Here is a 57,289-nt window from a genome sequence, read left to right as displayed (position 1 = left end):
CATAGCAGTTGGCTAGACTTTCTACGTAGGACACTTTCATTCCCTATCTCAATCCGGTTTTATCCCGGCACTCCCCTCACCTCGCTAACGCTCGACTCTCCCGCAAGCGGGAGAGTTCAGGCAACAAATGGTTTCAGGGGACGGTCCCCCGCAGATTTGGCGTCGCTGCTGAACGGTCGGCTCAGTCGGTGGACAAGAGTAATTCGGCGAACTCGGATTCTGCTGACGCCTGCTGCACCGACTGCTCGCTACGCGTCCGGCGCTGTGACTCCACCGCGACCGCCTTGGCGACACTCGGCACACGCCCCTTTCTTAGAAAACCTGCTCCATCATCAAGCGATGGCATTTCCTTGGGAACCGGTTGCAAGGTGAGATCGATGATGCGACTCTCTAGATCAAATGCCTCTGGCGGCAAATCAGCTTCACCGGACGATCGCCCGCCGACGGTCGCGTTAAAATCAGGCACCGCAGGACCTCGATCAAGCATCTGATTCTGATTGAGTGCCAGTTGAATGTCTGCCCAGCGACGCCACTGGGGACGATTTTCAATCAATGCTAAATCCCGCAACTGCTGCTGCAAGCTTTCATCACGATCGCCCAAGCGGATTCGCAGGCGCACCAGGTTCCCCAGTGGCATGGGATCCGCACCGTCTATCTCCACCGCTTGCGCATACAGTCCCAAAGCTTCTTCAACCTGACCACCAGCCTCGTAGGCCACCGCCAAGTTGTAGAGCGCTCGCGCGTCACCGGGGAGCAACTCCACAGCGATTTCAAACGCCTCAACGGCCTCGTAGAAACGCTCCTGCTGATAGGCAACCAATCCTAAGTTGCTGTATGCCGGGCCATCATTGGGAGCAAGGGCAACAGCTCGTTGCAATAGGTTTCGAGCTCGATCCAAATTCCCCAGCTCGACCGCATGCAGGGCGGAGACGGTTAATCGAGAGGCTCGTACAGACGGATCTTTCTCTGGCAGGCTGACGGCAAGCATTTCATGCCGAGTGGTGGTGGAACAGCCGGCGCCCAACAGCACCCAACACATTGCCAACAGCGCAGCACCGCGCACCACAACGACTGGTGACGCGAAGAGGGATCCCGCTGATGACATGTTTTTCTCGAAAAAGACGGCTCTATGAGTCGCTTTTCGGGGAAAACACCACCTGGGTCAAGACCAACTCGCAATCCCACAGCTCTCGGCGACCCTGTTGGCTGGGAGAATGCAGCTGTAAATCACGAACGACCGTCCCATCGGCATCCTCACGCATTGCCTGGGCAAACGCGGCAATCTGGGCAACCGTGCAGCCGTTCAAAGAAATGTCCACGGTGCGCAAGACAAACTCGGACGTTCCCATCCTCCTGGGCTCGGCGGGAGTATGCCCAGCAAAGGCACGCGAAGTCAGGCCGGCTCGAGCCAGCGCCTGATCGATGCGATTGGGAATCAACTCAGGTGATTCAACTTGCAACGCGGCGATCGTCGGTGCATCGGACAGCTCACGTATCTCAGTCAGCTGCCCACGCAACAAAGTCAAATCCGAATGGTCTGCTTGCAACCGCGCCGCTGCCTGCCACGCGGCACCGACCTGATTGAGCGTGATCAATGCCAATAAGACCAGCGCGACGACGACCAGTAATCGAGTGCGATTCATTGCCGCCCTCCACTATCTGATGCTGCGTCGCGTGAGGCGATCACCAACGGAGGCGAAACCGAGCCCTGATCGGTGTCCAATGTAAGCGGCGTCTGAGCACCAAGGTAGTCCGCCTGAATGGTTGACTGGTACGTGACGTGGGGCAAATCATTGGATGCTGGAACTTGATCGGAACTCGGGTCCTGGACATCAAACCCCTGTTGTTCCAAATGGGTCGTGATGGTTCCAATCTGTGAAAACTCGTTCACACGAACACTGAGTTGCAGACTGCCGTTCTCAATCGCCACGTCATTGATCACAAACTCGATGCCCAACTGTTCGGTTTGCCTGAGCGCAGAGAAAACGGCGCGTAGAACATCCGTCGCCGGCACAGGCCGTTCAACCGCGTCCCCATTCCCTCGCGTCCCCAGCACACGACGATACTCGTTCCGCACCGCACTCATCACGGCAACGGGAACCCGTCGATCGGGAAAGACTTCGCGGTAGGCATCCGTCTTACGCCGCTGAAGCTGCTCGCTGGCTTGCATCAACCAACGCTCGCGAACTGTTGCTCCGATGGCGATCACTAACAAACTTGCCACCAGAGCCCAAGTCAATTGTTTCAGAGGCTTGGCAATTGCGTACAGCGGATCTGCTGGCGCCAATTCACCACGGCGGAAATCTGGACAGCGGCCAACGCCACCAGCGATCACTTGATTGACACCGATCTGGAAACACTGCTCAATCTGTTCGATGGGGGCCGGCAAAGCAATGACCGGATTGGCCAGAGCAATCGCAATCGGCTCGCCCACACAAACCACCGGCAAGGCATGATCCACTCGGTCAGCCATCACGTTGAGATCGCGCTGCAAGTCCGCTTGACCACCTGGAAATTGCGTCCACTGTTGGAACCCCTCCTGCGAAATCAAAATCCACTCACAGCCACTCGATCCTGGCGATTCGTTCTGGGCTGGCGATGACGGATTGATCAGCAGGTAGAAAGGCTGTTGCAGATTGACTTCACGAGCCACTGCTCGGGCGATCAAACTGGCTTCGGGAACGATCGCGATGATCTCTGTTTCCATCGCTTCGAGATGTCGGATCAATGCAGTGAACCGCTGGGCCTGGACAGCCATCGCATGAACCTGAGTCCCGTCACTCGATTCGCGATAGTCTGCGACCATGGCTTCGGCGTCCAAAGGCAACACACGTTCGAGTTCAAACCCGAGTGCGTCTTGATCTTTTCCAGAGACTCCGTCCGGGAGCGGGAATGTCGCAAAGAAACACTCACTGCGATGCAGCGTGATGAGACAGCGCCGATTCGCGGCCCGATGATTGCCGCAGAGCGTTTGCCAGGCATCGACGAACTCTTGCTGCCAATCTCCGTCACACGTCATCACACGCGTCTGCTCCGCAACGGTCAGCTCCCAACCTCGATCGGTCTGTCGAATCACACCCACAGAAGACGTCATCGATTGCGTCCCCGTTCATTGCGTTTGGGCGTCTTGCCGCCCGTTTGCCCAGCGCGGAACGATCGATCCAAGCTGACCTTGGAAGTGCTTCCCTGACGATCCAAAGTGACCGATTCGGCGGTGATCTTGGTGACGGTCACACCACTGGGTTGCAATTGAACCTCCTCTCCGGAAACAACAATGTCGGTTTTTCCTGATGAATCAGAGAGGATCGCCAACCGTCGCCCTGGCTCAATGATGGTTCCCACCAATGTCCATGCGGGCGGGGCAGCTCGAACCGGCTTGGGAGCTGGGGACTCTGGCTTGTCAACCTTCTTCGGCGGTGGCTTCGGCGGAACGTAGAGCGGTGATCGCAACGCCAACTCATAACGTTCAGGCGGCACCTTTCCTGTTTGATCCGTCTTCGCAGCGGGACCGGTTGATTCGTTGCCTGCACCATCTTTGTTGGCGTTTGCGAACGCCAAGGTTCCAGCCCGCGTGTTGCCATCGGCGAAAGGAATCGGTCGCAGCACCCAAAACAGCGCAGTGGCTCCACAGGCAATGGCGATTACCATCGCCGCTTGTATCAGTCGACGCTGTGTCGCAAGTGTCATCAACGAGTCCACCAGGATGAATAAAAGGAGCGATGACCAAGCAGCATGAACGATCACCGCAGAACGACTTTAGTCGCTGCAGACCTGCTTGCGGGAGACATGCACTAGAACGCCCAGCGTTCGATCTGCGATGTCCCTTCTTCGTCCTGCAACATCACGGCGAACCAGCGTTGTCGTGGCTGCCCCTCAGCTTTGGCGTCAACCCAAAGCGAAAAGCTGCTGCTTGATTGCCCTAATAGTTTAAGCAAACGCTCCCGCTCTGTCTTCGATTCGGTTTGACCATTTACCAGAATCTCGACGCCGATCGTTGGGTTTTCATGGTATCGGTCTAGAAGCTGGTCAGCATCACTCTGACTGAGCACACAGCGGGCAGCAGCAAGAATCACGGCATCAGGGGCTCGACGAAGATTCACCGCCCCCCCGCTCCAGAGGCTAATCTGCTGAGTCACATTGGGAAGTGCGGCGCCGCTGTCAAATCGCTGGGCCAGTGTTGGCAAGTCAAACACCTGCCCCCAGCTCGCCATCGCATTGGGGACCACCATCGATGCAGTGATCTGCTTGTCGAGATCATCCAGCGACTCTTCGCCGGCGTCTCGACCTGGACGAGCATCATCGTCGCGAGCTTCAAACGCTTTCCAAGTCGCACTCGGCAAGGCCGGAATCACTCGAACCGCTGACAAGGCGGGTGGAGGCAACACACTCTGCAGCGATTCGTTCACCCGTTGGACCTGGCCGACGTGGTAAAGCCGGTTCAGGTTCAGTTTGGCATCTTCATCAGCGAATAGTAAATCGTAGGTGACGCCACCAAAGACCACCACGCTGCGCACGGGAGCTCCTAAGGTGACCGAATCGGCACCTTCACTGCCCTGCTTTTCCCATTGCTTTTGCAAGTCATCGTAGTAGTGACCGACGCGCGGCAGCACGGCTTGTTCCAGTGACAGCGCCCCCAACCGAATCTGCAAACGCGTTTGCGCATCGGATGCTGCCAGCGCTTGTCGCAAACTGATCGATGACAGCGACGCCAGTGCTGTCACCACCAGTGCCAAAAGCGCAATCACAACCATCAAGACATATCCCTGTTGGTCGTTCTGGGATCTATTCATGATGGCAAATGACCTCCTGCTGCAACACGGTGCTATCGGAATCACGCCAGCCGAACAGAAAACGTGCCGGCGGCCTGGGCAGTTGACTGAGTGAGACCGGCAACCCGGACTTCACCGCAGCCGTCGATTCGCCACCTTCACTGGTCTCCCAAGGCTGAAACACGAAGCCTCCAAAACCGACCCAGCACAACTGAGCATCCGTACCACGGCGTCGCACCAAACAACTGCGATCACCAACGTTGACAACTTCATAGCGAATCAAATCAGGGATCTGCTCGGGACCAAAGAACCCTTCCAGTTGCATCCCTGTGGCGCTGACCACCATCCCACGGGCATTGACGAGTTCCTGTTGCATGCGCTGCATCAAATGCCCACTTGCCAAGCCTTGTGCTTGCTGAGCTTTCTGATGGGCGGTTTGCCGCGACACTACGGCGACAATCCGCACGACCGCAGCCATCATGATGCTGGCCAACACCATCGCCACCACCAGCTCGATCAATGTCAAGCCACAGCGCCGCGAGCGGCTCAAGTTGCACTGCCTGGGACTCATTACAGGCCCTCGCGTTTGACGACCTGAACACTGACCAAGGGCACCGCAGACTGACCATTGGCAACATCCAGAATGCTGTACTGCACGACCAATAGCGACTGATCAGCAACCGCGACTCGGCCCACAATCTCGGTGCGCCAGATCCAGCCAACATGACCGACCACGCTGCCGCTAGCTGGCGTGGGAATCCCTGTCGGTGACGTTGCCAAACGCTGCACCATCTGGTCGGCCACCTGAACAGCTTGCAAGCGTTTCTCAGCCAACGCGACTTGCCGCTGATGCTTTGAAAACGCAAGCAACGAAGCCACCAAGACGGAACCCATCAAGACCAGGGCAACGACGACTTCCAAGAGAGTGAATCCAACTCGCCTGCGTTTTGTTATCAGCCTGCGTTTTGTTGCCAGGCTGTTTCTGATTGACTGCCTGTTCATTGGACCCCCAACAGCATTTTGACCGACCGCGGATCAACGTCCACCAACACCTGCCCACTGCCGCCGACAACCAGCACCCACTGCGTGGCACCACGACACGCCAACTGGACCGCATAGCTTACTGCGTCCCCATTACCCGCCACCTCGATCCCTCGGTTCACGTTGCCGATGGCCTGCACGGCAACGCTTTGTGGCAACTGAAACGACTTCACCGGATCTCCATCGACCAGAACGACCAACCGTCCCGTTTGATGATCAATCAAGCCTTTGACGGGCTCGCGTTCCAACTGTGCCTGATGCCGCAGACGCAAATCAAACAGCCGAATCAGTTGCACGGACCGGGAAAGATCCTGACGCGCCAGGGCACCGCTGACTGGCACACTGGCCAGCGCCGCCATGATTGCCAGCAAGACCACCACGACCATTAACTCAATCAGCGAGAAACCGCGGCGACTGGCACAAGGGATCAGCATGGAAGCACTCTCTGGGAATGATCAGACGTATGTAGGCACACCACACTGGCACACCACACTGGCACACCACACTGGCACACCACACTGGCACACCACACTGGCACCAATACTGGGCGCAACGTTCTGGCCGCTGGATCATGATTCGTTCAGAATCTCGCTGGACCAATCGGCCTCCTCACCCTGCCCTCCTTCGCGACCATCAGCGCCCAGCGAAACGACTTCAAAGCTTTGATCCGAGACAAAGTACAGGTAGGGATTGCCCCAGGGGTCCACTGGCACCTTGGACAAGAACCCCTCCGGCCAGGTCTCGGTCGGCTGAGTCAAGATCTCTAAGCCTTCGTCGTCCGTTGGATACCGGTTTTCCTCAATGCGGAAGGTTTCCAATGCCTCCGCAATGGTCGCAAATTCCGTCTTCACGGCATTGATGCGCGCGTTGACCAAATAGCCACGTGTCTTGATGGCAACCAAGCCGGCCAACATGCCAAGAATCACCATCACCACGATCAATTCAACCAATGAAAAGGCCGCACGTCGAGAGGAGCGTTTAGAGTACATTTCCGGCTTCAAGAATAGGTAGGATTGTGGCCAACAATAAAAAGCCAACCATCAGTGCCAAGACAAGGATCAAGACCGGTTCGATCAGCGCGGTCAATCGCGCCGATGCCGTCTTGACCTGTTCATCATAATCGTCGGCGAGACGAAATAACATTTCATCCAGCTTGCCAGACTCTTGTCCGACGGAAAAAACGCGAACAGCCAAGGGGGGAAAGGCCTGGTGTCGCCCCAGAGCATCGGCAAACTCCTCTCCAGCGGCAATACGAGCCCCACACTCCTTCAATGCCTGTCGCAGCACGCCATTGGACGTCGAACGCTGGGCCAGGTCCACCGCACGCGTCAATTCCACGCCACTGCGCGACAAGGTGCCAATGATCATCGCGATTCGAGAGACGTTCTGCTTGCACACCATGGGACCGATGATCGGCAGCTTCAAGATCCAGCGGTCGATCAAAAAGCGAGTCCGTGGATGACGCCAAGCCGCGACCGCCGCAACGATCACTGCCACAATCAATCCGCCCCAAGACCATCGGTAGTCCAGCAAGGCATCGCTTAGCGTTCTGGCAACGCGTGTTGGCCAGGGCAATTGATCCAAGGTTTCTTCAAGGTTCGCCAACAAAGGTGGCAGGACCTGAGTCATCAGGAACACCGCGGCGGCGGCTCCAAAGACAACCAGAAACATCGGGTACAGCAATGCGGTTGTCAAGGCATCGGTCAAACGTCTTTGACGCTGCTTGAACTCAGCGACTTGCTCCAAGACCTCTTCCAAGGTCCCCGCGTTTTCGCCAACTTCAACCATTTGAATCGAAGCATCATCAAACCAATCCGGACGCGAGGCTAACGCCTGTGCAAAGGATTCACCCGCAGCAACCTTTTCACGAACCTGTAACCAAGCCTGCAAATACGCTCCGCGATGTTCCCTAGCAATCGTATCCATGGCATCAAGCAATGTGATGCCAGCGCGCAACAACATTGCCAATTCACCAACTGAATCAGCCCAATGGCGCTTGGACTTCATCAGATTCAATTGGGGGAGCGACAACCGAGTGGTTCGTTGACCGGTACTGGTGATCTTGCGAACGAAGATCCCCTGATCGCGCAGTCGATCACGCGCTTGCCGGGGACTGTCGGCGTGCACGGTCCCCTGGACACTGCGTTTGGTACGATCGATTCCAGAGTAAGTGTAGACAGCCATCGGTCAACTATAACGTGGTCACTCGCAGAACTTCATCCATCGTGGTCATCCCCTGATGGACCTTCAACAGACCATCGGTGACCAGCAGATGCATTCCTGAATGCAGACCTGCCGTGCGAATCGCGGCTGCATCGGCACGTTGTTGGACCAATTCACGACAACGATCGTCTAAAACCAACAACTCAAACAGCCCCACGCGTCCTCGATATCCGGTGCCCCGACAGGCGTCACAGCCAACCGCTCGAAAGACACCTGGTAACGACTCCGCGGCTAAGCCATGAGCCGCCAAGAGCGATTCGGGAACCGGGGGCATTGCCGCGGCTGCAGACGGTTCAGCCGGTTGTTTGCAGTGTTCGCATAACCGCCGCACCAGTCGCTGTGCGAGCGCAGCGACCAGTGAACTACTGACCAAGTAAGGCTCTGTGCCCAGATCCAGCAAGCGCGTCACGGCGCTGGCGGCATCGTTGGTGTGCAACGTGCTGAACACCAAGTGCCCTGTTAGCGACGCTTGAATCGCCATCGTCGCGGTTTCTGCATCACGGACTTCGCCAACCATGATGATATCGGGATCCTGGCGTAGGACGCTTCGCATCCCCGACGCAAACGTCATTCCTTTCTTTTCGTTGATCTGCGTCTGACTGATCCCATCCAATTGGTATTCAATCGGGTCTTCCAGCGTCAGCACATTGAGTTCCTGCGAATTGATCTCTTGCAGTGAACCATACAGGGTGGTGCTTTTACCGCTTCCGGTTGGCCCGGTCACCAAAATCATGCCATGATCACGACGAATCAATTGACTAAAGCGGTCCAAGTCATGCCTGGGCATGCCCAAGTCAGCGAGTGAATACAGCCGAGCGCTTTTGTCCAACAAGCGAATCACGATTCGTTCATTATGACTGGTGGGCAAAGAGGCAATGCGTAAGTCAACGACGCGATCGCCCACTTGGACGGTCGCTCGACCATCCTGAGGTAACCGCTTCTCTGCGATGTTCATCCTGCCGAGCACCTTCACGCGAGAAAGCACTTCCTCTTGGACAGCCTTGGGAATCTCAAAGGCATCAAACAGCACGCCGTCAATTCGCTGTCGCACCATCAAGCGATCGTCGTAAGGCTGAATATGAATATCCGAGGCTCCCGACTTGACGGCATCAAACAACATGTGATTGACCAGCTTGATGATCGGCGCCCGGCCTTCGGTGTCTAACAGATCTTCCGCCGCGGGCAACTGAGCCAGCTCACTCAGTAAGGCATCCGGATCCAACGCATCAATGACCTGCTGGGTTTGACTGTTCTGTGACGCGTAAGCTTGATTGATCGCTTTCAAGATCGCTTCGCTCGCCGCTGGTAAAGGTTGCACCGTGAACGATTGCAGGGAACCGTCCAGGGACTGAGCAAGGGCGCGCGACAGGATATCTAATTGGGCATAGCCAGCCATGGAATCGATGGCAAGTTGAATCACTCCATCATGCTCGGTGGCAAACCCCATCACATGATGTTGACGCGCATGCGAGATCGGCACATGACGAACAAACAACGCCGAGGGCGTGTAAGAATCTAGGTCGGAAACCAAGGGCATCTGCAAACGCGCTGCCATCTCATGAGCGGACGAATCGAGTGCAGTTTCAGACATAGAGCGTTGGACAGAGAAAACATTGGACGAAGAATCCCCAGCGTGCAGTTCGCCAAACCGATCAACGCGTTTTGTTGATGTGACGGCGGATCGAACCGGACGATGCCAAGGCCAACGAGTCGGGTCTCACGAGACGAATGCCTGCTAGAACACTCATGATCCTAAAAGACTCATCCTCTAAAACACTAGGGTCCTAACAAACCTGGTGCTGGACCGACCGGTGGAACGGGAATCGTTTCCACGGGGATTGGCACGGGCATCGACCGGGGCACTTCATGATAGCTGTTCGATGGTAAAGTTTCTTGCTCTGTCAAACTTTTCCATTGTTCTAGCGGAATCGAGCCGTAACTGGTCGCCTGTGACCTCAGTCGCCTGGGCGGGCAGGAACCACCGGAACCCTGTGCGCCCAGAATCGCCACCGGACCGCTAAGCGGTGCATCGCCGGGATGGCAGGCATCAGCGGATTCCAAATTCGACAAAAACTGCAGGTCTCGGAATTGAGAATCACGCAGAATCACAGGGCGCAGGAAGACAAAGAACGACATGGTTTGCTGTTCTTCGGCGGTGAGCCCCGTGAGATGCTTCACGACGGGGATTTTCTCCAAGAATGGAATGCCGGTGTAAGCTTTGCCGTCGTTGGTTCGTTTCAAACCGCCAACGATGATCGTCTTACCGTCGGGAATGGTGACAACACTTCCCACATGATCAATCTGGCGTGGCGGCGGCAGATTGTCCCTGCTGGTACCAACGAAGGTACTAAATTCAATGTCAAACTCAAGTTGCAAGTGATCGTCTTCGTTGATGTGTGGCGTCACTTCGATCTTTGTGCCTGCCTCCTGGTTGCCACCCAAACCTTGCAACGTCGATGACTGGCCTTGACTGAACGCCTGAAAGGGGACACTGGCGACGCTATCCAAGATACCGGTCTGATTATCGTTGACGAGCACTTTGGGTGATGACAAGACTTTACCACGACGATGCCCACTGACTGCCTGGACAACCACGTCAGCCACATCGGGATCAACCACGACACCATTGAAACCAGCGGCGGGATTCACCGTCAACGCACCGGAGATTGGATCCACCTCGCTCAGTCCATACGAGGTGAAGACAAACGCCCGGTCGGCGCCTGTACGATCTCCCACGCTCACTTCAACTCCCAACGCAAAATCGTCACTGGTATCAATGGCAATGATGTCCGCTTGCACCAGCACTTGAGGGCGTCGCTGATCCAGGGACTGAATCAGTCGCTCGTACATCGTTTGCACATTGCTGGGTGCATAAACGATCAAACTGTTCGTGGAGACATCAGCACTGATTCGTGCCCCGCCTGGCAAAATCGCCACCGACGAAGCCGCCATGCCACCTGCGACAAAGCTGTTTCCGTACAGGCCGGCAAGCGCTGCATTCTGATTGGCAACTCGCGTGCTGGGCATATTATTCGCAAGGTTCTCTCCGACCAGGCCAAGGGAAGCATCGGCGAGCAAGGGATTGTTCTGCCCGGCCAGTGGATTGATTCCGCCAACAGACCGATTCATTGCACTGCCTGTCCCCAAACTACCTGCCCCCAGACCACCGGGCAGCATCGTATTGGGGCCGATGCTACCGACTTGTCCAACGCCCCCTAAGGTCCCGAACGCGCCTGGCAACAAACCGCCTGCCTGTGCCACCGAGTTCCCAGAGACTTGCTGAAGCGCCAACAACGAAGTCAACACCTCCACCGCCGTCGCGTTGCGGAGCTTATAAAAACGGATGGGGCTCGCCTCTGAATCAACCGGTCGATCCAATTCAGCGATCAACTTTTCAATTTGCCGATGAATGGTCTCGCCACCGCGAACGACCAGCAGATTGCCTTCTTCGTCAATCGTGGTTTCAACCGATCGATTGACTGGGCTTTGCAGATCGTCTTGATCGTCACTGCCGGTGATGCCTTGAATCAGGTTATCGATCCGGCTGGCGGCAACGTACTGCAACCGGTAAACGCGAGTTAAATATTGCATGCCACTGTCGAGTCGCTGCAACAGACGCACAACATCAGCCACTTGATCAACCAATCCAGCCACCACCACTCGCTGTCCCGCCGGATCAACTAACAACCGTGGCTTGGGCACGTTGGAGGCCCGGCCGCTACTGTTCTGAGCATCAATGCCCTCGTACTGCTGAATCAGTGCTTCCGGTGTTCGACGCAGTGGTTGATAAAATTCGATCGCACCCTCGGCATTCGGACGATCGATCAAGCTCAAGATTTCGGCGACGAGCGCGACATCCGCCGCATAACCGTTGCAAATCAAAATCCGCTGATCGGGTATGGCAACAATGCTTGCTCCACCCTTGCTGATGAACCCTTTCAAAAGCGAGGAAACCGAGGCGACGTCGATGTAATTGACTCGCAAGACTTGTGTGACTGCGGCCGCCGGTCCATTGCGACGGGAGACCTCTTGGGCATCTCCGGCCGGGGCACTGCTGCTGATCTCTGCGATGTCGACGACGCGCTTCCAGCCCGGAACCTCCGAGTCGACGATGGCTAAATTGGCCTCACGCAGCAGACTGCCCAGCAGCGTTGGCAAGACTTTTTTCGGCAGTGCGGCTGGGGTGTAGACCGTGACTTCTCGCCGGGCAATATCGGTCCCATGCAGGAATCGAATCCCCAGCTCCTGGCTCATCAAATCCAATAGAGCCGTGACTTTGACCGACCCCGAAAGGTTCAACTGGACGATCTGCTCGCCCTGAGCGGCGGGGCCCTGAGCAGCGGGGCCCTGAGCAGCGGGGCCCTGAGCAGCCAGCCGTTGAGCGCAGTCTGAGCCCAGGCTGACCACAGCGATGCCAATCGCCAGCAGACCAACCCAGCGGCGTAATTCAGTGAACATTGAACAAGAAACCATCAAACCTACCGATCGGTGCGCTGCGGAGCTTCCGCGTCTAACTAGTCAATCCACCCTCAGCAGGTCAAGAGAGACTGACCAGCGGCCATCAGCCGTTCTGGCATTAGACACGGTTTGCCAAAACCCTACACATCAAAAAACCGGGCTTAACGGCTGGCAGCTGATGAAAACACACGAATGTCGTCGGGGTGAAACTGTGTTAAATCGACGTCCTGCAAGCTGCGCCACTCCTGCTCTGAGCGCCAATCGGTTTGCTTTCCAATCGCCTGAAATCGATAGCGTTGATCCATCGGCAGACTCGCCTTGGTCTGCCGAGTGCCATAGATCACCGGCCGAATCCCCAAATCAATCGCCGCTGATTTGCGAATCGCGACGCCATAGGGCTCGTAATCCCAGCGCTGCACATGGGGTCGGTAACAGCGCTGCGCAAGCAAATGCGATAACGACCGAGCCGAAAAACAAACCACGGGAAATCGCCGGTCACTGGTCACAGCTGACGCCGTCAAGCGTCCCTGAGAAAGGATGCGTTCCAAGACACCTTGCGGCGTCCACTGGCGGAGATCAGCACCCGCCAACAGCGACAACAGGAACTCCACCTTGCTTTGATTGGGCCAGGGGCCAAAGCGCTGCCGAGTGCAATGAATCAACCACTCGTCTTCTTGGCGACACCAACACGACGTGGAACAGAGACGACCGGGGTCCACAAAGTGAGACGGAGCGTTGATCCGAAGCGGCAACGGCAACGCGGGCTTGTGGATCAGCTCATCACGCTTACCATCGGCCGGCTCAGACTCTGAGACGCGCAGCCAGGCACTCTGATCGACAGCCAGTCGCCACCGCATGGCCTGATCAATCCTGCCGCCAGAGCGACGAAACAGCACATCCACCCGCGGTGAGAGCGCGAAAAGCAAGCGATCTGCTGACAGGGACGTCTGGACTGGGACCTCGAATTGCAACGGCCCCTGTTGACAAGGAACCAGTTGGCCAGGAACCGTCCCCGAATCCGCAAGACGAAACCGGATCAACGGCATCTCAAACCGACTCGCAGCCAACGCGGCCCAGCTATCAATTGCCGTTCCCAGCACGCTGACCAGCACGCCACCGCGATGACAAGTGTCACGCATCGTGATGCGCAGAGCTCGACAGCACTGGGCAAGATGAAGATTGCTGCGACCAAAATGACTGCTTGCCACTCCATAACAGGGACGCGACCCTAAGCAACGCAGCAAGTCGCCGGATTCCGAGGCCACCGAGACAGGTAATGCAGACAGGCGTTGCAAAACCGAAGCATGACACCCTATCGGGGCCGCAATTGAAGTCGCTGACATAATGGCTCCATCGTCGAAACGTTCGAATCAAGATGCCGCGTCATTGCGACGGATTGCCCAGCTTGTTGAAGCGGGCTCACTGGCGATCACCGCATGGCCAGCGAAGGGTAAACTCTGGTCACTCAGGGACTGGATCATTGGCCTGGCGTGCCTCACTGGACGGCCTGGCATTGCGTTGCCCGAGGCGACTTGTGTGCCCAACAGACTCACTGGCTGCTCACGCCAACAAGCGAGAATCATTTCTCATCAAACGCCTGCCCCCAGAGCCAGCCCCAGACCCTGCCCCCCTGAACCAGCTTAACACTGAACCAGCTTAACAGCCCCCCAGAAAACTGCCAGAGGCAACGAAAGCTGCACAGAGGAGACTATACTATTTTGCTCCGTCTCTTTCCGCGTGTTGCCTCCCCTCTCCCGCACCGATTCCATGCTAGCATTTATTGTTCGTTCAGCACCTCTCTGGTTATTGCTCTTCTCTGGAACCATTTGGGGCGAATCGCGGCCGAACGTGATCCTTTTCATTGCAGACGACGTCAGCTGGAATGATTACGGATGTTATGGCAACGCCGCGGCGCGAACGCCCAACATTGATTCACTGGCAACCACAGGACTGCGGTTTGATCGCGCTTACCTGACCGCCAGCAGTTGCAGTCCGTCTCGCAGCAGCATCATCACGGGGCGTTTTCCGCACAACAACGGCAAGGCAGCCGAACTGCACCAACCGATCTCCACACACCTGCCTTGGTTTCCAGAGGTGTTGCGTGATCAAGGCTACTACACCGCGTTGAGCGGCAAGCATCACATGAAATCGGTACCACCGAAAGCGGGTCAACAGCCGCGTCCGACGGCCTTTGATCACGTTGATGGTGGGCGCCAGCCGAATGACAGCAGTGGATCAGCGAATTGGCTTTCCGTGATCCAAAAGCGTCCCAAAGAGCAACCGTTCTTCTGTTGGTTTGCATCCTATGATGCGCACCGAGGCTGGGACGCGGACCGACAATGGCAGACGGACAAGTACGGCCCCATGCACCGGGCCGAAGACGTGGTCGTGCCCCCGTTTCTGATTGACGACCAGCAAACGCGTCAAGACCTGGCATCCTACTACAACGAAGTCACTCGATTTGACTATCGCATCGGAGTGGTTGTCGATGAACTCAAAGAGCAAGGCGTCTTGGACAACACATTGATCTTTGTTCTAGCGGATAACGGCCGCCCGTTTCCGCGTGCCAAGACTCGCCTGCACGATTCCGGAATGAAAACCGCCTTGGTTGCTCATTGGCCACAAGGGATCGCTTGGACGGGCGTCAGTGACCAATTGGTCAGCGTGATTGATTTAGCGCCAACGATTCTGACCGCAGCGGGATGCGAGCTACCGGCAAGCTTTCAAGGCGTTGCCATGCAACCGCTGTTCAAAAGCCAATCCGCCGCCACGCGTCAGTACGCCTTTTCCGAACACAACTGGCACGACTATGAAGCCTACGGACGCAGTGTTCGCCACGGTGACTACCTGTACCTGATCAATCGCCGCCCCTACTTGGCTTGGCAAGGCCCAGCTGACTCTGTTCGCAGTCCATCGCACCAGGCATTGCTGGCCAAACAAGCAACGGGCGATTTGAACGACGCTCAAGCGGACGTGTTTACCAGCCCAAGACCAGCCGTCGCGTTATTCAACGTCAAACAAGATCCTCATCAATTGGTCAATCTGGCTGGCAAACCAGAGCTTGCGACCACCCAAGACAAGTTGCAGACCGTCTTGAAAACCTGGATGGCGCAAACCAGGGACAGCGTCCCCGAAAAGATCTCACCGGACACCTTTGATCGCACCACGGGCAATAAACTCAAGAAGAATCAAATTGATTCCGAGGGAGCCATCACACCCGGTGAAGAGAACGCGGCCGATCAAGTGATGGGACCACCGACGATCAAGTAGAGACAGGATCACGGATCGTCTTGAACGCGATCAACGTTCCATCTTTAACACGGGCAAACGGCCGCGCACATCAATCTGTGCTTTGACGGCCTCCGGGGTCTTATCGACAGGCCTGGGGCGATCACTTGGCAGCACGTCGGGTGGCTGGTACAGCGAACCCTGTCTGGTTCCACGACGGCGAAACTCTGCTTCAATCTGCAGCTTTAAAGCCGACTTTTCCAAACACCACTTGGGTTCAATCAGATACTGTGGCGGCGCATCACCACTGATGCGCTCAACAATCGTCTCGGGTGCGATTCGTTCCAAGAAATCGACGACAGTGTTGATGTAGTCCTGACGCTCCATCATGTGAACGGTGCCATCGAGCACCTCCTGTCCCAGTGGAGTGTCTTGAACAGCATACAAATTATGCAGTTTGATGGCGTCCGGCCCCAACTTGGCCACCTCCAATGCCGTCTGCATCATGTGCTGATGGGTCTCACCGGGGATTCCCAGAATGATGTGCACGCACGTTTCGAAACCTCGATCACGACTGCGATCAATCGAGTTAATCAGATCGTCGTGCGAATGCGCTCGATTCATCCAGTCCAGTCCGGGTTGATGCATGGTCTGCATGCCAAACTCGACCGAGACATAATGTTGCTGCGCAAGTTTCGCCGCTAACTCAATGACACTCTCGGGCATGCAATCAGGACGCGTACCGATGGCCAAACCAACGATCGCGGGATCCTGATTGAAGGCCAGCTGATAGATTTCTTCCAACTGATCAACGGGAGCATAGGTGTTGGTGGCCGGCTGGAAATAGGCAATGAAGCCACTGACGGTTCGATAGCGTCGGCGCACGCTCTGGATGCCGCTGGCCAGCTGCTCGCTGACTCGTTTTAAACGCACGCGCCGCGAGGGGCTGAAGGAGCGATTGTCACAGAAATTGCAACCGCCTCGGGTCAAAGCGCCATCCACATTCGGACAGGTGAAACCTGCATCGACACTGACACGCTGAACGCGCCCACCAAAGCGACGACGGAGTGCCCGACCGAAGGTGTTGTAAAGCAGCCCCTCCTGTTGCCACGGAAGCTCGTTGGTTTCAGCGGTTCCGTTCACAATGCCTTCGCTATCCATGTTTGGTGTCGAAAAAAACAGTTGTCTGGACAACTGGCCCAAAAATTCGAGTTCAAGAACGCCGTTTTGGCCGTTCCAATCCAGGTGGCTCCCACCATAATGGAGGACTTGGCAATCCAGCTCTCGGTTCAAAGTTTCTCGCTTCAGTTTGGCCAGCGAATTGCTTTCTGGGTATCCTGAAGTTGGGTAATCTTAGGGTTGCCGTTTTATTTATTTGGATCCATTCGCTTTTTATTTATCTCTCGACGAGCAAAACTGTGAATCTTCTGGACGAGTTTAATGACGAACAGGAGTTTGCTGGCAAGTACGGCCAGTTGACACCAACAGGGGGTGGCGACCCGATCCCCTTGCTAAAATCACGCCTTCTAGTCGGTCGCCGCAGCGATGTTGACATTCAATTGAAATTCAATAATGTCAGCGGACAGCATGCCCGCATGTCTCTGGAACAGGGCTATTGGTTCATCCGCGACATGAACAGCCGAAACGGGGTCAAGGTCGACGGACGCCGAATCAATCGCAAACGATTGGACCCCAAATGCAAACTGTCCATCGCTCGCCACGATTATATCGTCGAATACGACCCGCAAACGCTGGGTGCTTACGGGCCTCCACCACCAGACGATGACTACGTGGAAGAGGTCATGAAGAGCTCGCTGATGGACCGAGCAGGCCTTAGTCGCCGCTCGCCAAAGAAGCGTCCCTCGCCCTAGACCTGCTTTTCAACTTCGATGGTCTCGGTCAACTCAGCCCCTTCAGGGCTCTGGCGATGCTGAGCGGCCCCAGCGGAGTTGGATTCTGCGGAGTTGGATTCTGCCGCCAATGGCGAGGTTGATTCCGCGGCAACCGTCGAACGCAATCGCCCCATCTGCGGCACCTCGGTTGCCAGGCGACGGTTGCCAGGCCGATTGCCGCGTCGCACCCAGAACCACAGCGTGACACTGACCAGGAAGATGGCGACCACGGCGACGGATCCTTCCCAGATCAAACTGTCACGCATCTTTCGGACCGGGGACAACACCGCGCTGAGGTGGTACTGGACCAAAACCAACAAGCCTGATTTGCGATCTTCCGGAGACCGCCGTCTGGAGTCGGCGATCGCCTGACTCTCCGGCACCCAGACCGGTTGCATGGCAGCAATCCATTCGCCCTGATAGTCCTCGCTGTCGTCGACCTTGGCAATCGGATCGGTGTAGGCAACGTTTTGGCCGTCCAGCAAGGCGCTCATCATGGCCGGCTCGACCTGAAACCGTGCTCCTTCGCGAACCGCAGCTTTGCCCTGATCCGATTCCATCCAGGGATGCTGCAAGACGGTTCCTTGCAAATTGCCTTGACGAGCATCCAGGAGCACGGCGACTTTGTCTTTCTGTTCCGACTGCAGTAGCTCAATCTCACCCAAGTTGATCGTCGCCACAAACACCGCGTCGGGTTTGCGTTTCAAATCATCCGTTGGTTCCCCCTCAACGAGCCGCTTGGGGCGATCGAAATACACGGGCAAGCTGATCGCGATCTTCCATAGTCCGGTGGCCGTGGACTGGAATGCAGATGACAAATGGATGTTCGACAGTGGCTGAATCGATGCGATTGGTGTTGAATCTTCGAGGTCATTTTCCAGGCCATGATAGTAGGTCCGGTAGGCGTAGTTTCTACCTGAACTGTCCTGTTCCCTGGACACCGGATCTTTATAAGCGATCGCGACAATGGTGCCATGCGGATCGGTGACAAAAATGGTCGCCAAGCGCGGCACATGGGCTGTTTCGGGTGCACCGAGATAATTCTGCAAACGCGATTGAAAGTATTCGTTTAACTTCAAGCGACTGGCAGAATCCAACAACACGTCACGTGCTTGAGTGCGCTGCCGCGCCTCTCGACTGGTCCCTGCTGCGGCGATTTCATCCAAGGCTTGTTTGAGCGGTGGGTCTTGCAGAGCGTCGCGCACATGCTGCTGAAAGGTCGCCTTGGAAGTCTCCTGCAGGCTGAGACGAAAGTAACGATCGAGCTCGTTTTCTAACGTCCTGGCAGCAAACTTGGCCGCCAGTTGATTACTGCCTTCGGCTTCGGTGTGCAATGCATCTCGCGTCCGATCGACCGCATTATCGACGGTGCGAAAAGCAAACACGGCGGTGGCGATCAACAGCAGCATCGGCCCCAGCACTCCCAGCAGCATCAGCGGCCGCTGCAGTCGCACCTGATCGCGACGATCCAGGGCATCAATGATCTCTTGGACGTTAGTAAATCGCTGGCGGGAATCAGCCGCAATGCAGCGGCTGATGATCTGTCCCATTAAACGATCCACACCTTGCGTTTGCAGATGCTGCTGTGGTGGCGGCGATTGCTGAATGCTGTGTCGGTAACATTCCAACCGCTTGGGAAGCGAGCCTGCGGCGTCTAAATGATCCAGCGTTTCCTGTGTCCGGTACGGGGCATTTCCGGTCACCATGCGATACATGATTGCGCCGGCGGCGTACACATCCCAGCCGGTACTGGGACTGCTGCCCACACTGGCCTGTTCGGGCGCCATATAAAACAGCGTCCCCAAGGCGGGCGTCTGATCATCCGTCATTCGGCTTTGACCGAAGTCAGCCAAACGCGGCTCATGGTCCTCGCCCAACAAGATGTTCGCAGGCTTCAAATCGCAGTGCAGAACGCCTTTACTGTGGCTATGATTAAGCCCCACACAAATTTTCCGGAACAGCACGACGGCTTGGTCCGCTGTCAGCGTCCCACAGCGTTTGAGTTCGTCTTCTAGCGAGCCGCCGGTGACCAGCTCCATCACATAGTAAGGTGGATCATTGTCCCAGCCAACTTCCAAGACCTGCACGATATTGCGGTCAGCGGACAACTGCACCAGATTCTTCACTTCATGGCTCAGCAAGGACCAATTGACCCCACCGCGATGCAAAAAGAACTTGATGGCCACGGGGCGGCCGGTGTTTAAATCGCATCCAACCCAAACTTGTCCGAAAGCGCCGCTGCCCAAAAACCGTTCCAGACGGTACCCTGGAACCTCTGACGGCGGAGTTGTTGCCTGCATCGACAACTTTTGACTGCTCAGACGATCACCCGCACTCTGATCTTCAGTCAACTCGCTGATCGGTTCCCTGCTTTCCACTCCCTGATCCTCAAACACCTAATCTCTCAGTCGCCTCGAGTTCCCTGCTGGACGCTCGCCACCCGATATCCGATACCACGATGTCTCGCAATCTTCTCATTGTAACGACCAACAGTCCAGCTGTCCTCTGGGCTCACCGACTGCGGCAAGCTCGCATTGGGCGACAACACGTCCAATGGTTGGCCGGATTTTCGATGATGCTCTGGATCGTCGCTTCCACGCTGGTTGCGAATCCTTGTTACGGCCAATCCGACAGCACAACGCAGGCCCCTGACCAAGCATCGTCCGCTCAGCGCAACACGAGCCCCCCAGCGGATGGCTCGGCTTCCACATCGAAATCGCCGGTCGATCCAGAAAGCCTTGACGGACGAGACGGCCGCGAGTTGCTGCTGCGCAACTTTCGCCCAAAACAAAAACTGCGTGGCAAGACAACCCCGTTGAATCGTGCCACCCATCCAGTCGTCGACGTTCACACTCACTTCCACTATCGCTTACGCGACAGCGACCAAGCGCTGGAAGACTACGTTGGCTTGATGGATCGCAACCGCATCGCGGCCTGCGTTTCACTTGATGGAAAACTTGGGCCTCAACTCAAGAGGCATCAAGAGTACTTGTGGACGCGGTACAAAGATCGCTTTGCCATCTTTGCCAACGTGGACTGGCAAGGCAACGCGCCTCAGGATCGCCCAGACCTCTGGCCCTGTCATCGGCCAGGCTTTGCAGAAGACACCGCAAGGTTGCTTGAACAAGCTGCCGCAGAAGGTGTCAGTGGCCTAAAACTCTTTAAGCAATTTGGCTTGGGCTATCGCAATCCAGATGGAACGTTGCTCAAGATCGATGACCCACGCTGGGATCCTATCTGGGCCAAATGCGGCGAACTTGGCTTGCCGATCATCATTCATACCGCTGATCCGGCGGCTTTCTTTGACCCGATTGATGAAACCAATGAACGCTGGGAAGAACTCAGCCGCCATCCCGACTGGAGCTTCCACGGACCGAAGTGGCCCTCCCGTCAAAGCCTGCTCGATGCTCGTAACCGAGTCATTGCCAGACACCCCAAGACCAAGTTCATTGGCGCCCACATGGCGAATCATCCAGAGGATCTAAAAGTTGTCGCCAAGTGGCTGGACACTTACCCGAATCTCTACATCGAGCCTTCCTCACGCATTGCCGAACTTGGACGCCAACCCTTCACGACGCGTGACTTCCTGATTCGCTATCAAGATCGCATCATGTTCGGCACCGATGGTCCCTTTCCCGAAACACGCGTCCATTACTACTGGCGATTCTTTGAAACGCACGATGAGTCGTTTCCATACAGCGAAAAAGTTCCGCCACCTCAGGGCCTGTGGAACATCTACGGGATCAAACTTCCCGATGAAGTCCTGCAAAAGCTGTACTACAAGAACGCTGCCAAATTAATCCCCGGAATCCAAGCCCGCATCAACACGTGGCGTTCCAAGAATCACACCCCATAGCGTGCCGTGCTTGCACGCATCCCACGAATTTTGCAACCAATCACAATCGCAACACAAGTTCATCGGTGCGTGCAAGCACGCCCCCTGCAAAAGCGTCATAACGAAACTCTATGAACAACAAACCAACATTTGCCATGCTTTGCTGCGCCGTCGGCGCGGAAACTCGCGTGAAAGCGGACATGGCTGAAGAAGGCTGGCGACTAGCCTTTTCGCGGCCCGGCTTTGTCACCGCAAAACACGACCAAACCACCGACTTGCCTGCGGGGATCTTCATTCGCACCAGCTCGCACTCGCTGGGACAATTGCGTGGCGGCGAAGGCAATCAGTTGATCACCGAACTCAATCAACTGCTGCTAGACAAAAGCCCCTTTGATGACGCCGCCCAGCCGTTCGACCAGCTTCATGTGTGGCCGCGCGATCGCCTGCCGATTGGCAAGTTTGGGTTTGAGCCCGGGCTGGATGAAGTGTCTCTGGCAGTGGCCGATGAGATGCACAAACAGCTGAAAGAAAAATGGGTCAAGTCCTATTCACCCAACCTGACTGCCACCGCCGGACAACGCATCTTGGACGTTGTTCTGATCGACCCGTCGCACTGGTTTGTCGGCTGGCATGAAGCCTCTGATTGCCATAGCTGCTGGCCAGGTGGGGTTCAGCCCATCGAACCGCCGCAAGAACCTGTGTCGCGAGCCTACTATAAAGCTGCCGAATCGATCGCCTGGAGCGAATTCCCCATGCAGCCAGGCGACACCGTTGTCGAAATCGGTAGCGCACCCGGTGGCGCCTGTGGCTACCTACTGGAACTGGGCATGAATGTGATTGGGATTGATCCAGCCGAAATGGACGAACAGATCATGGACCATCCCAATTTCAAACATCTGCGCGCCCGTGCGGGGGACTTGCCGCGACATGAATACAGTTCGGCAAAATGGCTGTTGACCGATTCAAACGTCAAACCAGACAAGACACTGACGACGATTCACAATATCGTGACCCATCGCCAATGCAAACTGGAAGGGCTACTGCTGACGCTGAAGTTAGGCGATTACGAAGTTGCCAGAAAAATCCCCCAGTGGATCAATCAAGTCATGCAATGGAAACCCAAGAGCATCACCCTCAGACAGCTCGCGCGCAACCGCTGCGAAGTCTGCATGGCGATTCGAATGTAGTTTCCAGCGTTTGATCCAGCGGGCTGACGCCGCGCTGGGTTTCCAACCACAGTGATTCGAACGGAGATCGCAATGGCTGCCTCCCCTGCTTCAACGGTGGATCGGCGACACACTCGATCGTGAGCTCCGGAAACAGGTTAGCCAATCAAGCATGATCAACGACGAGCAGGCTGTCCTCGATGAAGTCAACGCCGACAAGTGGGCGATGCTTTATCGTTGCCGATGGTCGCAGCCTGACGCCGACCGGGTCGTTCCCCAATTGACGGAATTGCTCGACAGTACTAACCCGCTGATCACGCACGAGTCGCTACGCGCTCTATTTCGCATTGGGACACCAGCCGCCCGAGCGGCTCCACGCGTGGCGGAATTGACTGAATCAGACGATTCGATGACGAGACGATTGGCTGTGCTTGCACTTGGCCAGATTGCACACACGATCCCGGACGCTTGCGTCGGTCCTCTCGCATCAGCGTTGAGTGACGCGGAGTGCTGTCGGGATGCACTTCGAGCATTGGCTTTCATTGGTTCCGAAGCACACAATGCGCTCGATCAAGTGAAACCACTGTTCTCTAACCCAGACGCCAAGGTTCGAAAGGCTGCCGTCATGGCAGCATCCGCAATCAATGCTGCGGATACAGAGATCATTGAGTTGCTCCACCGGGCAGTGGCAGACCGAAGCAAAATCGTGCGAGAAGCTGCGAGCAAGTGCTTGCAGGCCACAAGGATTGGCTAACCATACAATGCACCGGAGTTGCCGTCCGGGCCGAATTTCAAATCCACGTCGCTGGCGGCAACCCGGTGATTGTAGACGTTACTCGTGGACGCCCTTAATGGATTTGGGCGACAGAAACACGCCACTGAACACCTCCGGCGATGGCAGTTCAATGGTCCCATCTCGGTAACCTAACTGAGCATATTGGTTCTCATCCAGATCATCAGGGATTGGGAACCCGGGATTGAGATAAAGATCCCCGTTGCGATCGTTGTAAGAGCGGACCGAACCATCGGCAAACAGGAAGTTCGCTGAATTGGCGTGAATCGCGACCCAAGCCAAGGTGGATTGCATGTAGGTGTGCAAAGTCGAAGAACGTCGAATCGGTGGATCGCAGTTGCCCGCCACTTCGCAGGCCAATTGAGCTTCTAGTCGAGAGCCATTGGACCCGATGCGTTTAATCACTTCTTGGCTGCGGTGATAGTACGCCGGACCTTCGCTGATGGACTCTGCCCCCAATGTTCCGCCGTCGATGAAGACACGCTCTTCTGAATCCCCCAGTGCAAAAATGTCGGTGTCTTGGGTCTGAAAGGTGACCGGCGAAATGGCTTCGTCGATATCGCCGGCGGAGGCATCACCCAGCAACATGATCTGACTGGAAACACGTTCGCATTGATCCAGAAAACGTTGTGTCAGTGGCCCAAGCGTTTCACGGCGTCCACGCAAACCTTGCTGGGCTGCCTGGCCGTTGGTGCGAATCCGCCCCGTACCAACTTCATAACGAATACGGGGCTTGGCATGAATCAGAAACCAACTGGCTGCGTAATTCGTGTTGTATCCACCGCCTAAGAAATAGCGGCTGACCAACTGCTGGCGTTCGTCGGTCTCGGGTTCGGTCCTGGCAAAGCCATCTGCCGCGGAACCGGAACCACTGACTTCTTTCCACGATTCCTTTCCACAAATCCCGTCTTCATAGCGCGACGTTAGGTTCCCCGTTAGATCATTCAAGCCGTCGTTGGTCCGGACGCCGTAGAGCTCCAGCACCTTCTCGCTAAAGGCCAAAGGGCTCGTCGGACACAACAAGGTTCCTCGGCTACCCGTGCCGGAATTGACCACATCGGCGACCCAGCCCCAGCGATCAGAACAGCCTTCGCGTTCATAGTCGAAGGCACCTGAACACAGAGCCGTAGCGGGATCTCGATCGGCACGCAATGAGAAGGCCAATCCCGCCTGCCTCAGATTGCTTGAGCAGATCGCCTTGCGTGCCGCTTCTCTCGCCCGCGTGATTCCACTCAACAGCAGCGCTGCCAACAAGGCAATGATGGCGATCACCACCAACAACTCAATCAATGTGAACCCAGATCGCAAACGACCGTGAGATGCCCCTTTTTGAAGCCCAACCATGCAACCCGTCCCCATTCGACATGAACACTTAAAATCGATTGACATGCGAGTCATCCTAACGGATCTCGTCGATGCGTAAAGCAGCAAATTGCCAAAACCTTGCGGGGCGAGAAAGCCCACGGTCGCAAAGATGAAGATCATTTATCGGCAACAGGGGCGCCGCCGCGGCAGACGCGGCCCGAAGGCTGTCACTTGATCACACATCGCAAAGCATCATTATCGAGAGATAGCTCACAGGCAAAACTCCCGAAAAATGGTGACGCAAACGCCGATGGGGAACGCGAACGTCCATACCTCGCTCACTCGATCACCAAGACCAGCCCCGACCAACTTTCCAACGCACTACTTCCGCGTTGTCACTCTTCTTGAATCCTGAACTTCACAGTATCTTAGCGAACGCGTCCTGTTCCGGCGCATCAGGTCCTGGCAATAGACTGGCACTCTTGATCTCAAAAACAACTGCGAGTGTGTGACAGACCACAGCAGCATGAAGAATCTTATCATCGCGAACCATCGCTCGGTGGAATTTGCCGAGGATGATCTACCTGCTAGAGCCTAGGCCGCCTGGCGTACGGCACCGAAGCGGACACTGGTTTACACTGTCAGCTTGCCTTCGCATCATAGTGGTCACGCGATTGGGTCAGCTTGATTGGATCCGCATGACCGGGCCAGCGACCGTCACTCAATCACGATCTTTGTCATCGCGTGACTTGCTCGTGGAAGTTCCACGAATAACCGCTGCGAGAGGTAACGTTAAGTCAACATCAAACTCATCTGCTAACTCGCGCATGACCGTGATGGGGCTCGAAGCAGCGGCCTTGCTGTGTTCCTGCAACCGGCCCTCCACGTGCAGCCGATCTAGCCCCGACTTCAGTTCCGGCAGTACGATCACATACCAGTGCTTCGCACGGTCCCGTGCGGCTTGACGGTACGCGTTGGTGGTTCTGTCCCCCATCGTCCACCATTGATCGGCTAATTCGAGCTGTTCGCTAGCCGCAGTCGGGTTGGCGATGTCAGCCTTGATCAATTTGGCAAGATCCTCGTTCGTCGTCCTAGCCAACAGTGGCAGCCCTGCTTCCCAATCAGCTTTGAAGAAGCAAAGAAATCGGCCAACGACTTGAGCGGCCTCGTCATTGTCGGGGTCAATGCGAAGCGTCGACAGCGACTCTTTTGAGTCTTCGTACACTCGGTAGGCGGCTCCGAGGAGACTTCGCAAGCGATCAATCTTCTCGGTCGTGTCAGGGGAGTCTTCATGGGAATACCAGCGTCGCACGAGCCGGATCAACCGCTGAGAACGGCCGTAGTCATCGGTTTTAAAGCCAGCAAGCATCACGTGCAGTGCACGTGCTGAATACTGCTCGGGTCCGTTGATCTCGTCCTTGCTGCTTAGTAGATGCTTTCCGGCAAATTCGGCCAGACGCTCCACATTCGTTTCATAGGGATCGAGTTCAAAGTGTGCCACGCGTTGATCCAGGGCGTCGATCAGCAGTTCCGCATCACCGGCCTCAATTGCCAGTCCCTCAACAGCCATGTAGACGACGTATTTCTCTGCAGGCAGTTCGTCCATGATCTTGGCATGTTCAAGCAACTCCGCACCGAATTCGGAACGATCTTCGTCGGTTTTAAGACCATCAAGATCCTCCTTGAAGACAGTCCGAAGTTTTTCCGAGGCAGCTTGCAATGCGACACCTTTGGGGACCGGCTTCCGCGCAAGATCGCTGAAATCAATCGGAACTTCAAGTGCAGGAATCTCGACTTCCGCAAGCGGAACGGCAACCTCGCCTGGTGACTCCATGTCCGGATCGATGGTCTCTTGATCGGAGGCCGTGCTTGCTGCCATCATCGCTCCCACAGGGATTGGTTTCTGCAGCTGGGCATTCATCGGGGGTTGCTGTTCGTTGTACTCGAGCGCCTTATTCAGGACGCCAGACGGTGCTGAGTCAGACAACAGGAAGGGCGTCCCGTCGCCCCAAAGCGCAAACACGCCTCCAGCTCGAACCCCTTTCAACTGCTTGCGCGGCTCGCGACCAGCATCAAAGTCACCTGGCGCGCTCCATTCAATCGCCCATTGATCATTGGCCTCCATCAACATGATGGTCTCCGCAGGCGTGTCTCTCACATCTCTAGGGAAGCGGAGCGCCAGACGACCAAACATATAGTTCTCTTGAACAGGCAGTACAAAACTTGTTTTGGTGTCGCCTCTTTCCGGCGACACGAACTCATTGGGAATGTGCTTCAAGAGCGATTTGTTGGGTTCCAGATACCAAGCTTTCTCCAAATCAAACTTGTCGTAGAGTTCCTGATAGCCCAAGTACGGAAGAATCAACACTCGCCAAGAAAGTGTTTCCACTCCGACACTGTTCTTGTGTGCCAAAGCAAATTTCCGATCCTTCTTGCAAGCTTCAATCGCCTGGCCGATCGATGTCAGGCCTTGATACGCCCACTCGTTTTTTTGCTGAGCTTCGCCGAGCTTGAGTTCTTTCCAGCGCTCTTCGATTGGGGCGGGAGTCGGCTTTTGCTCCACCCCTAAGCCTGCAGCCTGTTCTTCGGTCCCAACAGCCTCGTCCGGCGATTCCTCTTTCATGCTCAGCCGTGCCGAGGGAACCTCCGCTGGTTGGGGCTCCGGTTCAGCGGGCTTGACTGCTTCAGAGACAACTTCCTTTGGGCTCTCAGGCTTCTTCTCGGCTTTGTCGGTTTCGCTACTCGCGCGTTTCCGTCTAGCCGACTTGTACAACAGATCTTCGGTACTCGGCCCTCCACAGCCGCAAACCACCGTGACGATGATGAACAGCGCGACTGCCTGCCTGCTGAAAGCGAGACAACGGGTCCCAGGACTTGTGTTTGTTTTTGTAACGTTCATGGTCGGTTGAGACACTATTGTTCGAAAGTGTTACAGGTAATGCCTGCCACTGATTGATAGAGGCAAGCGAGAGGGGAACACTAGTTTTTTTTATGACATCACGGCAATCGGCTGCCGGGAGAGTTCTTTTGATTTTGAAACCAATCCATGCCGCTCATTGAACAGACGATCCCTGTTCGGTTCGCAGCATGACAAGAACGCTACATCAAGGTAGCGTGGACCCAACCATGGGTCATCGAGGCCCCGCCACTGGCGACAACATGCTGCACATCAAAATAAGCGAACTCACGTTGTGCTTGGTCAATCAGGGTGTTCAATCGCGAAGACACCCACGAATTCACTCGATCTTCAACAACGGGATAAGCATCGCCAGGATGCGCCAATGTGCTCGGCTTGCGTTTCGCGGCCTCGGCATCCGCTTTTGTAAGTTTGGTTTTACGAGCCAGGACACTTGTTAAATCTTCGCCGCCAAATTGGACAGTCCAGACCCAGTGAGTGTTCTTGGTGACGAACAACAAGGAAGTTGCAGCGGCCCCACAGTGCAATGCTGCGACCGTCGGCAGTTTCTCTAGCGGCTGTTGATCCTCCTCATCGCCACCTTCCCACAGGGTCTTGTATTCGACAGAGATCAGGTTGGCCAGCGCCAGTGGATCTGCTTGCATCCCACCAACGTTCACGCCCAAGTCACTCAGTTTCTGTCGCCGTTCATCGACAACCACCTTGCGAATCGCTGCGATCCCGGCAGACCGACCCAGGTTACTGTTTTCATCGTGCGGAGCGATGTAGGTGCTGAGATAAAGGTCATCCTTGTCCATCGGCAACCGCTCATTGATCTCACGTTCAACCAACCCCTTGGCCACGCTATCGTTGACCGGAGGAAGTTGCGTGAATCGGCTGATCAAACTGTCCGACGGCAGATTGCACCAAACGGGCGTGTCACCCATTTCACGTTGCTCGAGCACGGCCTGAAGCGTCTCGAATCCCGCGTCAGGATTTTCGCTTCCGGCCCGACAAGTGGGAGCGTCAAGCTCCTTGAAGAATGCGTCTTTTACAACAAGTGCATCACCTTCTTTGGCAAGCAGAACACCTTTGACTGTTGCTGAACCGACGTCAAATCCCCACGCCGACTCGACTTTTTTGGCGAGCAGCTTTTTGAAAACCCCTTTCTGAGACCCGAACGATGACTTGATATCACCGACTCCCAGACCCTGCAGCGCGAGACCGAATGCCACATTCATCTGAGCGCCCGCGGAGACAATGTTGCCAAGGTCTCCATAATCAACGCAGTTCAGCCGGCAAAGAAACTCAATCTCCCCGCCCAGCTTGGAAACGGGCGGACCATTTCGATAGGGCAAGATCCCATGCTCTGGGCGTTTGCCTTGTTTCAAGTTAGCGGCAATCTGCTGGACCGACTGGGCGTGATCGGGAACCTTTGGCTCTAGCTTTTGCAAACGCTTGGCCAGACGCCCTAATACAGGTGTGTCAAAAGGCTGATCCTCGAGTTGCTTTCGAATCCAAAGCACATCGTCAATCCATTGCTGCATCTTGATCGCTGTCTTTTGGCACTCCGCCAACTCTTCAACGCCGGATGTGCTTGGAACCGCTTTCAAACTTTCGATCGCAGCTTGGTAACGCCCGTCCGCAACACTCTGCTTGGCGTTTTTCGTTAGTTTATTCGCCACCCCGACCGCCAACGTGTGCAGTGATTCGCCTTCCGACAACGTATCCATCAGGTGGTCAAGCAAGGGGCCAGCCGCGATCCAGTCACGACGGTTCAACGCGTCTTTCAGTAACTCATGTGAATCGACTTGCCCCGAGAGGAACTCCTGGGCCAACCGCAACGACTCCAGCATTTCCTTGGTCAGCAAACGCATCGGTGCATTCTTAAGAATCGCTACGACAGCTTCATGATCTTGTGCATCAATCTTTGGCTGTGCCCGCTGCATTAACTCGTTGGCAAGGTTTTCACGAGCGGCCGCGATCTGCGCAATTTTATCGAGTGACTCCGCTGCCAACTCAACGACTTCGCGATACCGATAATCCTTGTTCGCGGCGAGTCCCTGAAGCAGACTGGTCGCGGTTTCAAAATCATCCTCTTTGGCGCAACTGAGAGCCTGTGAGACCATGGATTCAAAACGCTGCCGCTTGGCCTCGATCGCCTCAATCAGGTTCTGACCACAGTGGCTGCAAAATGGCTGAGTCAATGCCACTGGCTTGCTGCATTCTGGACAGTTTTCATACAGCCCATGCCCACACTGCAAGCAAAATTTTGCGTCAGCTGAAGTCTCTGCTGAACAGGCACCACAGGTTACAGTCGAAGTATTTGTAATCACAATCTAGGTCATCTCAAGTCAACAACTAAATCAGCAGCCTTCAAAGCCACCGGCATTCACTGCATTTCAATGACTGCGCCAGTGATGGGCAGCCAGTTTTGGAACTTCTCATCCTCTGGATCACCGACCTGCACATAACCGCGCTTGTCGGGACGATTGAAAATCAACCTGGGACTGTCCTCAGGAATCTGAATCACTAGGCGATACACACCGTCCACACCTGCTGACTCCATGCTGACCTTGAGCTCCTTGGGCTCAAAATCCAGAACCTCTAAACTGCGGGTCAATTCTTGACGCTGCCGAACCAAAATCGCATATTCGTGGTGTGCGCCCTGAGAGATCGTTCCAATGTCCAATCCAGAACTCGAATCAAGGTCGGGGTGCACAAACGAAATCGGCTTCCGGCTATGACCACTGAACCGAACCTCTCGCTCGATCAATTCGCCTCCGGTCGAAGGCTGGAACACCAGGGTCAGCTCACCCTCAAAGCTACCCGTCTCGCTGATATTCCGAGACAGATGCAGTTGCCAGGCAGACTTGGCTTCGGTTCCGGCCAGTTCGGCATCGGACACGTTCACTGGCTCGGTGTACCAGTCAAGCCCTTCAGTGTCACCATTGACACTGACGATTTCAAAGTCATCCCATAGCTGACTGTAAAACACTCCGCGAGAGCCGATCATGTCGCCCAAGTCCCCCGTGCCGAATGCAAAGCTCTCCGGGCCAACAAGCTCAGCACGAACGGTACCGCTGACAGCCAGTTGGATCAGCTTGCGCTGGGGATCATTTGTGATCAGCTGCGCGGTCTGCCGATACCTTTCGGCCTGCAGCCCTGTGTTCCAAGTGAGAGTCACTTCAGTGGACTCACCCGGCAACAACAGACCTCCGCCGGCCAATTTGCCGACGGTGCACTTACAGCTCGTTTGACCAAGCTCCACGGTCAACGGCGCTTCACCCTTGTTTTCGACTGTGAAGCTGTGTGACATCGTGGCGTGCGGGTCAACGCGTCCGAAGTCATGGGTGGTTGCTTCCATAAACGCTTGCGGGGATTTCCCTTCAACGACGACCGAAGCAACCTCTTTTCGCATTCGAATGCGCCGCAGAGCTTCTTCGTATTTCGGCCGTTGATAGTCCGAAACGCCATAGGGCTTGTAGGTCACGGACATCACAAGCAGCCCGACCATCGGCACCAACACAAGCAGCGTCAGACCGATCCAAAGTAAACGGCGGAGGTTCATCGTTGTCTTCTCATCAAATAAAGTTTCCTCGCGCCCGCAAGCGGGCACGAGGAAACAGACTAAATCGTCAAAATCAAAAGCGGTGATCAGGAGCTTTCGAACGTACCCTTGAAGTAGGTCTCGTCCAAGAACAGTCCGTTGAAGAACTGATCTTTGGTCATTTCAACGTCATCAGACTCGTAACCGATTTCAGCGTAATCAGCGGGTGTCAAAGTATTTGAAACTGGGAAACCTGGGTTGAGGTATCCATCGGAGTTCACGTCGTAGAAAACCTTGACCGAACCATCGCCCATCAGGACATTGCAAGCACCAGCGTGAATGGCGAACCAGTCACGTGTGTCCTGGTTGTAGAACTGCTGGCTAGTCACGTCGGTAGGATCGGCCGCAACTACGTAGGGACCGCACTCAGTCGTTGTTGGGTTACCCTTTTCACAGTCTCGCTGAGCATTCAAAACCCAACCGTCATCGATCAACTGAATTCGGTTATTCGTGGTGCTGTAAGCAGCAGGACCGTCGTTGAACGCTTCGGTCAGCAATGAGCCAGCTTCGATGAAGGTCTGCTCCGTCACATCGGTAGCGAAGGGAGAAGCTGGGTCGATAGCCAAGGTAAAATCCAGAATGGCTTCGTCGATGTCGCCAGCACCTGCACAACCGATCAAGCCGATGTTGCTGGAAGAGACGCGACTCTTATCCAGAACAGCGATCTTCAGTGGCCCCAAAGATCCGGCAAGCCCCTTCGCAGAACCACCTGCAGGTGCAATCAGAGCGGTAGGCGTGGCGGTATTATCAAAGCCGACCTTCAAGCCACTGCGAACCAAGTGCCAGCCAGCAGCGTAGTTCGTGTTGTAACCCGATTGAATGATCGCACGAGCCAGCAAGTCAGCGCGTTCTGCAGTGCTCGCTGGAGTCTGAGCAAATCCGTCGGTCGTGGCACCGTTTCCGTTAGTACTAGCAAAGCTATCAGCACCACAGATACCGTCCACCAAGCGACCGGCTGGGGCCTCCTCTTTAGGAAGTGTGGTTGCGGTACCACCGAGCAAGTCATTCAACTTCTCTGAACCCTTCAGAGGGTTCGAAGGGTCAAGCGACTCATTCATGTTACCGTCGCCAGCGTTGACGATGTCAGCAACCCAGCCCCAAGTGTCCATGCAGCCGTCGCGACGGTAATCGCTAGCACCTGAGCACAGACGCTTTTGTGGGTCACGATCAGAGAACTTGTACAGACCAACACCGATGTTCTTCAGGTTGGCGCGGCACTGTGCTGCACGAGCTGCTTCACGTGCCTTGGTGATCGCTGGCAACAGTAGAGCGGCCAACAGAGCGATGATGGCGATAACCACCAACAACTCGATCAGGGTAAAACCCGATTTGCGCGAACGCGACATTTTGAGTTCCTTAAAGGATTCAAAGGGGAAAGCGATGCAACTCACACCGCCTGTGTAACAAAATTTGTAAAACGTTAAATTCTTCTCAACCAACTCATTGCCGCGTCCGTATTCACGATTAGGTCAATGCTTGCTCGGAACGCGTTTGACACCTTTCCAACACTCGCCGCTGCAACGGCAACTGCCTTGGGCATCAAATCAAATCGTTGGCCTTCCTTTGGCAACGGAAACTCGCATGTCAAGCTCCGTGCCTCGGGGACGTACCATTCACTGGGTTCAGAAATGAATCTTCCTAACCCGTGTTTCTCTTTCGTTGGCCTGATGACCGGGTGACGCAAAACCATCCGCACGCGTCACGGCGGCCACCAATGGATTGACTGCTTTGCCAAGCAGGCTGGTCTCTCGTGAACCACAATCCCTGTGGCGTTTGAGCAGCTTTTCAGCTTGGTCGTCTGGCTGTCATTCCTGGCGACGTGCGTATTCAACCAAGGAATGAAAGGGATTCAATTGCAAACAATCACCTTCTTCTGACTCTTCATCATTCCTTTGCAATCACACCGATGGAGCTTCATTTCCACCTGTTGCTCACCACCAGCGCTGCCGGGAAGCACATACATCAACAACACTGCCTTCATCAAATCTGAACATCTCTCGCGTAAGTGGCGGATGGTGGACCGAGGCGTTGTGGTGTTCGCCACGGTTCTTGCAGCAACACCGTCCCCGCCAGCGGTCGGCCGGTTGGCGGCTGGTGGCATGCTGGTGAGTGTGCAGAGTTGCAAGGCGGCAGCATCGAGAGTCTCAATGGCCGGCCGGGGAGGGTTTTGCTGTGGCTGCCTGCGGTTGGCGTTGCCAACCACTTCAGTCACGGTAGGAACGGCCGTTTCCGGCCGCCCCCCGCACAGATCCGTACTTGAGTGTTGTCTCATACGGCTCCTGCCTTGATTCGGGCGCGAAATCGTTGATCTGGATACGGGTGGCGTACCTTGGCGTGAGGGAGGTAGGTCAGCAGCAACCGTTTCATGCGAGGCCAAGGCCAGCGATGCCGTTGGCTGCGACGACAAAGCGTACGCAACCATAGTCGGCTAACCTCGTCTCGAAATCGACGTAGGCGGCTCACATTGCCTGGGACGGCATAGTAGGCCAGCCAGCCGCGGACCACACTACCCAGCCACCGACCTTGTTGGCCGACTGACTGGTGTCGCCGACGACGAAGCTCCGCCTTGATTGCCGAGAGGGTACGAGCCATCCGGCTCGCGATCGTCTCGCGGCGAATCATGAACCACCCCGTCTTTGGGCTGGTATCACAGCGGTGCGTGAAACCGAGAAAATCGAACGTGTCCGGTCGACCGTCTCCTCGCTCAGATCGACGCTCGATCGCATAACGACCAAACTCGAGCAAGCGAGTCTTTTCGGGATGAAGCTCAAGGCCGAACTTACCGAAACGTTCCCGGAGTGCTTCCAGGCACATTTCAGCATCAGCTTTGCTCTCAAACCCAATCACAAAATCGTCGACGTACCGAACCACAACGACGTCCTTGCGGCCGCGCTGTCTTCGCCAGTGGTCGATCCACAAGTCCAACACATAGTGAAGATAGATGTTCGCAAGCAGCGGCGAGATCACCGCTCCTTGCGGAGTCCCCACCGTCGTCTTGGACCACTCACCGTCTTCGCTGACACCGGCTCGAAGCCATTTTCCGATCAGACGGAGAATCCGTTTGTCGCTAATGCGATGCTCGATGAACTTCATGAGCCATTGGTGGTCCACGTTGTCAAAGAAGCCTTTCACATCGGCGTCCAGAATCCAGTTCACCTTTTTGCTGCTCACACCGACACACAACGCATCGAGTGCATCGTGAGCGCCGCGACCAGGACGGCCACCATAACTGAATCCGAGAAAATCCTGTTCGTAGATGCACTGCATGACCCACCCGGTTGCCTTTTGGACAATCTTGTCCTCCAGGGCCGTGATGCCGATCGGACGTTGCCGGCCATCGGCTTTGGGAATGTAGATTCTCTTGGAGGGCTTCGCTCGGTAGGCACCCCGGTGAATACGACCGTGTAGAGCCTCAATCGAGGCTTCTCGGTCTTGCTCGTACTGCTGCCAAGTCACCTCGTCGATGCCCGCTGCGGCAGATTTCTTCAAATCATCGAAGGCCTCGTGCAGCAGGGGAACGTTGATGTGATGCAACAGGTTCTCGAACTTCAACGCAGGACAGTCCCGCGCTGTTTCGCGCACACCCAGCAGCCCGCGAGAACGACGCTTGGTCCGACTCGAAGTTCGGGGTCGATCGTGCTGCGAGGTGCTCATCTTGGCTGAGTCCCTTTCCTCGACAGACTCCGCGGCCGGTTCAGTTCCGGCGTTGTTCGCCTGTGTCGGCAGTACTATGGACTCATCCGACTTCCGATCAGCGTTCATGGCAGCCTTTCCCGCTGGACGGTTCGCTGCCCGCACTGGATACTTGCCAGTGGCCGATCGGATCTCCCGGTTCTCGCGATTGAGATTTCCACGCATGCGCAGGTTCTCGTGACTCCGCCGTGTCCGATGGGTTCTCGCCTAATGACGAACCCATCGGTGTTGCCTTCCCCATAGAGGGACCGGGTCGGCACACGGAAGTTCAGATTTCGGAGCTCAATAGCTGGCCTGCGTTTCCCCCCTTGTCGGACGCTCAGCACAGATCGGTTACCCTCTCTGCACCTCCGATGGAGGCCATAGCAGTTGGCTAGACTTTCTACGTAGGACACTTTCATTCCCTATCTCAATCCGGTTTTATCCCGGCACTCCCCTCACCTCGCTTAGGCTCGACTCTCCCGCAAGCGGGAGAGTTCAGGCAACGAATGGCCCTATCAGCAACACCGTCCCGCTTGCGGAAGGGTCGGCTGGTGGCGCGCTGATTCCTGCGCGACGCTATACTGGTGGGGCTGCAGCCCTCACCCACTGTTTAGAATGTCCACGTCACATGGCAAACCAACCGCACCCTGTTCAATCCATCTCCGATCGCCGTGTCCAAACCGCTTGCCTGATGATTCTGGCCACGGTCGCAGGACTTGGCGCCGTTTACTGGCTGCGGCCGGTGTTGGTCCCCCTGGTGGTTGCGATCTTCGTTGTCAGTGGAATCAACCCACTGCTCACTTATCTAGAACACCGACTGCATGTCTCGCGGATCTTTGCCGCCGGGTTGGCGTTCCTGCTGGGCACGGCGTTCCTTGGTGCGTTTCTTGTAGCCATCGCTGGCTCGGCCCGTGACCTGAACAACAACAAAGATCGTTATCAGCAACGCGTCAAGCAGATCACCTCCAACCTTGAAGGCTGGATCCCCAACCGCCTCAGCTCCTCGGTCAGTTGGCTGAACCCGGAGTTTTGGGAATCCGACAAGGACAAGCGGGAGGAGAAAGAAAACGAGAGCGCCCCCCAATCCGCAAAGCCGATCGTCGCCAGCGCGACAAAACCGGCTGAACAGACGGACGAAAAACCCGAGGCTGATCAGACGCCGAATGTCACTCCAGACTCGCAAGCCTCAAGCGATGACACTGAAGCGGCCGAGGGGCCAACAGATGATCCAGCAGCCGACCCTGAAACTGCCGCAGCGGATCCAGCGGCCGAGCCGAGTCGCATCGAAAACGAACTTATCGGAACGATGCAGGGAAATCCGAGAAACGGCCTCCAAACGGCCGCTGCAAGGCAGCAAGATGTATTGGACGAACTTGTCTCACAGGGCATCACGGTCGTCTCCCAGGGATTCATGAGCCTGATCTCGACCTCGATGATCGTGCTGATCTATGTCTTCTTTTTGCTGCTTGGCAAACCATCCTACGCGGACACGGAAACCGTTCGTGAGATTGACCTTCAGATCCGCACTTACCTGTCATTAAAAACCGTCATCTCGGTCGTCACCGGAGCGATCTTCTCTCTGGCGCTTGCGCTGTTCGGTGTTCCCATGGCACTGTCGTTCGGCGTCATGGCGTTCTTGCTGAATTTTATCCCCAACATTGGGCCGGTGATCGCAACCATCCTGCCGCTTCCGCTGATCATCTTGGATCCCTCAGGAAACTTGATCTGGATGCTGGCGGCGATTGCGACCATCAGTGCGATTCAGTTGATCAGTGGGAACGTGATCGAGCCCAAAATGATGGGTGAATCTTCCGACCTACATCCCGTCACCATTTTGGTTGGCCTGATGTTTTGGGGGATGATGTGGGGGATTATCGGCATGTTTTTAGCAACGCCAATGATTGCCGCAGCCAAGATTGTGCTGGAGCGTTTTGAGCCCACCCGAAAGGTCGCACTGTTGATGGCGGGGCGCTGGGAAGAAGACTCCGAACCGGCTACCAGCTAGGGTTTGCTAAATCAGTGCAACACCTAGCTTCTGTTTGGTTTCGACGCTGGCGTCATTCATTTAGACGCAAGTTTTTTGGCGACTTCGGTCGAAAAACCGTGCACTTGGTTACGTACGAATTGGCTTACCAGAACCATTCTTAAAACACCTTCGGTGTTCGGAATTCTGGACGAGATCGTGGAAGCCACCGTCCCAGATTCGGCTGGCTACTGGGGTGCGTTTCCCTGATCATGTGCTACGAGATAATGTCCACCTGGCCTGCCGAACGCCGTAGGTGTTCCACATGTGGTTTCGGGCAAACCGCAGAGAGTGCAAATGTCATCTGCTGCACAGGCGTTCGCTAGAGGTTGCTCTGGCAAACGTTGCCAGCAGCGCTGGCTAATCCAGCAAGCCCCCTTTCAAAAAAGGGGACGGAGCATGAAGGTGCCAAGCCCGTGTCGCTTATTCTTGGCTGCCGGGGTCGGCGACGCTGCGATGCATTTCGCTTAAGCGTGACTGGACCTTCAAGAGACGTTGCCACGCGCTGTACTTTAGCGTGACGGTCTGATTGTTCTCGTCGATCTTGGCCGAATCGATCAGCTTGCAGACTCGGTTTTGCAAGTAGTCCAGAACCTCGCAGAACTGTGCGCGCTGTCCGGGGGTCAAGCCACCCGGGATCGCTGGAATGTCGTGCACTGCTGCAGCGTCGAGCATCGGCGAACGCTCGTGGCCTAGATCCAATGCGATGGAACTTTCCGAGGATGACATCTCGCGAGCCGCCGCGCCGTTGCCATCATTGTTGAGCGCGACCAAACGAGCGGCGATCTCTTCCTCTGTCCCCACAAGCATCAAACTACGGCCGACTCCGATCAGATCACCGCTGCGGAGAATCTTCAGCGGGTATTCGACGCCATTGACCTTTGTTCCGTTGGTGCTGTCCAGATCGGTTAACACCAAGCGATCGTTATCACGCTGAACCTTGAAATGACAACGACTGATGCGCTCATCGTTCAGCTGAATATCATTGACTTCTTCTCGGCCTACCGTGAACGGTGGCATCAAACTGGAAAAGACTTTCCCACGATCGGCCCCCTGCAGGACCTTCAGTGTTACACCAGCCATTGGATGAGCCTATTGACAGAAAAGAGACAGATCTTCGACGCGATCGATGAGGAGCATTAGTGTATACAGTTTTTCGGCAGAAATCAGGGTTTTCAGTTGGGAAATGTGGCTCAGTCGGCGAATCCACCGAACGCCGCCGCTCCCGCTTGCCTCGCCTTAATCCGGCCGAGCATTACCGAACTCGCCCTGTCCCACCAACTAGCCTGACTGCCAAGCACCGAGCAGCGATTCCGCTACTGAGCCTGAGCGATCACACATTTTAAGTAATTACTTTCGGGACAGCTCACCGCCAACGGATGGTCTGGTGCTGGCCCGCGATTTTCCAAAATGATCAAATCTCGCCTGGTTCGCTTCCCAACGTCAACCAGCATATTCAGGAAATCGGCACGGCTTACGCGACCGCTACAGCTGCACGTGACCAGCACTCCGCCTGGCGGCAGTAAACGCATGGCCATGGAATTCAATCGACTGTAGGCTCGCAAGGCCTGACGGACTTGATGCCGAGACCCAGCAAAGCGTGGGGGGTCCAACACAACCACACCAAACTGCTGCCCTTCGTCGGCCAAATCCTTCAGGACATCAAAGCAATCACCTTGGCGAAAATCCAACTGATTGAGCTCATTCCGCTGCGCATTCTGCTGGGCTGTTTCCAGTGCTGCGGCACTGCTATCGATTCCCAAAACAGACTCTGCACCGTGTTTTGCCGCGACCAATCCGAAACCGCCGGTATAGCAACATACGTCAAGAACGCGTTTCCCCTTGCAGTATTCCGCAGCGACAAGGTGATTGAGCCGTTGGTCCAAATAGCCACCGGTCTTTTGCCCCCCCAGAAGATCCACTGCGAGCTGCAGTCCATTCTGCTGGTACAGCACCTCCCCATCGAGGAGAGATTCAGGGATGACTTGCGAAGCCACTTCCGGATCGATGTTCTCAAGTGATGCGGTCTTTTCGTCAATGCGCACAACGATCTGGCGGGCGCCACAAGCGGAGCGCAAATGATCCAAAATCACATCGCGCCATTTCAGCAATCCGCCAGCAGCAAATTGGACGCTTAGCGTGTCTGCATACCGGTCGACGATCAAGCCACTGAGCAAATCGGATTCGCTGAAAATCAATCGCTCGGCCTGCTGATCGGGCGACTGCCTTTCAACGGATTGCCCATCGATTAGGCAACGCCGAGCCAGGGCGGCATCGATGCGGCCGCACCAAAACGCGGCATCGAGCGGCTGCTGGGGATCAAAACTGTACAACCTGACTCGCAGTTTACTGTCAGGATTGATCAGTCCCCGGCCCAGGAATCCACCGTCGATATCGACCAAGTCCACGATATCTCCGCGGCGCAGACTGTTCTTTTCGGGGACCAGTGCGTGCGCGTGCACCCAGGGGTGCCTCGCCAAGAAAGGAAAGTGGCGGCCAGGCTTAACACGAACCCGAGGGTACTCCAGAGCTGCGTCGAGCGTGTCGTCGCCCCGATGATTGGAATCGGGCTGCGCAGGAGTCGGATTGGAGGGAGTTTGGTCGGACAAAGGTCGCGCCTGGGATGGGGTGAAGGAAGTCGATCTTCGCTGGCTTGGTGAATTCCAATTGGCGAGATGTCGCTGTCGTGAGAGCCGGATTCTTTCAGAACTCGCCAGTCCGTCGGCAACTTGACTCTCAAACTAGGGTGCTTTGTGCACCGGATCAAGTCACACTGCATGGGATCACCGCCAGTAGCCGCGTTTACCGTCACTGGAACCCGCAGATCAGTCGCCCCGAATCACCTTTTTCCAGCCCTTGGGATCACCATCGGCGCTGGCGACCTGGCAGCCTCCCGGCAACCAAGACGCCCAATATTTTGTCCATTTTGCCCGTTCTGAGCCTCGCCATGCTGGTTGGGGTACAGCCACTGCAGGGCTTGGACGATATAGTGTCTGGATCGATGTTTTTTACTCTCAAGAATTTCCTAACATGAAAGGTTTCTAAACATGACTCACGTCGTTGCCGAACCCTGCTCGGGTTGCAAGTACACCGATTGCGTGGTCGTCTGCCCTGTCGAATGCTTCTACGAAGGCGACCAGATGGTCTACATCCATCCAGAAGAATGCATCGACTGTGAAGCCTGTGTACCAGAGTGCCCTGTCGAAGCCATTTTCCACGAAGACAATCTTCCCGAAGAGTGGCAAAGCTACATCGAGCTGAACGCGACCAAATCGGAAGAGTGCGAAGTCCTGACCGAAAAGAAAGAACCGCTCGCTGACGACTGAGCAAGCCATTCAAAGGCCTCGGTGCGACTGGCAGAGTCAGCCGCATCACGATCGCCGGATTGGCTTCAAAGCGTTGCCCAAAACCAAAAAACACTCGCAGCTTATGCGAGTGTTTTTTTAATTCAGCATGCACCCCTGGCAGGCAATCAAAGGGGCTTCTTTTATTGGCTTGAATGCGTGCCAACGCTCTTTGATCAACACAGCCTTGGCGCTGCCAAAAAACGCCAATGGCTTAGCCGGCCGCCGGCAGAAACGTCTTCCAGCATTCATAGCGTGGGTCGCCGACTGAATGCGTGACCAAGGGATTGAACTTGGGTCGCGCAGGCTGAGTCCGCAACTTCATCGCGGCCTGTTTGGGGGTTCGACCACCCTTGCGTGAATTGCATCGCAAACAGCAGGCAACAATATTCTCCCAGGTCGTTGGGCCTCCCTGCGAACGTGGCACGACGTGATCCAAGCTCAGCTTGCTGGCCGGGAAGTCGTTACCACAGTACTGGCAGCGGTTTTCATCACGGGCGAACAAGTTCTTGCGATTGAAGCGAACCGTTTGCATCGGCATGCGTTCGAACCTTGTCAGCCGAGCGATCCGTGGAACTTGCAAATCAAACCCAACGGCTCGAATGAAGTCTTCACCGGGCTGTCGATCCAACGCATTGAGCTGACTGATTTCACACCAGCTTTCGAAGTCATAACTGATGAACTGGCCAGCTTCATGGCTGACCACCTCGGCGCACTGACGATACAACAACGTCATCGCTCGTCGCACATCGACGACTCGCACCGCCATGTAAAAACGATTCAGAATCAAGACATGACAGTTCAGCATACTTTCACTCATCGCAGCCAATATCCTTAATCTCAATACACTCTACCAGCGTCCCAAAGACAAGGTCCTGGGGCGAAGGTCATTCGTGGACTCGCGGCCGACTCGACGGCGAACACGAAAAGGAAAGGGTTAAAGGAAGGCAAATTCACGCTGCGTTGCCATCCGCAGCGCGCCACTTGCCGACACGATTGCTGTACAAATTCGATCGTCTACCGATTGAGAAGCGGGCTGCAAAGCTCCGCCTACTCACTCTGTTTTGGCTCCATTGTAGACGACTTCCCGTCCCCAGGTGGTCTTCAATTGGGCGGATCCGCACGTCAGTCCTGGCAGTTTCTTGAAACCTTCACGGCTCACCGCACCGCTTTCCCGGCAGACCTCCGGCAGCCTGATTTTTCTCCACAGCACCTCCAGGACGCACCGTTTGCCCCCAAAGGTTCGGGGTTGTGACGTGTCTGCGCGCTTTCCTGCCGATGAATTCTTCTGTCCGCAAATCCTTGGGTCCCCCGATCGGCCCGCCTTGCCCTGGTCACGATCGACCAGAAAGCGAATCGATTGACTGGGGAACGCCGCACAAAATCCAGCCAGAATCGTGGCCGGATCTTGCTCCAGGCCCCGAGGTTCCGTTGACCTGGGACCCTCGATTTCGCTACCGTCGCCCAGTCTTTCTCGCCTCATCCACTCACTGACTCGCAACTGAGCGTTCCGTTCAGCGGATTCGCCAACGCCCTTCCCTTTCGGCATGTCGTCCATTCATCGCAATACCAATCGTCGCCGACGAGTGCTTTACCAAAAGCAACTCACCGGTTCGGGCACGCCTGCATTTCCCGTGCATCGAAGCGAGGATGAAGTCGCCGACCAAGTCACCCGAGGCCAGCGAGCAAAAGAATTCAGTTCCCGCGTCCACCGACATCTGCGTGGCCGCTGGTTTTCCTTGGTGCCCGTGTCACGAAAAGCGATCGTGATCTTTGCCACCACCGTGCTGGCATTGCCTCTGCTGTTGGGCCTGTTGCACCACCAAACATTCACCAATGCGGTTCTGCTGGCCCATCCCTTGCTGGGCTACCCCTTCCGCTTGGACAAACCGGACGGCTTTGGCGCATGGTGCTTGAGCATGCTGTTCATGCTGTCCGCCGGAGTCTGTTTACTGACGTACCGGCTACGCCTGCATCGCCGCGATGACTATCGGGGACACTACCGACTATGGAGAATCCTACTGGTTGCCTGTGTGATCGCGAGCGTTCACTCTGCGACCAACTTACTGGCCTGGGGCGGCGCTTGGCTGGAACTCGTTTTTGGCCAGCGATCTGTCATGCCGGGACAACAATGGTTGCGCATTGTGATCGACGTCGGTGGATTGGTCTTGGCAATTCGCTTGATCGCTGAAATCCATCGCTGCCGCGCGGCCCTGGTCGGCGTGATCGTCGCGACGCTCTGTTTCAGTGTGCTAGAACTTGCCCACTGGAAAATGTTCACGGTGAGCAGCTTGCTGACGTCGACGCTGATCGCCAGCATGCCTCTGGCCGGCTGCGCGACGCTGTTGTTTGGCATGACCTGCTATCTGCGGATGATGTTCCGCCAAGTTCGCAAACTGCCAGACGAACCCGCGATCACAGAAACCCTGCGAGGCTGGTTCCAACGCTCGGGCTGGCAAAACAAAGAACAGGTTTCCTTGGACGCCGCACTGCCTGATCAACCAAGACCGAAACTCGCATCCCGCAGTGCGAAACCAGCTGCCAAGCCAGCTGCCGCTGCCAACCCAACCCGCAAAGCCAAGTCGCCCTCAGCGCCAAGTCAAGTCACTGCCAAGGCCGCTGAAGCGAAACCATCATCGACAGAAGACGACGCATCGAAATCCAGCAAGTCCGCCCTGCGATCACTGTTTGGCAAATTGAAACCAAAGGGTCGCAAACCAAAACCAACCGATGAAGCAGATGTCGCATCGGGGACAAACGATGACTCTGCAAAAGAAAAGGTGCCAGCAAAGGCCAAGGTGTCGGCAAAGGCCAAGGTGCCGGCAAAGAAAAAGGCATCGGCAACAGACACCGATTCGAAGTCCACTGATCCGCCAGCAGAGCCTCGTGAGCGAAGCGGTTCGCTGTTCTCACGGCTAAAGAAAGCCCTGCCATCACGCAAGCCGAAACCTCGGGACGAATCGACCGCAGAGACCACCGAGGAACCGAAGCCGGCGGACAACCCCAAGCGTTCCGGTGGGTTGGCGGGGAAAGTCCGATCTCGCTTCGCGGCGGCAAAACAGAAACGCCAGCAAGCAGCGGGGGAAACGGATGCAGCGGATGCCACACCATCGACACCGACTCGCAAAGACACAGCAGCCGCAAAAGCCCGCAACACGGCTCCAGCGAAGCCATCCGCACCAGCTGCCAAAGCAGCGCCCAAGCCAGCCCGTCAGCCAGCTCCGACTGCGGCAAAGCCCACTCCTCAGCACGCCGTTGAAGACGAATTCGATGAGGATGACATCGACTGGAGCTCGATGAGCAAGGCCGAACGGCGGCGCATGAGAAAGAAGATGCGGCGCGGAAACAACGCCGCCTAGAACTCACCAGGATCGGCGACCAGCAACTGTCTGACAAGCTTGGTCGATCCCACGGCCCTCACGCGGCGCCGCGCGAGAGCCGCGTGGGTTTGCCGCTGTGAAAGTACCGTGCTTCCCGGTTAAAACGCTGTCTGCCCTTCGACGAAGCCACTCCGCTTGGTATCTTTGCGGGCGTATTTTGCCGCGATGCGTTTGTTCCCTCCTGATCAAAGACCGTCTGTAATGATCCGCACACGATTTGCTCCCAGCCCGACTGGATACCTGCACATTGGTGGAGTTCGCACCGCTCTGTTCAACTGGCTGTTGGCAAAACAAAGTGGCGGTCAGTTTATCCTGCGGATTGATGATACGGACGCCGGTCGCAATGTGCAGGACGCCCTGCAACCGATTCTTGATGGATTCCGTTGGTTGGGGATCGACTGGGACGAAGGTCCAGAAGTCGACGGGCCTCACGCTCCTTACTATCAGTCCCAGCGCAGCGAACGCCACAAGCAAGCCGTCCTGGACTTGCTGGCCAGCGGTCACGCGTATCGCGATTACGCTCGACCAGAAGAATTAGCAGCCGAACGTGAGGCAGCGGAAAAGCGCGGCGAACGATTTTTCTATGACCGTCGCTGGATGGCGGCGGACGACGAAGCTGCTGCGGCTTACGAAGCCGAAGGCCGCCAAGCCATCGTTCGACTAAAGATGCCGCGTGAAGGCGACTGCGTGATTGAAGACCTCATCCGAGGCACTGTCACGGTTTCTTGGTCTACCGAACAAGATCATGTCATTGCTCGCGCCGACGGCAGTCCGCTCTATCACCTTGCCAGTGTGATTGATGATCATGATTTTGGCATCACCCACGTTGTCCGCGCTGAAGAGCACCTTCCCAACACGCCACGGCAAATCTTTATCTTGGAATCATTGGGCTTCGAACGCCCTCAGTTTGCTCACCTGCCGTACGTGGCCGAACCCGGTGGATCCGCCAAATTAAGCAAGCGGAAACTTAAGAAGTACTTGAAGAACAAAGACTTCGCGAACCTACTTGAGCACGGCCAGCGGATCGCCCAAGCATGCCAGCTTGAGGTATCCGAAGACACGTTTAATCCTGTCATCGTTGACTTCTACCGAGACATTGGCTTTTCACCCGAAGCCTTACTGAACTACCTGCTGCTGCTCGGTTGGTCTCTCGATGGAGAGAGCGAGAAGTTCACGGTCAAAGAGATGATCGAACTGTTTTCGCTCGAACGCGTCACCAAGAGCCCCGCTTCATTCGATCCGCAGAAACTCCTGGCCTTTCAAGCGGACTACTTTGCCGGGCTGCCAGTTGCCGAGCGTTTGGCGGCCGCGGCTCCCTTTGCAATTGCAGCTGGCTTGGTTGAATCAGCCGAAGATGCCACCTTGGCAACGGTCGTTGAAGCAGCAGGCGATCGTCTCAAAGTTGCCGGAGACATCATCGACTTCCGCTACATGTTTGTCGACGACTACTCGATCAACGAAAAAGCCTTTACCAAACGCATTAGCAAACCGGCCGAAGCCACGGAGTTGCTCAAGGGGTTCCGCGATGCCGTGGCTCAGGTCGATTCGTTCACTGCCGAGGAAGCCGAAGCGTTGCTCAAAGGCTATTGCGAACAAGCCGAAATCAAAATTGGCCAAATCATTCATGCCGTTCGAGTGGCCGTGACGGGTTCGCCTGCCGGATTTGGCATGTTTGAGACCCTGGCGATCCTGGGGCCAACTAAAATTGTCGCGCGGATCGACCGGACGCTGGCCAAAGCCGAGGCGTAAAGCATCCGCCGACGCCAAACCCGCAAACCAACAAACCGGAAAGAAACGCAGCGAATCGACACAACCACAGCAACCGCTTGCGGAAGCTTCCCGATTGGCAGCTCGCTGGCCTTGTTGTGTGCCGTCACGCACAGCAAACTCACAGACTGCCCAGCATCACCATCCAAAACCCACTGCCCGCGTCGATTTGCCCTCGTGGTCTAGACTGGACCATCTCTGCCCGCTGTGCGAAAGTAGAGTGTTCAGGCAGTCATTTGGGCCGCATGATGATAAAATCGCTGTGCAAAACGCCAGTCGCTTGCGGTCAATTCGAACCGGACCGTCGCGGCAAGGCTCCCAGAAACGGGGCGAGTGCAGTCCCTACCGAAAACTCCGGGTTTGAACCCTCCCGACGAATCAATCCACTCGAAAGGTTGACAAAAACATGAGACAGTCGAATTTACCGCTGCTCGCTCTGCTGGCTGCCTCGTTTGTGTTTCTTGGGGGCTGTCGCAGAGAGTATCCCGAGCCCGAGTTCGCCTACGCACCGAACGTGGTGCAGGTGATGAAGTACGAGATCACCGACGAACTGAGCGAGCCTCAAAGCGAGCAAGCACTCAGCGACACCGCCTACATTGTCGAAAAATATTTCGGTACCGCAGCGGACCCCAAGCTTCCAAACTTTGATCCTAGCAAGAGCACCGATCCAGAAGAGAAGCTCGCTCTGACGGACTTGAACGATCTGTTCGGCGCCCTGACCGACGTCGTTTCTCTCGAACGCATGAAACCAGCCATTGGCAAGGATGGACTGTATCAGCAACTCTGCGCCAAATGCCACGGCACTACTGGCGACGGCCGCGGTGAACTCGCTGCGATCAGCTCACCGTACCCTCGTGATTACCGTCTCGGAGTCTTTAAGTTCAAAGACACCACCCGTAATGCAAAGCCAAGTCGAGAGGATCTGGCGAGCTTGATTCGTGATGGTATTCCTGGCACCCCGATGACCAGCATCAAGGCACTGAGCAACGGGATCGTGGATGTCACTGACGAAGACATCCAAGCGTTGGTTGATTACGTCATCTACCTGTCCATGCGGGGCCAGTTTGAACGTGACATCGTCGCGTTGGGTGTCTTGGATGGCATCCTGGCTAGCGACTATCGCTTGTACTATCCAGAACTCGATCCCAATCATGAGGGACAGTCGGTTCCAGAGAAATCAGCCAGCGAAGTGGCACCAGAGACTGAAACCGTTGCCGATGCAGAGGGTGAACAAGAAGTCAGTGAAGACGAAGAACTTGAGATTCCTGAACCAACCCTGGAAGATTTCCAAATCGCCGATGCCGGTGCTCAGGACATCGTCGCTGGAATTGCCGACGATTGGCTAAGTGCTGCCGACATGGCCGCTGCCGTTCCAGCACCGCCCGAAGGCATTCCTGTCGCGGACAGTCACGCTGAATTTGTTGCTCTGTCGAAAGGCGATCAAGCGGAAGCACTGGCAAAGTCGGTCGCCCGCGGCCATGAACTCTTTCTCAGCAACATCACTGGCTGCAACAAATGCCATGGACCAACTGGAAAAGGTGACGGCGGCAACAAAGACTATGACGACTGGACCAAAGACTGGACAATGAAAGTCGGCATTGACCCGCAGAAGCATCAAGAGAAATTGGTGCCTTTGATGGCACGCGGCGCCCTGCCTCCGCGTTTCGCCATGCCACGTGACTTTACGGTGGGAGTGTTTCGCGGTGGCGAGAAAGCCTCGGACCTGTACCGCCGCATCACGCAAGGAATCCCCGGCTCGCCGATGCCGTCGGCGACCTTCGTTCCTGGAAAGTACGAACAACAGGATGTTTGGCATCTGATCAACTTCATTCGTTCGCTGAAGAAAGTAGAAGAAGTCGAGACCGCTCCTGGCGACGACACGGTTGCTCAGTCCGAATAACCTGTCATTCAATCTCAAAATTGCCGCACGCAACCGCGTTGCGGCTTTGGCTGCAATCCATGCGGCAAAACTCAAAGAAACGGATTTTGGAAACATGAATCAAGCGCCCAACGATAAGACTCCCGATGAATCCAACGAGCGGACGAGCAAGCACTTTATCGAACAGGCCATTGATTCAGATTTGGCTGGCGGTCGATTCACCTCCGTCCAAACTCGATTCCCTCCCGAACCCAACGGCTATCTGCACATCGGCCACGCCAAAAGTATCTGCCTGAACTTTGGGCTGGCGCAAAAGCATTCCGGAACTTGCAACCTGCGTTTCGACGACACCAACCCTTCAAAAGAGGAAACCGAATACGTCGAATCGATCATGGAAGACGTCCAGTGGCTGGGCTTTCAGTGGGACAACCTGCACTATACCAGTGACTACTTCGATCAACTCTATGACTGGGCCGAGCGCCTGATCAGCGAGGGCAAAGCCTACGTTTGCGACCTGTCACCAGAGGACACCCGAACGTACCGCGGGACGGTGACCGAACCCGGCGTCAACAGCCCTCATCGTGACCGTTCTCCAGAAGAAAATCTCGATCTCTTTCGCCGCATGAAAACCGGTGAATTCCCCGATGGCAGCCGCACCCTGCGAGCCAAGATTGATATGGCTGCACCCAATTTGAACCTCCGCGACCCGGTGATGTATCGCATCATGCGAGCCCATCACCATCGCACGGGAGACAAGTGGTGCATTTATCCAATGTATGATTGGGCGCATGGGCAAAGTGACTCGATCGAAGGGATTTCCTTTTCCGTCTGCACCTTGGAATTCGAGCAGCATCGACCGCTTTATGATTGGTACTGTAACGCGCTCCAGATCCACCATCCGCGTCAGATCGAATTTGCACGCCTGAACATTACCTACACCGTGCTGAGCAAGCGCAAGCTGTTGCAACTGGTCCAAGAAAATCATGTGACTGGTTGGGATGATCCCCGCATGCCAACCATCAGTGGTCTGCGCCGACGCGGCTACACTCCAGAGGCCATTCGCAACTTTGCTACTGACGTTGGCGTCGCCAAGTTCAACAGCACCATCGATGCGGTGCGGCTCGAAAACGCCGTCCGTGAACATCTCAACCGTATCGCCTCCAGACGCATGGTTGTCTTTGATCCGATCAAACTGACCATCACCAACTGGCCAAAAGGTCATGTTGAAATGATGCAAGCGGTCAATAACCCCGAAGACGAAACCGCCGGAACACGCGAAGTGCCCTTCTCTGGCTCCCTGCTGATTGGCAGCGATGATTTTCGCGAAGAAGCCCCACGCAAGTTTTTCCGCTTAAAGAAAGGCGGCGCTGTGCGACTGCGGGGCGGTTACATTGTTGACTGCCAGGATGTCGTCAAAGACGAGGCTGGAAACATCACCGAAATCCTGTGCACCTACGACCCTGAAACAAAATCGGGACAGGACAATTCCGGGCGAAAAGTAAAAGGCACGATTCACTGGGTCAGCCAGGCTCACTGCCAAGAGATCGATGTTCGCAATTACGATCGACTGTTCTCCACCGAGAACCCCGATCAGGCGAAAGATGGCAAATCGTTTCTCGACAACCTGAATCCTGACTCCCTGAGCACTGTCAGCGGCTTTGCCGAACCAGCCATCAGTGGAGCACAGATCGGCGATCGATTCCAGTTTGAACGCCTCGGCTATTACGTCGTCGATCCTGATACAACAGCAGAGAAACTAATCTTCAATCGCATCGTCCCACTCCGTGATAGCTGGGGCAAAATGGTTGCCAAAGGCAAAGCGAACTAGCAATGCAAGTGCCGAGAACAGGGCGAATGCCGAGGCTGCTGATCAAATGTGGGACGACTTCCAAGCACGACTCGACGCACTGGATCAGCAATCGCGACTGCGGAAACTGACGGCGCGTTCGGCATCCGGAGTCTCGCTTTCGCTGGCTGATGGCACTCCGTTACTGAACTTCGGTTCCAATGACTACCTGGGACTGGCTCATCAACCAGTGCCAGGCAATCATGCGGTCGAACAATCGGCGAAGCGTCTAGCTGATTCAGACGCTTGCCAAGCCGGTTCAACGGCCAGCGCGTTAGTGTGCGGCTGGACGGAGCACCATCAGACGCTGGCGGACAAGATCGCTGCACTTGAAGGCACGCAAAGCGCCGTCGTCTTTCCCACTGGCTTTGCCGCCTGCATGGGAACGATCGCAACTCTTTGTGGACCAAACGACTTGATCCTGAGCGATCAATTGAATCATGCCTCGCTGATTGACGGCTGCCGTTTAAGTCGAGCGCAGTGCGTGGTTTATCCGCATCGCGACGTCGACTTTATCGATGACCACCTGACCCAGCATCGCCAAGCGTACCAACGGGTCTGGATTGTCAGCGATGCCGTCTTCAGTATGGATGGTCATCTCGCACCACTGCCCCAACTGGTCCAGATCAGCAAAACACACGACGCGGACCTGATCGTTGACGAAGCGCACGGGACCGGTGTACTGGGTGATCACCTAAGTGGTGCCTGCGAGGCGCTGGGGGTCAAGGACAGCGTGCACATTCGCATTGGCACGCTCAGCAAAGCTCTGGGAAGCCAAGGCGGATTTATTGTCTGTCCCCAAATTGTCGCTGACTATCTCGTCAATCACTGCCGCACGCTGATCTACAGCACGGCTCTTAATCTGCCCGCTGTGCACGCGGCAATCGCTGCCGTTGATTCATTGCCAGATTGCCAGCAAAGACGCCAGCACGTCTGCGGCTTAGCAGCCCAGTTTCGCAGGTTCTTGGCTGAGACGCGATGGAGCCCTGCAGCCCAGCTAGCAACGACTTTGCCCGAGGGAGGAAGCGGGACAGAGTCAATCACCGCACTGGAAACCGGTGTTCCGATCATTCCGATTATGACGGGAAGTGATGTTGCAACGATCGCCGCAGCGGAAAGCATGCGATCGCTTGGTTTGTATGTACCAGCGATTCGCCCCCCAACTGTGTCTGAAGGACAGGGCCGTTTGCGTGTCTCGTTAAGCGCATTACACAGCCAGGCCGATCTACAGCGATTGATCGATGCTGTGAAACCTCTCTGATTAGGGCTACTTTTCGGGTTTCACTTGACAGTCATCGGTTGTGACCAACTCTTTCCCATAGACCTCAGCCAAGCCTAGCAGCATGACATTCTGTTAGTGGGACGCCGCCTTGTTCTCCAGGGTGGCTTCGCAGTTGTTTCAACCGTTTGGCTGATCTCTGTCGGGCCGTGATCCTGTGGGGCATGCAGGACTTCTCACCCGTAGCGAGCGCCGTTCATTCGGTAATTCGCGAAAAGGCAAGCCGGCCGCGAGGCCGTGCACGCAAAGTGACGGATCTCTTTGGAAACCACTGATTGGCAAAGCTAGGCGTTAAGCCTTCTCTGCGGACAGTGACGGGCGAAGAGATGGCCGCATTACCGAACAAAATTACCCCACACGCGTCAAGTCCGCCCAGGGCAGCCTTGACTTAACGGAGCAGGTCGATGCACCCAGGCGATCCGCAAACAGCTGCTACATCTTTTCCAAGCAACACGGCCTCCTGCATTCGCTGCCTCCCGAGCGCGACGCATGGTATTGCTCCCGTGATTCGTTGCCGATAGGTGCAGATTGCTGTTCTCGCGATCGCCTGACACCGTCGTTCGCGACCGCAACTGATTCATCGTTGATCACCCCACAGACTTTGATCCCACGCAGATGAACTTACTGGAAGAATTCACCAAAGACGAACAGCCGGCGTTGACCGCCGAAACGCTCCAGCAATGGACGCGTGAGCTGGAAGATCTGCGTGCACGGATGCAAGGACAATTACTACAGCTTTCGATCGAGCGTGATGCTTTACGGATTCTGTTGGCCAAACCAGAGCTAACGCCATCGATGGCTGCCTTGGAGGCCGAAGCGGTCACCGACACGACGACCACCACCGACGGAGCAGCGGCGACAGCGTCCAACACGGAGGCTGCAGGAGAGAACCAACCTCAGGCCGACCAAGACACCGCCCCGGTGCCGCTCTCTGCCTGGGGCACTCCAGTCGCCGAACCAGAACACTCCATCGCCCCAGAAGCGGCTTCTGAACAGACAAGTGAGGTTGCCGGTCAACCCACCATTGAGCATCCCGTCGACTTGATTTACCAGAGTCCTCAACCCGCCTGGGACTTGGGCGGCGAGGAATCACAACGTCAAGAAGACTTGGGTGAAACCCCGGAAGAAGCCGACATGATGCGAGTCCTGCAATCACTTCGCAATCTTTCACAATCACAACCTCAAGACAACGTCAAGGAATGAATCGATGGATAGCGTTCTTCCAAAACAATCTCGTATCGCAACACTCAGTGACAAGCACTGCGTGTTCCAATGCGGTGACACGTTATTCGCCTTGCCGGCGACCAGTGTCCGCGAAGTCACCCTGCAACCGCCTATCGTCTCCGTCCCACTAAGCCACCCCTCGCTGGCTGGAATCGGAAATCTACGCAGCGAGTTTTTGCCGATCATCGACTTGGAGTCCTTGATTGGAAATCAACGACCGGTTGTCAAACCCCAAGGACAACTGATTGTGATCGATAGCCCCTACGGATCCTGGGCCATCGCAATTGACCGCGTCATCTCCATTGATGCCATCGAGACTCACATTGATGCAAGCCAGCGCAGTGAAACCAGCACACGGTTTCTGCTAGGCACGGCATCCTATTCAGGCAACGTGCTCAGCGTGCTGGACATCAACAGCCTGGAACGCATCGCTCAAGAAACACTTGAATCTGGTTGGCAGGGAATTGCCAATCAGTCTGCCTCACACGACACCGCCCCATCGTCAGCGTCACAGTGGACTGCCGTATGAAAACTAACATCACTCTTCTCATCAGTCATTCGGCCATCGCCCTCGTCAGCGGTGGCGCCGGTTTTATTGGAAGCCAAGTCGCTCCGGACTACTCCTGGATCATCACCCTGGGAGCTGGCTTGACCGCGGCAGCCATCAGCGCGCTGTTGGTCTCTGGCAAGGTCAACCAGGGCTTGTCACAAATTGCCAAGATGCTGACCGACTTTCAAAATCAGTCGTCGGTTGATTGCGGCATCAGCGAAATTGACCAACTTGGAACCACCCTGCAACACTCCGCTGAACGCTACGAGAAGATCGAAATTGACTCGCGTCGCAATGAGCGTGAACTCAAGAGCATGGTCGCTCGCCTAGCAGAACGCGAAGACATTCATGATGTTGACTTGGGCCAGTTCAAAAACGCACTCGGTGGCGTCGGCCAGTCGTTGCATCAACTGATCTCACAATTGGAATCAGGTGTGGTTGAAGTCAGCCGCAGTCAAGCGGGCAGTCTTCAGGGACAACAGGCTGAGATGGCCATGCGAAGCAATAGCTTGCTGCAGAACCTCTCTGCCGGTATGGAAAAGGTCGCTGAACGATGCCTGCAACTGAGACAACAAATCGGGTCTGCTGAGCAAACCGTTGAACGAGCCATCGAAAAGACCAACAGCTTATCAGAAGCCGTTCAACGGATCCGCGCTTGCAGCGAAAGCAGCAAAAAGAAACTGCGTTCACTTGGCGATCCAACGCGACAGATCAGCAACATTGTCAGCAACATTGCCGACATCGCAGCACGTACCGAGATGCTGGCACTCAACGCATCCATTGAATCCATCCGCGCAGGCGAACATGGGCGAGGCTTTGCGGTCGTCGCTGACGAGGTTCGCAAACTGGCCGAACAAACCGCACACTCCGCAGGCGAAATCTCTGTGCTGGCGGAGTCGTTGGAAATGCAAACCAGCGACTCACTGAACGTGATCAGTCGCGAGCAACGTGAAGTGGATTCCGAAATCGCTGTCGTCGAATCGATCCGTGAAACACTCAATGAGCTGTCTCAAGTCACCAACTCAGGCATGTTTGTCGTCTCTGACTTGTCGCAACAAGGTGAACAGCAAAAAGGTTTGATTCAGGGATTAGCTGGCGGCCTGGAATCGATCAACGCTGCCGGCCAAGCCGATCGCAAACGCTCTGACAGCGCAGCTTGGGCCATTCAAACGTTGGCAAAAACCGCCATCGATCTGGACGTCAATATCCATCGGCTTCGCGGTTGCACGAACCCCAACCTGGAACGCTACCCCGCCCAGCGAAATCAATTGGTTGATCTGGTCCGGGCTCCAGCGGCGACCAGTGAACCCAATGCTGCTCATGATCCCAACGCTCTACCCAGGGAGGGCGTCTAATGACCAGCGAACAACCCTTTCCCGAGAACGACAACACGCTCCATGCCAATGGCGATGCGGCGACCCTGACTGACTTCTCCACAGCGGTCGATCTGCTTAGCGAATTGAGCCAAGCCGGTCTTGAAGACACCGATGATCGGCTGCACGAAGTCGTTGCTCAGCTGAGCTGCCTGGCTGATGCGGTCGACTCTTCGTTGTCAGACTTCAATGATGACGATCCCGAAGTGATTCAAATGGTGCAGTTCGTCGTCAACAGCTGCAGCACCATTCGCCAGGCACTGACTGGGGATGGCAGCGATCCACTGGATAGCGACGAATTGGAATTGCTGCTCGAAGCAATCGAAATCCGTTTGGAATCCGGACTGACCGATCAAGACTTTGACACCGAAAACAACGAACAAGATTCCAGCGAAGGTGACCTTCACGCTCCGAGCCCGGAAGAGATTGCCGCTCTGCTCAGCGGCTTAGGCTCGCCAGCACCCGCTGCAACTCCAGCGGCGGATTCCACAGCCGACGAAGCGCAGGAACTCCAAAGCGACACATTCCATGAACACGGCCTCCCACCGCAGGCCGCTGGTTCAGCAGCGAAATCGGCCGCTGGTTCAGCAGCGAAATCGGCCACTGATTCAGCAGCGGAAATCGAACCCGACGACGCAGAGGAAACAGACGACGAGGCTGGCGAGCACCTCGAAGGCTGGATTCCCACCGGCGATCTCTCTCCGCCACCGGTCGACGAAGTTGAGGTGGATGCTGACCTGTTTGAAGCATTCATGGACGATGCCTCGCGCGGTTTGGAAAACATTGAACAAGCCCTGCTCGACCTCGAATCCAATCCTGGCGATTCCACACAAATCACCATCATCGGTCGCGAGCTGCATACCATCAAAGGAGCCTCCGCCACGGTTGGCTGGGCAAACTTAGCCGCGTTCATTCATGAAGTCGAAGAGCTGATCCGCCGCACCATTGATGCCAATGATGCGATCACATCAGAGCTATTGCTGCCGCATGCCGATGTGATTCGAGCCCGCGTGGAAAAACGCGAGCTTCCCACCGAACAAGCTGCGACTCAGAACACCGTGCCAGCACCTGCTGCCACCTCGGCTGACGCGAGTGCAGTCACAACACCGACTGCTTCGCAAGCCGCCATCCCTGCGCAAGCAGCGGCCCAGCCGGCTAGCAAAGCGGCCAACAAGTCGAATGACGACGAAACCGTTCGCGTCAAAGCCTCTCAGCTCAACCGTCTGATGGACATGTTGAGCGAACTGGTGATGCTGCGAAACCAACGCGACACAGAGATCAGCGAACTGCGATCGATTCACGATGAATTGGTTCATAGTGTGACCCGACTGCGCATGCTAAGCCACGAAGGCGAAGCGATTCTGGCGGCCGACCACGGCTATGATCTCAACCAAGATGACGAAAGCGTTTCGTTCTCACATCTGAACGAAGTCGCCAACGACGTTTTGGATTCAGCGCAGCGCATTCGTGATTGCTACCAGCCGGTGGCCGACGGCAACCAAGCCGTTTCACAGTTCATTCGCAACTTCCGCCTGGAATTGGTCCAACTGCGACGCATGCCGGTTTCGGGTTTATTCCGACGTCTGCACCGAGCGATCAGTGACGCTGCCAAAGCAGAGCAAAAGCAAGTGCGAGTGGAGCTGGTTGGCGAAGACACCGGCATCGAGCGTTCGCTTCAGGAACGCATCTTTGAACCACTGATGCACATCGTTCGCAACAGCGTTAGCCATGGCATTGAAAGCCCGGAAGAACGTGTCGCCGAAGGCAAACTGTCGGCGGGAACGGTCAAGCTACATGCTCACAGCGGCCCTGACTTGCTGGTGATTGAAGTCACCGACGACGGACGCGGACTGAACTATGACGCGATCCGCCGACGTGGCATCGAACGCGGCTTAATTGACCCTGACAAATCGATCAGTCGTGCCGAGTTGGCGCGATTGATCTTCCACCCCGGCTTCTCGACACGCGAGTCGGCCAACCAAATCTCTGGCCGTGGCGTGGGCATGGATGTGGTCGCAACAACACTTGAACGGATGCGAGGCTGGGTCGAAGTCGAATCTGAATACGGCATGGGTTCGACCATTCGGCTCTCGCTCCCGCTGCCATCGATGATTCAACACGCCATGGTCTTCCGCTCCGGTGGGCAACTGTTTGCCTTCCCAGCGCAATCGGTTCGGCGAACCGGTGAATTCACGGCCGATCATTCGCCCATCGATATCAATGACATCTTGGACTTAAGCAATCAGCACGATGTCAATGCGAAGGACTTTAATCGTCGCCCTGCCATCGAATTGGCAACCTCCGCCGCTACCGTTGATGGCGACAACAAAGGCGACATCGCTTTCCTAGTCGATCATGTCTTGGGCCCGGAAGAAGTAGTCGTCCGTCCCATGCCACCGATGTTGAAATCACATCCACTGTGCACCGGAGCCACGTTAAGCGGCATGGGTGAAGTGGTCCTCTTGCTCGACCCACGCCAATTGGTTGACGCCACGAAGTACGGCAGCCAAGTTCAGCGTTTGACCGACAGCTCGCCAGCCGAACAGACTGCTGCCCTGCCACAGGTTCTGGTCGTCGACGATTCAAAAAGTGCACGCTTGGCAGTCAAACGTGCATTAGAAAAATACCCCGTCCAAGTTGTCCAAGCCGAAGACGGTCAACTGGCTTCCGAACTGCTTGCCAAACAGACCTTTGCCACAGTCATCAGCGACATTGACATGCCGCGAATGAACGGCATGGAACTGTTAACGGCAATCAAGAACGAGCCGAAGAACAGAGAGATTCCAGTCCTGATGATCAGCAGTCGCAACAGTGACACCACTGGAAAACAGGCCTGCGAATTGGGTGCGATGGGTTATATCCAAAAACCAATCACTCCCGAACGCTTTGATGAAATCGTTAGTGATCTGCCATGGGCAAACGCAACCGACTGACGACACACTAACTTTTTAATCGTATCACTAAGTTCAAAAACACTTGTAATTTCGTTTCTGAGGAATTGGTTTCATGGCCGAAAAGAAAGTCCTGGTCATCGACGACAGCGCCACCATCCGCAAACTTGTCGACTCACAATTAAGCCCTGCAGGGTACGCTGTTTCACTGGCGCCAACGGCTGAAGATGGGTTGCAAATGGCGGCGGAGATCCATCCTGATCTGATCCTGCTTGACCACCAATTGCCTGGCACAACGGGTTTCGAGGTCTGCCAAGAACTGGCGGCCAGTTCCACGCTGTGCTCGATTCCCGTCGTCGTCAGTTCCACGTTGCGTAAGAAGGCCTACGTTGAATATGCGGACCTGGACAACGTGGTCGACATGTTGCCCAAACCCTACACCGAAAACCTTCTGATCACGACGGTTGAAAACGCGATTGAAACCGCGGCCATGATCGTTGAATCACAAAGTAAAGGTTCCGCCGTTCCGGAAATCATCGGTGACGCCAGCGAACCAGATATCGCCGGTCGCTTTGCCATGTTCGGCATTCGTGAAATCATCGACTTGCTCAACAATGGCAACCAAAAAGGTGTGCTGGAAATTGAAGCCGAGCGGTTGCGTCTGTGGATTTACATCAATGGCGGACGCATCCAGGGCATCACAGCCACTGGCTTGCAACCCGACGAAGTGCAGCAAGCGATCGACCATTTGCCAGAATCACTGAAGAGCTTGGGCGAAGTGCTACGACTGACCATTGCCGGACGGAGCAGTTCAGAGTTCGAAGGCTTCTTGCAGCTGATGG

The 57,289-nt window shown here is 55.8% G+C and carries 41 protein-coding genes and 1 riboswitch (1 of these 42 cut by a window edge); of the genes, 17 read left to right on the top strand and 24 right to left on the bottom strand.

What is annotated here, in order from left to right; genetic code table 11:
* Positions 1–181: 181 nt before the first annotated feature.
* The 13 genes from SV7mr_RS02340 to SV7mr_RS02280 form a co-directional block, all read right to left on the bottom strand.
* A complete protein-coding gene (locus tag SV7mr_RS02340; protein ID WP_145268857.1) occupies positions 182–1,105 on the bottom strand; it encodes a tetratricopeptide repeat protein in 924 nt (307 codons plus the stop codon).
* A gap of 22 nt (positions 1,106–1,127) precedes the next feature.
* Entirely contained in the window at positions 1,128–1,643 is a 516-nt protein-coding gene (locus SV7mr_RS02335) for a hypothetical protein (protein WP_145268855.1), read from the bottom strand.
* Positions 1,640–3,094 carry a type II secretion system protein GspL gene (gene gspL / locus SV7mr_RS02330; protein WP_145268853.1) on the bottom strand — a complete coding sequence of 485 codons (1,455 nt, stop codon included), beginning with the start codon at positions 3,092–3,094 and terminating at the stop codon, positions 1,640–1,642. The genes SV7mr_RS02335 and gspL overlap by 4 nt, the downstream gene beginning before the upstream one ends.
* Entirely contained in the window at positions 3,091–3,687 is a 597-nt protein-coding gene (locus SV7mr_RS02325) for a hypothetical protein (protein ID WP_145268851.1), read from the bottom strand. Before SV7mr_RS02325 ends, gspL begins: the two co-directional genes overlap by 4 nt.
* Positions 3,688–3,791: 104 nt before the next feature.
* Positions 3,792–4,790, bottom strand: coding sequence for a hypothetical protein (locus SV7mr_RS02320; protein WP_145268849.1), 999 nt, complete (start codon positions 4,788–4,790; stop codon positions 3,792–3,794).
* A complete protein-coding gene (locus tag SV7mr_RS02315) occupies positions 4,783–5,340 on the bottom strand; it encodes a PulJ/GspJ family protein (RefSeq protein WP_145268847.1) in 558 nt (185 codons plus the stop codon). Before SV7mr_RS02315 ends, SV7mr_RS02320 begins: the two co-directional genes overlap by 8 nt.
* Positions 5,340–5,771: a prepilin-type N-terminal cleavage/methylation domain-containing protein gene (locus tag SV7mr_RS02310; RefSeq protein ID WP_145268845.1), complete on the bottom strand. Its 432-nt coding sequence runs from the start codon at positions 5,769–5,771 to the stop codon at positions 5,340–5,342. The genes SV7mr_RS02315 and SV7mr_RS02310 overlap by 1 nt, the downstream gene beginning before the upstream one ends.
* Positions 5,768–6,244 carry a pilus assembly FimT family protein gene (locus SV7mr_RS02305; RefSeq protein WP_145268843.1) on the bottom strand — a complete coding sequence of 159 codons (477 nt, stop codon included), beginning with the start codon at positions 6,242–6,244 and terminating at the stop codon, positions 5,768–5,770. The genes SV7mr_RS02310 and SV7mr_RS02305 overlap by 4 nt, the downstream gene beginning before the upstream one ends.
* 135 nt (positions 6,245–6,379) lie before the next feature.
* Positions 6,380–6,799 (bottom strand): type II secretion system major pseudopilin GspG, encoded by a 420-nt coding sequence (gene gspG / locus SV7mr_RS02300; protein ID WP_145268842.1) that lies wholly within the window; start codon positions 6,797–6,799, stop codon positions 6,380–6,382.
* Complete coding sequence (locus SV7mr_RS02295; RefSeq protein WP_145268840.1) at positions 6,789–7,994, bottom strand: type II secretion system F family protein; 1,206 nt, start codon at positions 7,992–7,994, stop codon at positions 6,789–6,791. Before SV7mr_RS02295 ends, gspG begins: the two co-directional genes overlap by 11 nt.
* 7 nt (positions 7,995–8,001) lie before the next feature.
* Positions 8,002–9,624 (bottom strand): GspE/PulE family protein, encoded by a 1,623-nt coding sequence (locus SV7mr_RS02290; protein ID WP_145268838.1) that lies wholly within the window; start codon positions 9,622–9,624, stop codon positions 8,002–8,004.
* A gap of 185 nt (positions 9,625–9,809) precedes the next feature.
* Positions 9,810–12,491, bottom strand: coding sequence for a secretin N-terminal domain-containing protein (locus tag SV7mr_RS02285; RefSeq protein ID WP_419187992.1), 2,682 nt, complete (start codon positions 12,489–12,491; stop codon positions 9,810–9,812).
* A 161-nt stretch (positions 12,492–12,652) separates the two neighbouring features.
* The gene (locus SV7mr_RS02280) at positions 12,653–13,834 is read right to left on the bottom strand and encodes a hypothetical protein (RefSeq protein ID WP_145268834.1); all 1,182 of its coding nucleotides are present in this window, start codon (positions 13,832–13,834) and stop codon (positions 12,653–12,655) included.
* Positions 13,835–14,258: 424 nt separating this feature from the next.
* Between SV7mr_RS02280 and SV7mr_RS02275 the strand changes: the two genes are divergently transcribed.
* Complete coding sequence (locus SV7mr_RS02275; RefSeq protein ID WP_145268831.1) at positions 14,259–15,761, top strand: sulfatase family protein; 1,503 nt, start codon at positions 14,259–14,261, stop codon at positions 15,759–15,761.
* A 30-nt stretch (positions 15,762–15,791) separates the two neighbouring features.
* Here SV7mr_RS02275 and mnmL read toward each other — a convergent pair whose 3' ends face one another.
* Entirely contained in the window at positions 15,792–16,880 is a 1,089-nt protein-coding gene (mnmL, locus tag SV7mr_RS02270) for a tRNA modification radical SAM protein MnmL/YtqA (RefSeq protein ID WP_145268829.1), read from the bottom strand.
* Positions 16,881–17,137: 257 nt separating this feature from the next.
* Here mnmL and SV7mr_RS02265 point away from each other — a divergent pair, with 257 nt between their 5' ends.
* Positions 17,138–17,590 (top strand): FHA domain-containing protein, encoded by a 453-nt coding sequence (locus SV7mr_RS02265; protein WP_419187991.1) that lies wholly within the window; start codon positions 17,138–17,140, stop codon positions 17,588–17,590.
* Here the strand turns inward: SV7mr_RS02265 and SV7mr_RS02260 are convergent.
* Positions 17,587–20,007 (bottom strand): protein kinase domain-containing protein, encoded by a 2,421-nt coding sequence (locus SV7mr_RS02260; protein WP_419187990.1) that lies wholly within the window; start codon positions 20,005–20,007, stop codon positions 17,587–17,589. The genes SV7mr_RS02265 and SV7mr_RS02260 overlap by 4 nt on opposite strands.
* 62 nt (positions 20,008–20,069) lie before the next feature.
* On the opposite strand from SV7mr_RS02260, the gene SV7mr_RS02255 reads away from it, so the two are divergent.
* From SV7mr_RS02255 to SV7mr_RS02245, 3 genes are all read left to right on the top strand, one after another.
* Positions 20,070–21,467, top strand: coding sequence for an amidohydrolase family protein (locus tag SV7mr_RS02255; RefSeq protein ID WP_419187989.1), 1,398 nt, complete (start codon positions 20,070–20,072; stop codon positions 21,465–21,467).
* Between the two features lie 110 nt (positions 21,468–21,577).
* The gene (locus SV7mr_RS02250) at positions 21,578–22,633 is read left to right on the top strand and encodes an SAM-dependent methyltransferase (RefSeq protein ID WP_145268827.1); all 1,056 of its coding nucleotides are present in this window, start codon (positions 21,578–21,580) and stop codon (positions 22,631–22,633) included.
* 151 nt (positions 22,634–22,784) lie between these two features.
* Positions 22,785–23,366 (top strand): HEAT repeat domain-containing protein, encoded by a 582-nt coding sequence (locus SV7mr_RS02245; protein WP_145268825.1) that lies wholly within the window; start codon positions 22,785–22,787, stop codon positions 23,364–23,366.
* 78 nt (positions 23,367–23,444) lie between these two features.
* Here the strand turns inward: SV7mr_RS02245 and SV7mr_RS02240 are convergent, their stop codons facing one another.
* From SV7mr_RS02240 to ltrA, 6 genes are all read right to left on the bottom strand, one after another.
* On the bottom strand, positions 23,445–24,749 hold the full coding sequence (locus SV7mr_RS02240) for a DUF1559 family PulG-like putative transporter (RefSeq protein WP_419187988.1): 1,305 nt from the start codon (positions 24,747–24,749) through the stop codon (positions 23,445–23,447).
* 682 nt (positions 24,750–25,431) lie between these two features.
* Positions 25,432–27,609, bottom strand: a complete 2,178-nt coding sequence (locus SV7mr_RS02235) for a DUF1559 family PulG-like putative transporter (RefSeq protein ID WP_145268821.1) — start codon at positions 27,607–27,609, stop codon at positions 25,432–25,434.
* Between the two features lie 200 nt (positions 27,610–27,809).
* Positions 27,810–29,942 carry a pilus assembly protein PilM gene (pilM, locus tag SV7mr_RS02230; protein WP_419187987.1) on the bottom strand — a complete coding sequence of 711 codons (2,133 nt, stop codon included), beginning with the start codon at positions 29,940–29,942 and terminating at the stop codon, positions 27,810–27,812.
* Between the two features lie 56 nt (positions 29,943–29,998).
* Positions 29,999–31,177: a DUF1573 domain-containing protein gene (locus tag SV7mr_RS02225; RefSeq protein WP_145268817.1), complete on the bottom strand. Its 1,179-nt coding sequence runs from the start codon at positions 31,175–31,177 to the stop codon at positions 29,999–30,001.
* Positions 31,178–31,263: 86 nt separating this feature from the next.
* Positions 31,264–32,562, bottom strand: coding sequence for a DUF1559 family PulG-like putative transporter (locus SV7mr_RS02220; protein ID WP_145268815.1), 1,299 nt, complete (start codon positions 32,560–32,562; stop codon positions 31,264–31,266).
* A gap of 922 nt (positions 32,563–33,484) precedes the next feature.
* On the bottom strand, positions 33,485–34,768 hold the full coding sequence (gene ltrA, locus SV7mr_RS02215; protein WP_419187499.1) for a group II intron reverse transcriptase/maturase: 1,284 nt from the start codon (positions 34,766–34,768) through the stop codon (positions 33,485–33,487).
* 751 nt (positions 34,769–35,519) lie between these two features.
* On the opposite strand from ltrA, the gene SV7mr_RS02205 reads away from it, so the two are divergent.
* Positions 35,520–36,896, top strand: coding sequence for an AI-2E family transporter (locus SV7mr_RS02205; RefSeq protein ID WP_145268813.1), 1,377 nt, complete (start codon positions 35,520–35,522; stop codon positions 36,894–36,896).
* Between the two features lie 441 nt (positions 36,897–37,337).
* Here the strand turns inward: SV7mr_RS02205 and SV7mr_RS02200 are convergent, their stop codons facing one another.
* Together SV7mr_RS02200 and SV7mr_RS02195 are read right to left on the bottom strand one after the other, a co-directional pair.
* Positions 37,338–37,997 (bottom strand): FHA domain-containing protein, encoded by a 660-nt coding sequence (locus SV7mr_RS02200; protein ID WP_145268811.1) that lies wholly within the window; start codon positions 37,995–37,997, stop codon positions 37,338–37,340.
* A 233-nt stretch (positions 37,998–38,230) separates the two neighbouring features.
* Positions 38,231–39,523 carry a class I SAM-dependent rRNA methyltransferase gene (locus SV7mr_RS02195; RefSeq protein ID WP_419187986.1) on the bottom strand — a complete coding sequence of 431 codons (1,293 nt, stop codon included), beginning with the start codon at positions 39,521–39,523 and terminating at the stop codon, positions 38,231–38,233.
* A gap of 438 nt (positions 39,524–39,961) precedes the next feature.
* Here SV7mr_RS02195 and SV7mr_RS02190 point away from each other — a divergent pair, with 438 nt between their 5' ends.
* Positions 39,962–40,240, top strand: coding sequence for a ferredoxin family protein (locus SV7mr_RS02190; protein ID WP_145268809.1), 279 nt, complete (start codon positions 39,962–39,964; stop codon positions 40,238–40,240).
* Positions 40,241–40,472: 232 nt separating this feature from the next.
* On the opposite strand, the gene SV7mr_RS02185 is transcribed toward SV7mr_RS02190, so the two are convergent.
* Entirely contained in the window at positions 40,473–41,078 is a 606-nt protein-coding gene (locus SV7mr_RS02185; RefSeq protein ID WP_145268807.1) for an HNH endonuclease, read from the bottom strand.
* 727 nt (positions 41,079–41,805) lie between these two features.
* Here SV7mr_RS02185 and SV7mr_RS02180 point away from each other — a divergent pair.
* From SV7mr_RS02180 to SV7mr_RS02135, 10 genes are all read left to right on the top strand, one after another.
* Positions 41,806–43,617, top strand: coding sequence for a hypothetical protein (locus tag SV7mr_RS02180; RefSeq protein WP_145268805.1), 1,812 nt, complete (start codon positions 41,806–41,808; stop codon positions 43,615–43,617).
* A 222-nt stretch (positions 43,618–43,839) separates the two neighbouring features.
* Complete coding sequence (gene gltX, locus SV7mr_RS02175; RefSeq protein WP_145268803.1) at positions 43,840–45,387, top strand: glutamate--tRNA ligase; 1,548 nt, start codon at positions 43,840–43,842, stop codon at positions 45,385–45,387.
* Between the two features lie 424 nt (positions 45,388–45,811).
* Positions 45,812–47,305 (top strand): cytochrome c, encoded by a 1,494-nt coding sequence (locus SV7mr_RS02170; RefSeq protein ID WP_145268801.1) that lies wholly within the window; start codon positions 45,812–45,814, stop codon positions 47,303–47,305.
* A 94-nt stretch (positions 47,306–47,399) separates the two neighbouring features.
* Positions 47,400–49,112 carry a glutamine--tRNA ligase/YqeY domain fusion protein gene (locus tag SV7mr_RS02165; RefSeq protein WP_145268799.1) on the top strand — a complete coding sequence of 571 codons (1,713 nt, stop codon included), beginning with the start codon at positions 47,400–47,402 and terminating at the stop codon, positions 49,110–49,112.
* 46 nt (positions 49,113–49,158) lie between these two features.
* On the top strand, positions 49,159–50,391 hold the full coding sequence (locus SV7mr_RS02160; protein ID WP_145268797.1) for an aminotransferase class I/II-fold pyridoxal phosphate-dependent enzyme: 1,233 nt from the start codon (positions 49,159–49,161) through the stop codon (positions 50,389–50,391).
* A 225-nt stretch (positions 50,392–50,616) separates the two neighbouring features.
* A riboswitch (cyclic di-GMP riboswitch) is annotated at positions 50,617–50,752 on the top strand.
* Between the two features lie 272 nt (positions 50,753–51,024).
* Positions 51,025–51,612, top strand: coding sequence for a hypothetical protein (locus SV7mr_RS02155; protein ID WP_145268795.1), 588 nt, complete (start codon positions 51,025–51,027; stop codon positions 51,610–51,612).
* Between the two features lie 4 nt (positions 51,613–51,616).
* The gene (locus SV7mr_RS02150; RefSeq protein ID WP_145268793.1) at positions 51,617–52,162 is read left to right on the top strand and encodes a chemotaxis protein CheW; all 546 of its coding nucleotides are present in this window, start codon (positions 51,617–51,619) and stop codon (positions 52,160–52,162) included.
* The gene (locus tag SV7mr_RS02145; protein WP_145268791.1) at positions 52,159–53,538 is read left to right on the top strand and encodes a methyl-accepting chemotaxis protein; all 1,380 of its coding nucleotides are present in this window, start codon (positions 52,159–52,161) and stop codon (positions 53,536–53,538) included. The genes SV7mr_RS02150 and SV7mr_RS02145 overlap by 4 nt, the downstream gene beginning before the upstream one ends.
* Positions 53,538–56,489, top strand: coding sequence for a hybrid sensor histidine kinase/response regulator (locus SV7mr_RS02140; RefSeq protein ID WP_145268789.1), 2,952 nt, complete (start codon positions 53,538–53,540; stop codon positions 56,487–56,489). Before SV7mr_RS02145 ends, SV7mr_RS02140 begins: the two co-directional genes overlap by 1 nt.
* A gap of 73 nt (positions 56,490–56,562) precedes the next feature.
* Positions 56,563–57,289, top strand: the start of a protein-coding gene (locus tag SV7mr_RS02135; RefSeq protein ID WP_145268787.1) for a response regulator. The gene runs 932 nt beyond the window's last position; 727 of the gene's 1,659 nt are visible here — the first part of the coding sequence; its start codon is at positions 56,563–56,565; its stop codon lies beyond the right edge, outside the window.

The organism is Stieleria bergensis (assembly GCA_007745635.1).
Taxonomy (GTDB): Bacteria; Planctomycetota; Planctomycetia; order Pirellulales; family Pirellulaceae; genus Stieleria; species Stieleria bergensis.
Note: the sequence above shows the minus strand (reverse complement) of the source record. Positions and strands in the feature narration are given on the sequence as shown.

Bases quoted from the DNA above. Each gene is read 5' to 3' on its own strand.
- SV7mr_RS02340 (WP_145268857.1), bottom strand. From the start codon at position 1,105: ATGTCATCAGCGGGATCCCTCTTCGCGTCACCAGTCGTTGTGGTGCGC.
- SV7mr_RS02335 (WP_145268855.1), bottom strand. From the start codon at position 1,643: ATGAATCGCACTCGATTACTGGTCGTCGTCGCGCTGGTCTTATTGGCA.
- gspL (WP_145268853.1), bottom strand. From the start codon at position 3,094: ATGACGTCTTCTGTGGGTGTGATTCGACAGACCGATCGAGGTTGGGAG.
- SV7mr_RS02325 (WP_145268851.1), bottom strand. From the start codon at position 3,687: ATGACACTTGCGACACAGCGTCGACTGATACAAGCGGCGATGGTAATC.
- SV7mr_RS02320 (WP_145268849.1), bottom strand. From the start codon at position 4,790: ATGAATAGATCCCAGAACGACCAACAGGGATATGTCTTGATGGTTGTG.
- SV7mr_RS02315 (WP_145268847.1), bottom strand. From the start codon at position 5,340: ATGAGTCCCAGGCAGTGCAACTTGAGCCGCTCGCGGCGCTGTGGCTTG.
- SV7mr_RS02310 (WP_145268845.1), bottom strand. From the start codon at position 5,771: ATGAACAGGCAGTCAATCAGAAACAGCCTGGCAACAAAACGCAGGCTG.
- SV7mr_RS02305 (WP_145268843.1), bottom strand. From the start codon at position 6,244: ATGCTGATCCCTTGTGCCAGTCGCCGCGGTTTCTCGCTGATTGAGTTA.
- gspG (WP_145268842.1), bottom strand. From the start codon at position 6,799: ATGTACTCTAAACGCTCCTCTCGACGTGCGGCCTTTTCATTGGTTGAA.
- SV7mr_RS02295 (WP_145268840.1), bottom strand. From the start codon at position 7,994: ATGGCTGTCTACACTTACTCTGGAATCGATCGTACCAAACGCAGTGTC.
- SV7mr_RS02290 (WP_145268838.1), bottom strand. From the start codon at position 9,624: ATGTCTGAAACTGCACTCGATTCGTCCGCTCATGAGATGGCAGCGCGT.
- SV7mr_RS02285 (WP_419187992.1), bottom strand. From the start codon at position 12,491: ATGTTCACTGAATTACGCCGCTGGGTTGGTCTGCTGGCGATTGGCATC.
- SV7mr_RS02280 (WP_145268834.1), bottom strand. From the start codon at position 13,834: ATGTCAGCGACTTCAATTGCGGCCCCGATAGGGTGTCATGCTTCGGTT.
- SV7mr_RS02275 (WP_145268831.1), top strand. From the start codon at position 14,259: ATGCTAGCATTTATTGTTCGTTCAGCACCTCTCTGGTTATTGCTCTTC.
- mnmL (WP_145268829.1), bottom strand. From the start codon at position 16,880: ATGGATAGCGAAGGCATTGTGAACGGAACCGCTGAAACCAACGAGCTT.
- SV7mr_RS02255 (WP_419187989.1), top strand. From the start codon at position 20,070: ATGTCTCGCAATCTTCTCATTGTAACGACCAACAGTCCAGCTGTCCTC.
- SV7mr_RS02250 (WP_145268827.1), top strand. From the start codon at position 21,578: ATGAACAACAAACCAACATTTGCCATGCTTTGCTGCGCCGTCGGCGCG.
- SV7mr_RS02245 (WP_145268825.1), top strand. From the start codon at position 22,785: ATGATCAACGACGAGCAGGCTGTCCTCGATGAAGTCAACGCCGACAAG.
- SV7mr_RS02240 (WP_419187988.1), bottom strand. From the start codon at position 24,749: ATGGTTGGGCTTCAAAAAGGGGCATCTCACGGTCGTTTGCGATCTGGG.
- SV7mr_RS02235 (WP_145268821.1), bottom strand. From the start codon at position 27,609: ATGAACGTTACAAAAACAAACACAAGTCCTGGGACCCGTTGTCTCGCT.
- SV7mr_RS02225 (WP_145268817.1), bottom strand. From the start codon at position 31,177: ATGAACCTCCGCCGTTTACTTTGGATCGGTCTGACGCTGCTTGTGTTG.
- SV7mr_RS02220 (WP_145268815.1), bottom strand. From the start codon at position 32,562: ATGTCGCGTTCGCGCAAATCGGGTTTTACCCTGATCGAGTTGTTGGTG.
- SV7mr_RS02205 (WP_145268813.1), top strand. From the start codon at position 35,520: ATGGCAAACCAACCGCACCCTGTTCAATCCATCTCCGATCGCCGTGTC.
- SV7mr_RS02200 (WP_145268811.1), bottom strand. From the start codon at position 37,997: ATGGCTGGTGTAACACTGAAGGTCCTGCAGGGGGCCGATCGTGGGAAA.
- SV7mr_RS02190 (WP_145268809.1), top strand. From the start codon at position 39,962: ATGACTCACGTCGTTGCCGAACCCTGCTCGGGTTGCAAGTACACCGAT.
- SV7mr_RS02185 (WP_145268807.1), bottom strand. From the start codon at position 41,078: ATGAGTGAAAGTATGCTGAACTGTCATGTCTTGATTCTGAATCGTTTT.
- SV7mr_RS02180 (WP_145268805.1), top strand. From the start codon at position 41,806: ATGTCGTCCATTCATCGCAATACCAATCGTCGCCGACGAGTGCTTTAC.
- gltX (WP_145268803.1), top strand. From the start codon at position 43,840: ATGATCCGCACACGATTTGCTCCCAGCCCGACTGGATACCTGCACATT.
- SV7mr_RS02170 (WP_145268801.1), top strand. From the start codon at position 45,812: ATGAGACAGTCGAATTTACCGCTGCTCGCTCTGCTGGCTGCCTCGTTT.
- SV7mr_RS02165 (WP_145268799.1), top strand. From the start codon at position 47,400: ATGAATCAAGCGCCCAACGATAAGACTCCCGATGAATCCAACGAGCGG.
- SV7mr_RS02160 (WP_145268797.1), top strand. From the start codon at position 49,159: ATGTGGGACGACTTCCAAGCACGACTCGACGCACTGGATCAGCAATCG.
- SV7mr_RS02155 (WP_145268795.1), top strand. From the start codon at position 51,025: ATGAACTTACTGGAAGAATTCACCAAAGACGAACAGCCGGCGTTGACC.
- SV7mr_RS02150 (WP_145268793.1), top strand. From the start codon at position 51,617: ATGGATAGCGTTCTTCCAAAACAATCTCGTATCGCAACACTCAGTGAC.
- SV7mr_RS02145 (WP_145268791.1), top strand. From the start codon at position 52,159: ATGAAAACTAACATCACTCTTCTCATCAGTCATTCGGCCATCGCCCTC.
- SV7mr_RS02140 (WP_145268789.1), top strand. From the start codon at position 53,538: ATGACCAGCGAACAACCCTTTCCCGAGAACGACAACACGCTCCATGCC.